This window comes from Parvularcula dongshanensis, assembly GCF_014199615.1.
Lineage (GTDB): Bacteria > Pseudomonadota > Alphaproteobacteria > Caulobacterales > Parvularculaceae > Parvularcula > Parvularcula dongshanensis.
The window spans coordinates 225,355-280,684 of sequence record NZ_JACHOB010000003.1 but is presented as its reverse complement, the minus strand read 5'-3'; the positions used below and the strand labels follow the sequence as shown (position 1 = coordinate 280,684).

The following is a 55,330-nucleotide window of genomic DNA, read 5'->3' as shown; positions in this document are numbered from 1 at the left end:
AGACGCAGCGGGCCGCGGCGCACCGCAGGCTCCGTTCTCGCCTCGCGACCAGCCTCGGCGACGCCCGACTCTCCGTCATCTTCGGCAGGGTCTCGGCGGAGGACACGCTCGGTGCCCTGCTGCGATCGGTGTTCTGCTTGGGCTCCGGTGCCGCCCCGATGTCGGTGATCCAGCTCGGCGGTTTGCCGCTCGGCATCGATCGCCTGATCGCCGGCGTGATCTGCCGCCTCGCCGGTGCGCTCGGCGAGGGCACCGGCGGCGCGCTGCCGCTTCTCGTCGTGCTGGAGGACGCCGACCGCTTCGCGCCCGAGGGCGCGGCGGAGGGCGCGACCAAGCTCTGCCGCGACGCGGTCCACATGCTCGTTCAGGACGGCCCGAAGCACGGCATCGGCCTCGGCGTCGTCTCCTCCCACCCGGCCGGCGTGAGCCAGCGCGTGCTCGGCGACCTTCCGACCTTGCTGACCCACCGCTTGCCGTCCGAAGCGGACCGGCGGCGGCTGCGGGATTGTGCGCCCGACAGCATCGCCTCGCTGCTCGACGGCGCGGGAACGCTCGGCGAGCGTCAGCTGATCGGGGCGGGGGAGGGGATGCCCGCACCGGGCATGCCGGTCGTGGACGAGCTGCCCGAGGCGGCCGTCCCGGTGCGTGCCGGACGACGTGCCGAGGTCAAGTCGCCAAGCTTCGTCGAGGACGTCATCGACCGTTGGCGCTTCGGGGATTCCGCAGGCTCCGAGGAAGCGGCCGCCGCCCCGCGTCCCGCCCGCCGACGGGCCGCCGCGACGCCCGTCGCCTAACCCGCCGCTGGCCTACCCTTCATCAGAGCCGCCCGCTCGCAGGAGGCCACCAGCACGCCGTCCTGGTTCAGCATCTCGTGCAGGAAGCCGACGATGCCCTGGCCGGGACGCGACTTCGAGGGCCGCACCGTCAGCACGGTCGTCCGGGCGCGCACGGTGTCGCCCTGGAACAAAGGCGCGGGAAAGCGGACCTTGTCCATGCCGAGGTTCGCGACCGTGGTGTTCAGCGTCGTGTCGTTGACCGTCATTCCGACCAGAAGGCCCAAGGTGAAGAGGCTGTTGACCAGAGGCTGACCGAACTCCGAACGCGCCGCCGCGTGCCGGTCGATGTGCAGGGGCTGCGGGTTCATCGTCATCAGTGAGAACTGCATGTTGTCCCCCTCGGTGACGGTCCGGGTCCACTCGTGCTCGAAGACCTGTCCTTCCTCGAACTCCTCAAGCCACAAACCCGGCATGTCCGCCTCCCATCGTTGGACCGTGCCTAGCGCTGCGAGGAGCGAGCATCCAGGGCGGTCAGCGCGACAACGCCCTGGCCAGGCCGAGGAGGTGATCGACCACGTCGTCTTCCAGCCGGCCAGCCAGCAGCGCGAGCTCCGCCGCCCGAACCCGGCGGGCAGGGGGCAGGGCGGGCGATGGCGCCACGGCGGGAACGAGTTCGGCCAGGAGGCGGTCCGGCGTCGTTCCCAGGACGGTCGCAAGCTTGTGGAAGCGCGACAGGGACATCCGGTTGATGCCGGTCTCGTACTTCTCGATCTGCGCACCCGAAACGCCACATGCCGCGCCGAGGGCCGCGCGGGACAGGCCCGCACGTTCGCGCAGCCTTTGAACCGCCTCGCCGGCGAGCACGTCGAGCTGCTGCGGCGCACCTGGGGTCGGCTGCGGCTGTGTCTCTCGCGCGTTCACGGAAGCGCCTCCTCGATCCTTCACCTCGTACGAGAATCGATTCTTAACTGCAACCTCGGGTAGCGGCGGGGTCGCGTTCGCGTTACGTTCCGTCCGAGGAGGGCGATCCATGACCGAGGCGGAACGCCTGGCGTTGATCTGGGAAGCGGCAGACAGCGTTGGCGACGACGCTTTGTTGCTTGGCGTGCTGACGAGCCTTCGCGACGAAGCGTTCCGCGCCGACGTCGTCGGCTTGATGAGGGCCGGACCGCGCACGCGGCAGGCGCTACGCGTCCTCCTTCGAAGCGCGGAGCGCCGCGAGGCGGCGAACGGCACGCTGAACCCTTCGCTTGGTGACGAGCCTCACCGCCCTTAATCTGCGGGCATGGCCGACGGACAGCGCATCGACAGCTTCGGGGCGTTCTTTCCCTTCTATCTTCGGGAGCATGCCCGCCCGCATACGCGAGCGCTTCACTACGTCGGCACGGGACTCGTCCTGCTCTTCTTTCTTTGGGCGGTCTTTACCGCGAACTTGTGGCTGCTCCTGCTGGTTCCGGTCGCGGGCTACGCCTTTGCGTGGATCGGGCACGTGGCCGTGGAGCGCAACAGGCCCGCGACCTTCCGCTATCCGCTCTGGTCGCTGCTCGCCGACTTCCGCATGTTCGGCTTGGCGGTCACCGGCAGGCTCGGGCCGCATCTCGACCGGGCGGGCGTGCCGCGCTGAGCGGCAACTCAGTCGTCCTCGTGCACGACCTTGTAGAGAAACTGCGCCGAGATCGCGCCTTCGCCGACGGCGGACGCGACGCGCTTGACGCTTCCCGACCGGACGTCGCCCACCGCGAAGAGGCCGGGGCGGGAGGTCTCGCCCGTGTAGGGCATTCGGGGGACGTCCCACTCCCGCGCGACGAGGGCGGCGGCGGGCAGGTCGCTGCCCGTGAGGACGAACCCCTTCGGGTCGCGCAGAACGCAGTCGTCGAGCCACTCCGTGTTCGGCACGGCACCGATCATGACGAAGAGGTGGCGGATGTCCTTCTCGACCTCTTCGCCGGTCTTGTTGTCCCGCCAGGTCATGGCTTCGAGGTGACGTTCGCCCTCGACGGCGATCACCTCGGTGCAGAAGTGAAGCTCGATGTTTTCGGCCTCTTCTATGCGCTGAATGAGGTAGTCCGACATCGATACGGCGAGGTTCTCGGTGCGGACGAGGATGTGGACGCGGTGCGCCTTGCGCGAGAGGAAGATCGCCGCCTGGCCAGACGAGTTGCCGCCGCCGACGATCACCACCTCTTCGCGCTCGCACAGCGCCGCCTCCACGGGCGTCGCCCCGTAGTAGAGGCCGGCGTTCTCCAGCCGGTCTTCGCCGTCGAGGCCGAGCTTTCGCCACCGCGCACCGCTGGCGATCACGATCGCATGGGCGTGGAGTTCCTGGTCGTCATCCAAGGTCAGGGTGTAGGGGCGGGCGCCGCACGCGATCGCCTTCACCGTCCGCGGGGTGATGATGTCGGTCCCGAACTTCTGGGCCTGGAGCAGCATGCGGCTCGAGAGCGCCTGACCCGAGATGCCGGTCGGGAAGGCAGGGTAGTTCTCGATCTTGCTCGACGTGCCGGCCTGGCCGCCCGGGGCGGTCCCTTCGATCGCGATGACCGTCATGCCTTCGGCCGCTGCGTTGACGGCCGCGGCCAGACCGGCGGGGCCGACGCCGATGACCGCGACGTCGTAGACGTCCCGCGGACAGCTCGGCTGGCTGAGGCCGAGGAGGTCGGCGACATCGTGCGGGGAGGGACGCTTCAACACCTCGGTCATCCGCCAGATGACGGCCGGGAGGTCTTCCTTGGACAAAGAGAAGGTCTCCATCACCCGGCGGGCAAAGTCCGGTTCGTCAGAGGGGTCGACGAATTTGTGCGGGTGGCCATTGCGGGAGAGGAAGGAACGCAGCGCGAGCGTCTCGCCGAGGTCGTCCTCGCCCAGAAGGATGGTGTCGCCTTGCTCGGTATAGATCAGGCCCGTCCGGCGCAGGATGAAGGCGCGGATGATCGTCTCGGACAGATCGGCGTTCCGGGCCAGCATCCGCCTGAACGCGTCGCGTCCGAGATAGGCGATCTCTCCCGCTTCGCGGCAAACGCTTCTGACCACCGCCTTGCGGTTCGAGAACATGTCGATCTCGCCGGTGAACCCGCCCCGGCCGTGCTCGACGACCGTCGTCGTTCCGTCGCAACCGTCGACTTCGATCGCGACGAGGCCCGACAGGACCAGAATGAACTCGGTCTGGGAGTCGCCGATCTCGAAGAGGATCTCTCCGGCCTCGACCGTCCGGGTCTCGCCATAGCGCGTGATGCGCGCGACCGCGTCCTCGTCCAGGACGGGCTGCATGTCGTCATGACGCTCATAAGGGTCGTGACGGATCTGCGTTTCGAAGACGGAAGTGCTCATCGGCGGAAAGTAGCGCGCCGCGCGCGGGCTGCCATGCAGGCGTGTGAACGGACGGCCGCAGCGGCTTCGCCGTTGACCCTCGACGCCGTCCGGCGCACGAAGCGTGCGGGCCCCTATAGCTCAGCTGGTAGAGCAACTGATTTGTAATCAGTAGGTCGGGAGTTCGAGTCTCTCTGGGGGCACCAGCAATCATCAGGGTTTGCGAGTTGGGAACCGTGTGCCGATAGGCTGGGAACCGTCTTGGGAACCGTGTAGCGAGCGTTCTCTCTGACGTGCACGTGATTGCTCGCTTGGCCCGTACTATCGCTCGCTACGGCCTGTTCTGGCTCGCAGATGGAAAGGTCAGGCGATCTTCCGACACTCCGCCGGTAACGTGTGGTGTTCAGTCCCGCGCCTGCCCCTCCGCTCCGGAGACATCCTGCAGCACGCTCTCGACGGCCCCGCCCTCGCGGACGTTCTGCGCGACGGTGTCGAGGAAGCCTTCGAAGCGACGAGCGGCGAGCGCCAGGGCGTCGTCTCGTTCGGCCTTCGGCAAGGGCGGGGTGACGGCGAAGTAGGACCGCACGAAGGTCGCGAACATCTCGAGGCCGACGCGGTGGGCGTGGTCCATCCGCTTGAGCTGCCGGTACTCGCGATCGAGAAGGCGATGCAGGGACAAGAAGCGGTCGGCATCGCGAGCGGGATCGAAGTGCTCGGTCAGGGCGCGCTCGACCACCTCCGCCTTGGTGACGCGGGGTGAGGACGCAGCGGCATCCACCTTTGCCAGTAGCTCGGGCGTGATGCGGACGTTCAGCTTCGGCTTGCGGCTCATAGGAAGTCCATTCGGTGACGGCGGTTGGTGATGGGGGGTGGCGGGGCGTCGGACGGCCTGGCTGTGGTCGGACCGGTCGCAGGTCTGGCATCACTGCCGAAGGGCAAACCGAGTTGGTTTGGATCGGGGTCGTGCAGGCAAGGCAACCTTCCGCGTGCTCGTGTCCCGCTCGGCTCCTGACTAGGCGAACCACCGTCCAGTCCCCTGCTGGTGACAGACCGCGCCACTGGTGCTCCCGCCGTGCGCGGCGTCTGCGCTCGCTCAGCTTCAGCGAGCCGCTTCGCGGCCTCCGCCTCGCCCGACCGCACCGCTCGTTCGATGGCATCGCGCTTCGCTGCCCGCACCTCCGCTTCGGCGTGCACGATCAGCTGGGACAAGCGCGCGTTCGGTGAGGGTCGCCACGGGATGCGCGGCGGGGGTCGTAACGCAAGCCTGAAGGGGTCGTGGTACACAGACGCGTCCGGCACGAAGAGGAGGACGAAGGCGTGTCCTACGCCCGCAGCGATGCCGAACAGGATCGACGGATAGACGGTGGCGAAGGTCGTCGGCGCGTACTGGCCGAAGGCGAAGCGCCAGGCGATGATCCGCCAGAACGGATAGACCGGAACACCTGCCGCCTCTAAGAGGGGCGCCCCGAGCTGCGTGTCGTAGGCGAGCAGTCTCGCCGCTTGCTGTGTCGCCACCTGCAGCCCCGCGATCGTCCAGAAGACGAGCGCGGCGATCTGCAGGCACTGGATCAGCGACGGTCGCACGGGCGGGCGGTCCTCCGGTAGGGCGGACGACCTAGATCGGCGCACCATCGGTACGGCGCAAATGCACAGTTTTGCTCGCTGGCTCCCTCACAGTCGTTCCGTGTACTGCTGGGACGCAGCGGGCATTTGCGTGCGCGCCAGCTCGTGCAGAAAGTTCGTTGCGTGGCAGACAGGCAACGCGCCTGGCCTTCTTCCCTTCGGACGGAATTGCGTCCGGCTCGATCCGCACGCGGTGCTCACCGTTCGAGCCCCAAGTCACGCTGTCGCCGAAAGCTCCAGCTGATCGACCGCCCCCGCATCACGCCGCTGACCTCGCGGCCGCGGGCGCGTTCCAGCACGTCCCGCCAGGGGACGAGGTGGAAGCTGCGTTCGTTCTCGATCAGCGCGTAGCGGCCGGACTGCAGCTCGACGGAGCGAGCGTAGACACCCTCGATGCTGCCGCCGTCGCCGGTGGGGACGTACCGTCTACCGGTCTCCCGCTCGATGTTGCCGGCGACATGCGCCAGCTCTTCGCGCTCCAGCCGTCGTAGGAAGCCGCGGCGCAGCTGCACACTGCCGTCCTCGCCGCGCACCGCGTGGTCCTGCTCGACGAGCCGGTCGGCTCGCTGCCGGAGGGCGTCCTGTACCTCGCGGCCGAAGCCCTGCCTGGGCAGACATTGTGCGGCAATGGTGCCCGGTTCCGCTTCGCCTGCCAGCACGCGGTCGAGCCAGGTAACCCCACGAGCGGTCGCGAGCTTGTCGAGCGGCTCAGCCGTGAGTGTCTCGATCTCGACGGGTCTGCTCTGCGCTCGCTTGGCGAGCCGCGCCTCGATCCGCTGCAGGTAGTCGTCGGGCACACGCCAGTCGGTGCCGCTCGGAAGACGCTCTGCGTTGCCCAACCGTCGTTCGGCTTCGAGCCGGCGGACGTGGCTGCGTAGGTAGGGCTCGGACGAGCCGCGCTCCAGTTGGGCGTGCCTGACCGGCGAGTAGAGACCGTCGTTCAGGCGACTGACACTGGCGATCGTTTGGTCTGCCTTCGAGGGCGTCAGCCTCGCCGGGGTCAGCGTGACGACGTCGCCCTTGCGGAGGCCGTCGCCGTGCGGTCCGCCGTTTGATAGACCGATCTCGGCGTAGAGCGTCCGCCCGTCCGTCGCTTCGATCACGGCGTAGCGGTGCCCGGTCAGCTCGCCGGACAGACCGATCGCTGCGACGCGGCCCGTGATGGCCCGCCCCTCCGACGGGTCGAACGTGCCGTAGCTCGCGGGGCCGGGACGGTGCGCCGACTCGCGGCGTTGGAAGGCGCGCGCGATCGCTTCGTGCCGCTCGCCCCGTCGCTGCAAGCTCGTCAGCCGCTCGGTCAGCTGACCGTGCAGCTGCCACCGCCCCTGTGCGGTCTCGGCGGCGAGGCCGAGCTGTTGCAGCGTTCGCAAGCGCTGGGTCAGGTGGTGCGGCCGAACGGCGCCGTCTGCGTGCAGGCGGACACTGGTCGGCTCGACGGTGAGGTTGCCGTCCGCCGCGCGCACCAGCATCCGGTCGATCGTCGTCACGCGCTGCTGACCGATCTGCCGCTGCAGCTTCTCGCGTGCTTCCTCCGGGGTGGGCGGACCGAGCTCGAGGCGGACCAGCTCTTCAGCGCGCTGGCGGATGCCGTGGCCGATGTAGTCCCGGTCCATGACGAGGTTGCCGCCGTCGTCCCGTACGCCGCGGAGCACGATGTGCGTGTGCGGGTGCCCCGTGTCGTGATGGTCCACCGCGACCCAGTCGAGATCGGTGTCGAGATCGCGTTCCATGTTCGCCATCAGGTCGCGGATGAGGGGGCGCAGGCTCTCCATCTCCGCGCCGTCCTCCGGCGAGACGATGAAGCGGAACTGGTGGCGGTCGCCTTCGCATCGGTCCTGGAAGGCGGTGGTGTCCGCGCGGTTGTCGCGTGCGTCGTAGGCCCGCCCCTCGCTGCCGTCCTTCTCGACGCCGTCCCGTTCGATGTAGCTCAGATGCGCCCGCGCGTTCTTCGCGCCGCTGCCGGACAGGCGGTGCACGCGCGCCTTCACGACCACGCGCCGCCGGTCCGACGCTGCACGGTTCGGCAGCGTCGCGTAACGCGCACCGCGGACGCGTCCGCCCGATGCACCGGACGAGCCGCCCGAACGGCCGGCCTTGCCGATGCGGCGGTTGACCTGCGCGAGGACGGACAGCGAGCGTCCCCGGGCCGCGCTGTTGCCGACCCGTCCGGGGCGCGGCCGGAAGCGGTCGTCGCGATCGTCCGTCATGCGCGCCCCTGGACCGGATCGGCAAATGCAAGCGACGCGGCACCGATCTCACGGCGTTCGGCTGCATCGCCGTAACAGCACGCCAGTACACGGAACGTCACGGTTCCAGTTGGCCACCCGCCGAACGGCAACCGCCGCGCCCGTTTCCGCAGGGGGCGGGTCACCGCCCCCTCGTTCGGGGGCACCCCCAACCCGACGTGCAGACTGGCCGGACGCCCCCTCGGGGGCCCAGCCTCTTTATCTTGCGTAGCCTTCCTCCGCTTCGCTGCGTCAGTCCGGCCTGCGCGTCCGGCCCAACCTCGATCATCGCTCGCCGCCGGAACCGTCATGCCGAACCCCACGCTTTCGGCACAAAAGTCGGCACCGGCTTCTGGCACCGCATCGCGGCCTGCGCCTCGCGCCAGTAGAGAGGTGGGACCGTTTCGAGCCTCGTCCCCGCCGCCTCGATCCGCTTGCAAAGGGACAGTACGCGGCGGGCATAGTGCGGCGTCGGGGCGTAAAGCAGCACCTCCGCACCGGGCTCGATACCCGGTACGATCTGCGTTGCTCCGGCGCCCTCCGCTCCGGTGATCGGTGCCCGGCAGACGTAGATTTGCCAGTCCGCCGTGCCGTGTTCGCCGCCCCGCCAGCGGACATAGGCGAAGGTCTGACCGGGCGCGAAGAAGGCGACCGAAGCGTGCTGGCCGCGTGGCTCTTTGCAGACTGGAACGCCGAAGCGTAGCCAGTCGTGGGCAGTGTTTTTGGCGTAGCTAAGGGCTGCTTCGACTACAGGTTCCGCCGCGTTGGCACTGCCTTTCAAGGCGGTCAGAGGCGGATTATCCGGCTGCCTTTTGCCCCCTTTGTAGGTCTCCATTCCCGTCCCTCCAAAACTTCCGCCGCATGGGTGGCGACGACCAGAAGGATGGTCTGGCGAGGCGGTGTAGGGAGGGGACGAAGGGGACGGCGCGACTTTCGTCCCCCCTTGGTCTTTCCTGCGCGGCGGGACGCGGCAGGGGCTTCGATGGCCCGTGCCGCTTCGATCGCGGCCCCGGACCGGCAGGCGGTGGAAAGCGCTGCCGGTCGCGGTCGGGTCAGCTGTTGGCCAGCAAGTCCACGAGGCCGATCTGCGCCCGCCCCACCTCGTCGAACAGGCCGAGGTCGCAGGCCTTCTGCCGCGCGTAGGGATCGCGCCGCGGCCGCATCGGCTCGGCCGCGCGGACGGCCAGCCGGTCGGCGAGGGTGATCGGCCGCACGCCGTCCACAAGCGTCTGAAGGCCGATCGCGGTGGCCTCCGCCTCGCGTTCGGGTCGGCTCATCGCTCGCCCCCTTCGATCAGGCGGGTGATCGCCTCGTGCACGGCGACGTCCGCCAGAGCGAGCGCGCGGCGGGCGGCCAGGCTGCCCTTGCCGCCGCTCATACGGACGCGGTGCGCCGCGAGCGCCATTGCCTCGCGCGCTGCATGCCGCGCATTGATCGCGCCGCATGCATAGGCGTCGGGCAGGGAAGGGGGACCGAACGACTCGGCCGCCCCCGTGCTGTGGTTCGGTGCGGGGTGCATCTCGCTCATCGTCCCGCCCCCCACCGTGCGGTCCAGAACACGTGCACGGCGTCGAAGTTGGTTCGGACCGTGAACACATCTCCGCCGAGCTCGAGGTCCCGCCCCATCGCGTCGTAGTCGACATAGAGGCGGACGCTGTCGGGGATGGTGACGCCCGACTGCTCGGTCAGGTCCTCAGCGAAATGCCCGAGGTCCGGCCACTCGCCCGCATACTCGTCGAAGGCGGCTTCCGCCTCGTCGAGCCGCCCGGAGAAGTGCGCCAGTACCTCCGCGCCGAGCGGACCGTGCTCGGCGATGAACGCGCCTTTGGCTGCAACGTCGGCCAGTCCCTCGTACTCGTCCGGTCCCCATGACCCGAACCCTTCATGGTCGTGGATCGCGAACTCTTCAGCGCCGGCGGTTGGGCTGTCCGCCAGCATCGCCGCGACTGCCTCGCGCAAGGCGTCCTCGTCGGTCGCCTCCGCCCATGCGCCGTGCAGGATGCCGGCGTTGTAGCTCGCCAGGCAGGCCAGGTAGACCCGCGGCGTGAAGGCGGCTTGCTGCTCTTCTCGTTCCGTCGTCGTGCTCGTCACCGTCTTCTCTCCTCGATGATCGGGGCAGGGAGTGATGGCCCCGTCATCACCCCTGCCTCTCCGGCGAGGAGCGGGCGGGGGGTGCCAAGCGAAACCTGACGACGTGGCGCGGACGGCCGAGCGGTCAGCGGCGCGCGGGAGGCGAGGGCCCGATCAGGGGCCGAAGGCGAACGCAGGGCGACGCCCCGCGAGCCGTCACGGGTCATCTTCGTTTCGCTTGCGGGGGGAGGGCAGCGGCCACCCCCCACCGCCCGGCAGGGCACGAAGCGCGCGACGACAGGTGCGGATGGCGGCGAGTCCGTCATCCGGTCCCGGCGCCCCGTATGCGGGACGCCTCCGCCGGACGGCGTGGTGCGGCGGCCCGTCCTCTACAGTGCGGCTAAGGACCACGATAAGATCGTATTGCTACGGGTGCGGCTAGCGTCCTCGGTTCAAGTCGGCCCGCTATCCGAAGGGTAAATGCTTCCTGGTCTTGTCCCTAACTGTGTACTCATCCAGACCGCGGCAGGCGGCTTAAGTGACAGGCAGGATGCTACAAATGGATCGGATAGATCCAAGAACGTCCTACTCCAGTCGATGTTTCCTTGTCGTAGCTTTCGCGCACTGGGTAAACGATCGATGTGGCGCTTCCACGCATCCTTTTGAGATAATGCAGTCCAAAACCTACGGCTTGAGGCTTAGTTGCGAGTGGGGAGAGGTACACATTTGTAATGCGCCGACGCATTTCTGCACTCTTTACAGCCGCTGCCAGGGAAGCGGCCACAACGAACGGATCATTCGCACTAGCGTAATGAACATCCTCGCTAAGCCGAGATCGTTCGCTGCTTACCCGATCGAGTCTTAAGATGCTTTCGTGGTACATATCAGCGCTAAGCGAAGGAAAGCTATGCAGCTCAATGACGCGAGCATTTTCCTTCGCCTGGATCGCATGCGAAATGAGGTGGTGATCGTAGCCGATGCCAACCACCAGCAGGTCACCGCTCGTATCAAGTTCATGGGTACCTACGTACCCTTCGACTGAAACAACGCGTACGTCTTCGCCGATGGAGAAGCGTGTCTCGGCGCGCCGAGAATACTGCGCAGGCTCGGTATAGAGAAGGTCGAAATGGGATACGCCCGCGTCTTGAAGATACGCCATGAGAAAGAGAATATGTGTTCGCATCAGTCCAGTTATATCGACACATAATCGTTGGTTCGCTGTGCGATCAAATCCACTTCCGATTAAGCCGGACTTCACGACCTGCGCTTCCGACCCTTGATTTAAATGAACTATATCCGAGACTTTCTGGAGCTCATCGGGTGTGTAGCCATATTCGGGAATTGCCCACCAGCTTCGCCGGATAGCGGGAATCGTAGGAAAAACAGACTGGACGCGCTCGCTATTATTGTAAGCGGAGATAAACAGATCCCACTCGTGACCACTTGCGACAGTCTCCGCCAGATCAATTTTCGCGTCGAGCAGCGCTTCAATATCGTATTGCATATTAGATTAGTCGGGGGTTGGATACGGTCTTTGACCCGGCAGGCAGTATTATGCGCTCCAACCGTTTCTTCATCAGAGTAGCAAGCTCGTGCCGGTGTTGCGGATCGAGTATGGCATCTGCGAGATCTTGTTGAAGCTCAATGGTACCACGACGATGTTGGGAAACCTCCCAGCGGGGTGCCAGCATAGGTCCAAGTTGGTAGAGTGCATCTATCCGCTTACTGTTTTTATTGCGTCGGCCTTCCTGTAGCTTGACAAGATATGACCAGTTTTCGGCAACCATTAACGTGCGCCTACTATTATCGCTGAGGGCTTCCCAAGGAACGCTGAAGGCACAAAGCGCGCACTCTGAAGGCGAATGGCCAAGACGAACGGTGCGAAAGAGTACCGCGACATTCTCAACGGCATCACGTACTTGAAGCCCGCCGCTAGGGGGCTGCGCGTCTTCCCAGAACCAGGCGGCTCCGTCGCGGACCCCATCAGACTGGGATTTGATCGAAATCGAACCACTAATGAAGGGCTCTTCACCAGCGAAGCGGCTGCGCCTAAAGATGTGCTTTAAGTTGACCAGCAGATTTCTTGTTATTCCTTGAGACAGCTCGACCATTGTCTCAAAGCCGGAATAAGGTAACCGTCGGGCATAATCGTGAAATAGCTGGGCCAGAATGTCGCTTGAAAAGTAAGATATCAATTTAGCAAGTTCAGCGCCAGCTACACGATCGCCTTGGGCCAATGCGCGCGCTTGACTCCCAACCGTTGAAGCGAGGGAAACGGCGTCTTCTAGACTACTAGGCCATGATTTTCTGAACTGGAATGTAGCAGCTTTCTCGAGAAATCTATGTTCTGGCACCTGGAGAGCTTCGTAGATCGAAGTTACCTCATGATCCTTTAAACCGAATGCGCTTTTCAAATCTGTCGCGAGCTTCTGATGGTATGGCGTGATCTGACCTTGTTTCGTTGTCGGAAGATGTTTATCGATAGAGCGCCAGTAATCGCGAGAATCGAGTTCTTCGAAATATGAATCGATCGGCTCACGAGCGGCGGTAGAATAGCCTGCACGTTCGAGCCGTTTAGAGATTAAACTCCTTACAAAGCGATCGTACTGACCTGACTCTCGACGAAGAATCTCATCTAGAACTACCCGCTCGTATTCGGCACCGCTTCTGATGGGCTCTCCCGACCCGGTGGTTTCCAGGGTTTTCATGCCATAGAGACGTCCGCCAACACGAATTGTCGCACTGCCACGTCGGTAGCGGATCAACGAGTTCAGGAAACGTTGCTGATCAGCGGTGAGATTTTCGACCTCGTCGATCAAATACACAAACAGAACGTCCTTCATGGCTGGAGCGTGCTGTGTAGCCAGTTCAGGCAACCCAAAAATCAACCGACCGGCTGAGAAGGTGATGTCAAAAATCGGGCGCTCACCACGTAGCCGGCTGTTATTTACGACGCTATCGATATGCTTTCGCATTTGCGCAAGGTGATCGTATAAGCTATCAAGGTTAGTTAGCGGATTCTCCGGTGTGATGTCGAACAGGTCAATTGCTGACTTGACGAACTCCGTTTCGTCAAACTCAATCGATTGGGATCTTGCACAATCTCTGATCGTGCTCAGTAGAACACTCGAAAGCCACAGTTCGAAGTAATAGCTAAAGACAGCAATCCAGTAATCTTCGACAGGTTCTTCGCGGGCAAATTTATCTGTGTTCAACGCATCGAGAGGCACGTAGATGCCCAGATAACCTTCCGCCACGGCAGCTTGCGCAACATCTCGGTTGTGGCGCGCGGCCTGTACAGGTGCTGAACAGTAACGCATTAGATGGGTTTTGCCACTTCCCTTACCACCCAAGAGAAGCATTGGCATACGAGATTTTGGATTTAAGATATCGACAAGCCCGCCAGTCGAACTGGCTAGATCAACCCACTGATCGGCAATCTCTCGATCGGTGAAATCAGAGGCCTTATTCAGATCGAATGGGTTCTCCATTGGCGACTGAGTCATGAGAGCCTACATTTTCGCATAGCGTTTGAAAGCCGGGGTCCAAGGGTGGGTAGCGCTGCCCTCGGCCCACATGATCGGTAACGTGTTATTGGGTGTGTTATGCTGGAAACCAAGCAGCAGTTGGTTATCATCCCATCCTCCCGGAAAGCCTGGCCGTAGGTAGGTTCCATAGGTCAGAGTAACTTTTCTCAACACAGTTGCATCGATATGATCGGGCGCATCAAAAAGTATGCGCGCGCTCGGTGAGAGGCAGCGATAGCTGTCGTCCAGTTCGAAGACCGCGGCACTTGCGGAGCCAAACTTGGTGGCCCGAACTTTCTCGATACCTTTCTGGGTCGCAAACATGGCTAGGTAGCAAACCTTCGCGCTTGGCTGTAATGACAGTATCTCAGAGATAATTCCTTTAGAGTACTTGACCGCGGTTTTACCTGATCCACAAACATCATCGACAAATATATAGCGTTCAATATCTGGATCAGCTAGTTCACGTTCGATCTTCCCATCCTCGTTGATGACTGACGAGAAAACAGCTGCCGAGTCGAGAAAATTCTTCTTCGACAGTTTGTTTTCCTGCCGGAAGAAGTAGAGAAGGTGCACGCCGCTCTCTGACGGGTTGCCGACACCGAGGAATCGGGTCTTTGCCATTTCGCTATCGACTGCTTCCTTGACAGTCTTGGGATCTCGGCATCCACTGAGTGAGGAGCGAACCTCCTGGATGAGAGGGATCAGAAACAAATCGCGGTAGACTGCCCGTAGGAGAACGCGCGTCTCTGCGCTACCAATAAATAGGAACTGGGATAGCAGAAAAAGCGCGTGCAATCGTTCGACTTTAGGCTCGAAGCCAGCGCGTCCATCGAAGTTTGCTAGCCATGCCTCGACTTGAGGCCACTGGTTCCGGTTTTCCCATACCCTCTCGCTGAGTACGGTGATCCGAACGCGCAGCATCTCCCACGTCTGCTCAGGTGTCGACGCGTCGGCAACAAAAATCGGGTCAGTGTCTGCCACCCTAAAACGCCTTTCGGAGCACGATCACCGTCTCCGACGCAATGATCCCGGCGGTCGCATGACGGCGCGTCATCAAGCCGCGAGAAGGAATCGAATCAATAAGAGAAAGAATTGTCGTCATGTTCATACCCTCCAGCATCTCGCGAAGATACTCAGACGAAGGGAAGCGGCGGCCGCAAACAGTGTTGTCCCCAATCACCATAACGAAATGGCCTCCCGGCTTAAGAACGCGAACGGCTTCCATTAGAGCAGCGCGCATCTCAATCAGGTAATTGTTGACGATCTTAGCACGCGACAAATTTATCTTAGCTATTTCCCCAATAAGTGTGTCCGCTTCGTCGATCCCCGTTGGAGCGATCTCAGACCAACTTGCTTTCAAATAATGCTCACGTCCGATGTTTTTATCTTCCAGCACACGGAGGTTTTTAGAGGGTACGAGGTCTAGCCAGCCAAGACTAAGACTAGCAGCACGGACATACTTCTGCGCACTGGCGTAGGGTGGAGATGAGATGATCATGCTGACAGAATTGTCTGGCTGCCGCCTTCCATCAGAGGTTGTTAATCGCCGAGCATCGTCACCGACTGGCTTAGCCTCTCCGAGGGTTGCGATCTGTCCGAGCGAGGACATCCTAGTGATGTTCGTTTCGAGCTGCGCCTCGAACGTATCTGTAACTGAGGTCTGGGTACGAGTTTCGCCGTCTCGGTATCGGACTGGTACTGAGAAACGTGGATCGGAATTACTCACCTTACGCAAGGTAGCCGAGAAAGTTACAAACATGAATTCGCGTAAGCTATCATCATCTAAGGTATTTATCGCTGCCCGAAGACGAACGAGTTCCGCAATGACGTGCGAGTCGAACCACTTTTCGAGATTGACAACATCGGGCCGTTTTCGTGCCCGTGACCGGCTAAACGCGGCGCGAACTTCTGTACCTGCAGAGGTGAGCGAAGCTGAAGTAATTGACCTCGTCTTCACGGCGGTGATGAGGCGGCCCAAAGGATTTGCATCTGCATAGAGCGCCGCTCTACCGGACAAAATGGTTTCGAGGGCTACCGTTCCGGAACCTGCGAAGGGGTCGAGGACGATCTCGTCACGGCCGACGAGCAAGTGGTTGGCGAGAAAGAAATGGGCGATATGGGGTAGCAGCTTTGCCGGATAGGGATGTAGATAATGCGAGGCACGCTCGCCAATTTTCATCCAAGATACGAGCTTGCGAAAAGAGATCTCTAGAGACTGTCCGTCACGCTCAAATCGCTCGAGTAGAGTGGCGAGTGCAACGGAAGTATCTACCGGGTATGGCTCGAAATATTCCAGTGTAGAGAGAGAATCGCCGCATTCAATTTGGCCACACTTGAAAGGCGGAGCTTTTGAGTGCTCATAAATCGCCGTTTGCACATTGCCTCCCGTCGGCCGTGCCGCGGCGACCATTCACAGATTGCGAACGCGACACTTATTTGCTGCAGGATGGTCGAGGCGTCTACCCCCAAAAGCGAACACCGCCCGACCTGCCTTTGCTCCGGCAGCTCAGCTTGCGCAGAGCCGCGAGATACTCTCCGTTGCGGTTTCCTGCGCCTCGAGCAGCCGGTCGAACAGGGCACGCTCGTGGACGTAGACCCCATCGATACCCGGGACGGTGTGATCCAGAAGCAGGCGCGCGGTGATGCTGTCGAGGCCCGCGCGTTGAGCGATCGTCCGATGGGTGTGCCGCAGGATGTGCCCGGTCTGACCGGGCATGCTCTTCTCCTTGACGACAGCGGTCGGCTTAATCGCGCCGTCACGGCCGCGGGTCGGGAAGAAGTAGGGCGACCCGGTCGCGAAGAGGTCCGCCGCGCGGCCGGCATCGTCCAGCAGCGCGACCATCTGCTCGGAGAGTGGCAGCGAAAAGCTGCGGCCGGACTTCATCTTCGGGATGACGACTGCGCGCTCGTCGCGTTTGTACCAGGACCGCTCGAGCGACATCAGCGTACCGGGGCGGAGGCCCGACAGAAGGCCGAAGCGGTGCATGAGGCGGCGGGTCGGGTTCGTCAGCCGCTCGGTGGCAGTCCACCAGGCGGGCAGGTCGTCCGGCAGGATCACCTTGCCGCTCGCCCGTTCGCGGTAGAAGCTGACGGCCGTGACGGGGTTGCCCGGCAACTCGTCCGCCTCGTCGCAAACCTTCAGCGCGAAGTTGTAGCTCGACCGGAAGTCGCCGAGCACGCGGTTCGCCGTCGTCTTGCCGTGCCGCTCCGCGATCAGAGCGTGCCGCGCGCGGCACTCGGACCGCTTCACGCTCGCGATCGGGCGGTCCTTCCAGTCCGGTAGGTAGGCGTCGAGGCGCTTCATGTGGTCGACCACCGTCCGCGAGGCGAGGTCGCGGACTCGCATGTCGGCTGCGTACTCCTCGAACATCCGCCCGACCGTCCAGCCGCCCGCGGACTCCGCCTTCGCGCCGTCAGGGTCGTAGGTGCCGTTGGGGTCGACGCCAGCGCCGATCTCGCTGAGGGCGGCGAGCGCACGCCGCCGTGCCTCGCGCACGCTGACCTCGCCGAGCGTCCGCCGGACCGTCTTGGCGAGCTTCCGGTTGCCCTTCTCGCCGACCCAGAGATCCTTCTGGACCTTGTAGCTCATCCCGCGCTGGTTCACCGCGACGAGGAAGCCTTTCACCTCGGTGTCCCGGACGACGTAGCGGCGCCCGTTCGGCCTCAGTGTCGCGACGAACGCCTCGGTCAACTTGATCGGCCCCGTGGCGGTGGAAGGGACAGTCAGCGCGGCGTTCGACAGAGACATTTTGGGAACCGTGTGGCGGGCAGTTTGGGAACCGTCTGGGAACCGTTTCTCGAGCTTGGGAACCGTGCTGTTCTAGGTTCGTTCTATATCGAACCATGCGGTCCGATGTCAACGAACACCAGCAAGAAACTGGCAATCGTGCAATTCCGGGACGTAGCGTGTACAGAGCCGCAGCCGGTTTGTAATCAGTAGGTCGTTCGTTCGAGTCGGACTGGGGGCACCAGCATTCACCGGGGTTTGCGCGCTGGGAACCTTGTAGAGGGTGTTCCCTCTAACGTGCACGTCGTCGCTCTCTGGATGCCGCCAAGCGCCCGGTGGACGGCCCTTCGAAGCGGTAGCAGGTGAGCGCATACCGTGCGGGCAGTTAGGATCCGATCGGCCCGGTGAGAGAGTAGGCCATGCCCGCAGCCGCGCTTACGGCCAGGACGGTGATCATACCGAGCTTGTATCGCAGCATGGCCACCAATGCGCAGGCGGCGATGACGACCGCCGCCGGATCGACGCTAGCCAGGTTCGGGACGAGAAGCTGGCCGCCGGCTCCTCGCACCTCGCGCAGATCCTCGAAGGCAACGTGCAAAGCGAACCATACGGAGAGGTTCAGGATCACCCCGACCACGGCTGCCGTGACCGCCGAGAGCGCCGCCGTAAGTAAGGCCACGTTGCGAAGCCGCTCGATGAACGGCGCCCCGAGGAAGATCCAAAGGAAGCAGGGCGCGAAGGTCACCCAAGTCACGATGATCGATGCGACGATGCCAGACGCGACGGGGCCGAGCGAGCCCGCTTCGCGGTAGCCGCCGAGATAGCCGACGAACTGCACGACTTGGATGAGCGGCCCCGGCGTCGTCTCGGCCATGCCGAGCCCGTCGAGCATCTCGCCGGGCTCTAGCCACCCATGCGTCTGCACCGCCTCCTGCGCCATGTAGGCGAGCACCGCATAGGCGCCGCCGAAGGTCACCACGGCCAGCTTCGAGAAGAAGATCGCGAGCTGACTGAAGACGTGGTCCGGTCCCACTAGCAGCACGATGCCGAGGACCGGCGCGAGCCAGATTCCGAGCCACGTCGCCGCGGTTGAGAGCGCAGGACGCCAGGGCGGCCTGCTACTTCCCGTATGATGCCTACCGACGACGACATCGTCGCCTGAGACCTCGCGTGCCTTGATGACGAGGAAGCGGTTCGGGTCTAGCAAACCGCCGACAACGCCGATGAGCGCAGCCGAACCGACGATGAGCGGGAAGGGCAGGTGAAAGACGAAGATCGCGACGAAGGCTGCTGCCGCGATCAGAACCATCGGCGCAGTCTTCAAGGCCCGCTTGCCGATGCGGACAAGCGCCTCGATCACCACGGCGAGCACCGCTGCCTTCACCCCGAAGAAGAGCGCCTGCACCCAAGCGAGGTCCTGGAAGCTGGCATAGAGCATGCTGAGCGCGAGGATGCTGACGAAGCCCGGCAGGACGAACAGGCAGCCAGCGATCAAGCCGCCCCGGACACCGTGCAGCAACCAGCCGACATAGGTCGCAAGCTGCATCGCCTCCGGGCCGGGCAGCAGCATGCAGTAGTTGAGGGCGTGGAGGAAACGGTTCTCGCCGACCCAACGCTTCTCCTCGACGAGGATGCGGTGCATCACCGCGATCTGCCCCGCAGGCCCGCCGAAGCTCAGGGCGGTTATCCGACACCAAACCCGCACGGCCTTGCCAAGCGGCACGCCGGGCTGGTCAGGGATGACGGTTTGAGTGGTTACGGTCATGGCCGAATCCCGGTCGCAGCAAACTGGCCGGACTTGGGCGGGATCGCCTGGACGGGCGCCGGATAGAGCCCGCAACATCGTGGTGCGCGCTTCGGCCGAGGTCGTCAACGGCTCGCCATCATACGCTCCGATGACGGACCCTGCCTCGGTTCCTCCTGCCAGCGGGCAGGCGCGACCTGTACGATCCCAGTCCCTCCAGGCGGTAGCGAAACTATCGATTTCGCATCGGCGCGTCCGAAGCTGTTCCGGATTGGACACGGAGGAGTGCTGTGCCAACAGGTACCTGGACCCGGTTTGGCGCCGGGTCGCCATCGTGCCGTTGGTCCAGTTCCCGCCCGGGCGACGGGCTCACCTACAGTCGTACAATTTGCATTGTCGAAAGTGTTTAGACGCTTCGGCGCGGACTGGCGAACAAGAGCGCCAGTGGGACCACCCACGGCACCAGACGCTCGAACGAGTCCCCATCCAGTCGCGCGGCTCGCGACAAGAGATCGTCGCTCGCCGTCGTTCCGAGAACGTAGAACAAGACGGTGACGCCGAAACCAAGCGCGATGGCGAGCAGCGTCGTAGCCGTTCCCGGCCGTCGCCCCGCGACCCGAGCGAGCACGAGCGGACCGAAGGCGGCGCCGAGCGCGGACCAGGCGAACAGCACCCGGTTGAAGATGCTGTCCGGCAGGCTGAGTGCCAGCGCGACGGACAGGACCGCGATCGCGGCCATGACGCTGCGCGAGATCAGCAGTGCCCGTGCCGGGTGCCCCTTCGTGAAGCCGAGGTCGTGCGCGACCGACGCCGCCGCGGACAGCAGGATCGAATCGACCGTGCTCATCACCGCGGACAAGATCGCCGCGATGACGATGCCTGCCAGGATAGGCGGCAGAACGTCGGCGGCCAGCCGGTAGAAGAGCACCTCGCCATCCGCGAGCGCACCGCCCGTCAGGGCGCGCCCGGCGAGCGCCAGCGTCGCCATGCCCGCGTAGACGATCACCGCCCAGCCCATCGCGAGGACGAAGCCCCGACGGCGTGCGGGCTCGTCTTTGAGCGACATCAGCCGCGCATGAAGGTGGGGCTGGCCGAACGGGCCGAGGCCGATCGCGAGGACACCGAGGACGAAGCCGGTGAACGCCATCGCGCCCCTGCCCCCCGCGGCCGTTCCGTAGTCGGAAGGCGCGGCGGCCAAGGCGGCCGAGACGCCTGCCGGACCCCCGGCCGCGATCAGCGCCGCGAGCGGCAGGCCGATCGCCACCGCCGCCATGACGAAGCCCTGCAGCGTGTCGGTGACGCTGACGGCCCAGTAGCCGCCCATCAGCGAGTAGATCAGGATGACGCCTGCGCCGAGCAGCAGCGCCTCGGTCTGTCCGAGCGCGAACTGGTCGGTGAACGCCTTCGCCGCGGCGTCGAACTGCGCGGCGATGTAGAAGACGAAGCAGAAGAGCGTCAGCGCGGTCGACAGCGCCGCGACGGCCTTTGCGCCCGGCACGCCAAGGCCGTCCGTCAGGTAGTCCGTCAACGTCACGTGCGACTTGGCCCGCGCCTCGCCGCTCAGCCGAGGCGCGATCACGACCCACATCACGACGTAGCCGCCGAGGATGCCCGGCACCATCCAGAGCGCCGACAGACCGGCGGTGTAGACGAAGCCCGAGAAGCCGAGCAGCACCCAGGCCGAGGACGTGCTCGCGGCGTAGGAAAGACCCGAGACGAGGCCCCCGACGCCCCTGCCCCCGACGAAGAAGTCGTCCTCGCCCCGCATTCGCCTCGCCGCCCAGAAGCCGATGCCGAGAAGCGCGACCTTGTAGAGGATCAACGTCAGAAGAACGACGGTCTGCTGCGACAAGGCGGGCTCTCCGGGTCGGACGTCGTCCACTTGGCAGGAGTCTCGCGCGCGGCGCTACCGCCCTAGGGCGTCCAACCGTCCTCGTCGTTCGCGTCGCCCTCTTCGCCCGCCTCGTTGCGGACGATCCGCATCAGCGCGCCCAGGACGCGGTCGACGCCCGCCCCGGTCGCGCCCGAGAGCACGAGCGGTTGCCGCCCCGCCGCCTGCGCCAGCTCAGCGACGCGCGCGTCCCGTTCGTCCTCGGTCAGGGCGTCGGCCTTGTTGAGGGCGACGACCTCAGGCTTGTCCGACAGGTGGGCTGCGTAGAGGCCCATCTCGCGGCGGATCAGCTGATAGGCGCCGGCGACGTCGTCTCCGGTGCCGTCCACGAGGTGGAGCAGCGCCGCGCATCGCTCGACGTGACCGAGGAACCTGTCGCCGATCCCCGCTCCTTCATGGGCGCCTTCGATGAGGCCCGGAATGTCCGCAAGGACGAAGCTCTCCTGCGGGCCGAGCCTGACGACGCCGAGCTGCGGCGCGAGGGTCGTGAATGGATAGTCCGCGATCTTCGGCTTCGCGGCGCTCACGGCGGCGAGGAAGGTCGATTTGCCCGCATTGGGCAGCCCGACCAGCCCGACATCCGCGATCAGCTTCAGGCGCAGCCAGATCGTCCGCTCCTCCGGCGGCTGGCCGGGGTTCGCGCGGCGCGGCGCCTGGTTGCGGGACGATTTGAAACGGGCATTGCCGAAGCCGCCGTTACCGCCCTTCGCCAGGAGAACGCGCTGGCCCGGCTCGGTCAGGTCGGCGATCAGCGTCTCCTCGTCCTCTTCGAAGATCTGCGTGCCGACGGGGACCATGATCGTCACGTCCTTGCCCGCCGCGCCCGTACGGTTGCGCCCGGCGCCGTGCCCGCCGGTCTCCGCCTTGAAGTGCTGCTGGTAGCGGTAGTCGATCAGCGTGTTCAGGTTCTCCGCGGCTTCGGCGAAGACGTGCCCGCCCCTGCCGCCGTCGCCGCCGTCGGGACCGCCGAACTCGACGAACTTCTCTCGGCGGAAGGAGAGCGATCCCGCCCCGCCGGCGCCGGAGAGGACGAAGATCCGTGCCCGATCGAGAAACTTCATGACAGCCAGTCCTCTCTGGTGAGACGCATCGCGAAGGAAGGCCAAACCCCCTCGCGATCGGCGGCGTGGGTTTCGTCCTCCGAGACGACTTCGAACCCGAGCCTGCGCAGGATGCGGAGGCTCGGCTCGTTGTCCGCGAACGCCCTGGCGGTCAGCTCGTCGAGCCCCCGCCGCGCGAAGGCGAAGCCGCACATGGCGGTGGCGGCTTCGGTCGCAAGACCCCTGCCCTCAAAACCCTCGCCGATCCAGTAGCTGAGCTCCGCCCGCCCGGCTTCAGGCGCGTGAAGGCCCGTCGTGCCGGCGAGCTTGTCTCCCTCGATGATCGCCATCAGGACCTGTCCGTCCGGCCCGGCGTCGAAGAAGGGCTGCCAGCGCGTCCGCACGTCCTCCACCGTGAAGGGATAGCGCCAGGTGCCGGTCATCCGGGTCTGCCCGGCGTGGTTGGCGACGGCGTGGAAGGCTTCGGCATCTGCGGGGGTGACGGGGCGCAGCATCAGGCGCTCCGTTCTGAGGCTTTGTAACATGCTGCCTTCTGCGCGCGTTCGAGGGCGTATTCCACCCGGGGAAAGTTGGCCCGCCGGGTCGCGGACCACCCTGGCGCCACCTCGCCGCGGAAGTCGAAGCCGGTCTTCTCGAGCACGCGGCGGCTGGCGAGGTTGTCCGTGAAGACGTTCGCCACGATCGCTTCGGCCTTCATCCGCTCGAAGCCGTAGGCGCAGACAGCGCCGGCCGCCTCGGTGACGAGGCCCCGCCCCGCATAGCGCGGCGACAGCATGTAGCCGAGACCGAAGACCCGGCGCTTGCGCCGATGAAGGCCGATCAGGCCGACCGGCACGCCGGACCGGCAGATCGCGAAGGTCGCGTCGTGACGCGGGTCCTGGCGCGCGAACCCTTCGATCCTCGCTCGGAAGACACCAGCGCCCGAGGGGTAGGCCCAGCTCTCGGTCTCCCGCAGGACGGACCGGTGGTCGAGCGCGGCGACGAGTGCCTGCGCGTCGGCGAGGACCGGCGGCCGCAGGACGAGGCGCGGCGTCGTGAGGCGGACGCTCACACCGGCAGCCCGAGGCGCGGACCGATCCAAATCATCGCTGCGTAGAGAACGACGGTTAGGACGCAGCCGCTGCCGAGCGCCGCCCAGAAGCTCCAACCCCGCTGCAACAAATGGGCGATCAGAAGGAACATCGGCAGCGACGGCAGCACGTAGAAGAAGGTCGCGGCGGCGTGGGCGGCCATGTTCGCCGGATCGGGACGGTCTCGCCAGAGCCACATCATGCCGAGGATCGAGACCAGCGGCAGCGAGGCGATCAGCGCCCCGAGCGCCGGCAAGCGCCGAGCGGCTTCGGACGCCGCCGCGATCAGCACGCCTGAGAGCACGGCCTTCAGCAGAAGGTACATTCGGCCCTCTTTCCGCACCCCGGAACGAAGAAGGGCCCGGGCGGTTCCCCGCCGGGCCCTCGCGACGGCCTGGCCGTGCGCTTACTCGGCCGCGGCGGCGGTCTCGACGCTGACGACCTTACGGTCGTCCTTCGTCGTGCGGAAGACGACCGTGCCGGGCGTCAGGGCGAAGATCGTGTGATCCTTGCCGAGGCCGACATTCGAGCCCGGCTGGATCTTCGTGCCGCGTTGGCGGACGATGATGTTGCCGGGGACGACCGCTTCGCCGCCATACTTCTTGACGCCGAGCCTGCGGCCTGCGGAGTCGCGGCCGTTCCTGGACGAGCCGCCTGCTTTCTTGTGTGCCATCTGTCTCTCCTAGCGCGCGGGTGAGGCGCGGCTGAACCTAGTTACTCGCCCGATTGCGCCTTCTGGTCGACCTTGGCGCGGGGCGCCTTGCCGGCCATCAGTTCCTTGGCCTGCTCTTGCCACTCTTCGCGCTCCGCGCGGGCGAGCAGGTCGGCATCGTCGAGCTTCTGCTTGGTCGCGTCGTCCATCGCGGCGAGTTGCGCCAGGCTCTCGATGCCGTTCTCGGCCATCTTCGCCTTCAGCTTCGGCCCGACGCCCGCGATCAGGCTGACATCCGTCGGCGCGTCGCCGGCGGGCGCAGCCTCGGCGGACGCTTCTTGCTTGGCGGGCGCCGGCTTCGCGGCCTTCGCGCCGGTCGGCTTCGCGCCGCCCGTCAGGATCTCGTCGATCCGCAGCACGGTCATGTGCTGGCGGTGACCCTTCTTGCGGCGGTAGTTCTGACGGCGGCGCTTCTTGAAGACGACGACCTTCTTGTCACGGGCCTGCTCGAGGATCTCGGCGGCCACGGAGGCGCCGGAGACGGTCGGGGCGCCGACTTCGGGGCTGTCGCCGCCGAGCATGAGCACCTCGCCCAGCGTGACGGTGTCACCCGCCGCGCCTTCGAGCTTCTCCACCTTGATGACGTCGCCGGGTGCGACCCGGAACTGCTTCGCGCCTGTCTTGACGACTGCGAACATTGGAAATCTCTCTTTTTCGCTGTGGCGCGCGCCCCTATGGCCCGGCCAGCCTTCTTCGCCCCCGCGTTCTGCCGCGCGGGTTGTCGAGCGCCGGGCGGTAAAGGACCGCGCGGCCGAGGTCAAGACGGCGCTTGGGCGACCGGCGAAAGGGCGGCGGCGATCCGCGCGATCCGGTCGTGTTGCGCCGACAATCGCCCCGTCATCGCGGCGTCGACGGCCGCGCGTACGGGCGGGGGGGCCAGTTCCGGGCGTCCTGCGTCGAAGGGCGGCGCAGGGGCGTATTCGAGCCCGAGCTGGATCGCCTGAGCGACCTCCTCCCCCCTCAGCGCCGCGACGATCGCGAGGGACAGGTCGATCCCCGCCGTCACGCCCCCGCCCGTGAAGACGTCGCCGTCTCGCACGATCCGGCCCGCGTCCGGTATGGCGCCGAAGAGTTCCAGGAGCGGTCTCCACGCCCAGTCGCAGGCGGCTCGGCGTCCCCGCAGGACGCCCGCCGCGCCGAGGATGAGAGAGCCGGTGCATACCGAGGCTGGGTAGCGCGCGCTTGCTGCCAGGCGGCGAACGCTCTCCAGGAAGCGTTCATCCTCGATCGCCTCGACGCATCCCCACCCGCCCGGCACGCAGAGGACATCGCATCGCTCGATGGCCTCGAGGTCGGCGAGACGGGAGAAGCAAAGCCCGTCCGCTTCGATGTCGGCGCCCCCTCGCGAGGCGACCAGAACCTTCGCGTCCGGCATGCGGGCGAGGAACTGGTGCGGGCCGGTGAAGTCGAGTTGGGTCACGCCTGGATAGAGCGGAATGACGACGGTTGTGGTCACGCGAGCCTCCTGATTGCGACGAAGGCTAACCCGGGTCATGCTCGTCTGGAACGACGCGGAACCCTCGATATCAGCCATGCCGAGTGTCGGCTTCTACCTCTGTGCGGGGCATCAGCTCCTCGACCTGTCGGGCCCCCTTTGTGCCTTTCAGACGGCACGGGCGGCGGGCGGTCCGGCCTACGACCTCGTTCTGGTCTCGGCCGATGGGGGATCGCTGACGGGCAGCGCCGGCGTGGCGGTCGAGACGGTCCGCGCGGCGGGTCGCTCCTTCGATACGCTGATCGTCGTGGGGGGTGACGTCGACGCGCTGCAAGCCGCGCGGGAAGTCGCTGCGATCGGCCCGCTCGCACGAAGCGCGCGCCGCCTCGCCAGCGTCTGTACGGGCGCGTTCCTGCTCGCCCGCGCGGGGCTTCTCGATGGCCGCCGGGCGACGACCCACTGGCTTTATGCGCGCAGGCTCTCAGAGGCCTACCCGAAGGTGCGAGTGACGCCGGACGCGATCTTCGTAGAGGATGGCGGGGTCTGGACCTCGGCGGGAATCACGGCCGGAATCGACCTCGCACTCGCGCTGATCGAAGCGGACGCGGGCGCATCGCTCGCGCGGGAGGTGGCGCGGTACCTCGTCGTCTACCACCACCGCGCCGGCGGGCAGTCCCAGTTCTCTGCGCTGTCGGCGATGGCGCCGGAGACGGACCGGATCAGACGAGTTCTGACCTATGCCCGCGAGAACCTTCGCGAGTCCCTCTCCGTCGAAAGGCTGGCCGCCGAAGCGTGCCTTAGCGAACGGCAGTTCGCCAGGCTCTTCCGCAAGGAGACCGGGGAGACGCCGGCCAAGGCCGTCGAGCGGCTCCGCGTCGAGGCCGCGCGTCGCCGTCTCGAAGACAGCGCGGCGCCCATCGAGGCGATTGCGCGAGAGGTCGGTTTTTACGATCCCGAACGCATGCGCCGCGCCTTTCTGCGACTTTACGGTCAGCCGCCGCAGGCGCTGCGCCGCCGCAGCGCGTGATGCCTGCCTTACATCGAGCGGACACGAGCGGAGGGCGAGCCCCGAGTGGCCCCTACGGGGTTCCCGGCTCGTCCGAGGGTCGGTAAGGCGCCCTTCACCGCAGTGCGAAGTGCCATGCCCTACCCCGACATCGATCCCGTGCTGATCAGCCTCGGCCCGCTGCCGATCCGTTGGTACGCACTCGCCTACATCGCAGGCATCGCGCTCGGCGCGGTCTACGTGACCCGCCTCATCGCACGGCCGGGCCTATGGGGCCCCGGGGGCCGTTCGCCCCTCGACCGGGCGCAGCTCGACGACTTCGTCACCTGGATCATCCTCGGCGTCATCCTGGGCGGTCGCCTCGGCTTCCTCGTGTTCTACCGGCCTGAACTCATCTTGCAGATGACGACGCTCTTCGGCCTCCCCTTCCCCGCCGCGCTCGCGGTTTGGGAAGGCGGCATGAGCTTTCACGGCGGCATGATCGGCGTTGCGGTCGCGACCTACCTCTTCGCCAGAAAGCGCGGCGCGCCCTTCTTCGGCATCACCGATCTCCTTGCCTGCGCGGCGCCGATCGGCCTGTTCTTCGGCAGGCTCGCGAACTTCATCAACGCGGAGCTCTACGGCCGCCCGACCGACGCGCCCTGGGGAATCGTCTTCCCCGATCACTACAGCGCCGCGCAGGACCGGTGGATCTACGCGGCGGACGCCGTGCCGCGCCATCCGAGCCAGCTCTACGAGGCCGCGCTCGAAGGGCTCGTCTTGTTCCTGATCATCCGGATCGCGATCACGCGCTTCGACGCGTTGCGGGCGCCCGGCGCCGCGACGGGACTGTTCCTGATCGGCTACGGCGCCTCGCGCTTCTTCGTCGAGTTCTTCCGCGAGCCTGACGTCTACGCGGCGACGCTCGGCTTTCTGACCCGCGGCATGCTCCTCTCCCTGCCGATGGCGGCGCTGGGGCTTCTCCTCCTTCTCCGCGGGCGACGTCTCGCGCACCGGGTGACCGTATGAGCGAGGCGCCGAAGCCCGAACCGACGCCGCTCGAAGCCCGGCTCGTGGCGGCGATCCGCCACGGCGGACCGATCACCGTCGGCGAGTTCATGACCGATGCGCTGTGCCACCAGCAGCACGGCTACTACGCCACGCGCGACCCGTTCGGGCGGGCGGGCGACTTCACGACGGCGCCGGAGATCAGCCAGCTCTTCGGCGAGCTCGTTGGCGCCTGGCTCGTCCACGCCTGGACCGAGATCGGCGAGCCGTCGGTCTTCAACCTCGTCGAGCTGGGGCCCGGACGCGGCACGCTGATGGCCGACGTGCTGCGGGTCGGCGGCGTCCGTCCCGGCTTCCTCAAGGCCGCTCGCCTCTTCCTCGTCGAGGCCTCGGGCAAAATGCGCTATGCGCAGCAGCGCACCCTCGCCGCCGCCGCACCTGAGATCGCCAAGGGCGCCGTCTGGGCGGACCGCCTGTCCGACGTTCCGGCGGGGCCGACGCTGATCCTCGCCAACGAGTTCTTCGACTGCCTGCCGATCCGCCAGTTCGTCCGCACCGCCGAGCGTTCCGAGACGCCGTGGCGCGAGCGCCTCGTCGGCCTCGCGGGCGACAGGCTCGCCTTCGTGCTCGGCGAGACGCCCCTGCCCGATCCGCAGGGCCTGCCCCGCGGCGCGAAGCCGGAGAGCCTGTTCGAGACTTGCGAGGCGGGCCAGCAAGTGGCCGAGGAGATCGCGCACCGCTTCGCCGAGGCGAAGGGCCGGGCGCTGCTGATCGATTACGGGCACGGCCGCCCCGGCTTCGGCGACACGTTCCAGGCCGTCCGCAGCCATGCGCACTGGCCGGTCCTGGCGAGCCCCGGCGAGGCCGACGTGACGGCTCACGTCGACTTCTCCGCCCTCTCCCGCAAGGCGCGCGCAGCGGGGGCGCGGGTCGACGGACCGGTCCTCCAACGCGACTTCCTCCTGCGCCTCGGCCTCCCGCAGCGCTTGCAGAAGGTCGCGGCGGCGGCATCCGACGAGGCGAAGCAGGCGCTGAAGGACGGGGCCGAGCGGTTGGTCTCGCCGACCGCCATGGGCGAGCTCTTCAAGGTCATGGCGATCTCCTCGCAGGGTATCGGCGAGCCTGCCGGCTTCTCGTGACGCCGCATCGCCGCTCGACCGTCCTGCGCGCGCCGCACGGCTTCTTCGGCCGGCAGGGCGGCGTCAGCCCCGCGCCCTATGACAGCCTCAACTGCGGGCCCGGCTCACACGACGATCCGGCGGCGGTTGCCGAGAACCGGGATCGGGTCCGCGTGGCCCTCGGCGCGGACGCGCTCGCGACCGCCCATCAGACACACTCGGCGACTGCCCTCTTCATCGACGCCCCCTTCGCGGGCGCCCCGCCCCATGCCGATGCGCTCGTCACCGGAACGCCGGGCCTCGCCGTCGGAGCGCTCGCCGCGGACTGCACACCGGTCCTGTTCCACGCGCCGAAAGCGAGGCTCGTCGCCGCCGCTCATGCAGGCTGGCGCGGCAGTCTAGCGGGCATATTGGAGGCCACCGTGGCCTGCCTCACGGCGAACGGCGCCGAGCTCGCAGAGATCGCCTGCGCCTTCGGCCCCTGCCTGCGGACGGAGAGCTTCGAGGTGGGAGGCGACCTCGTCGAAGAAGTGACCACGGCCTATCCGGCGGCCGAACGCTTCTTCGTGCCGGCCCGGGCCCCGGCCAAGTACCTCTATGACCATGTCGGCTTCGGGCGCTGGCGGCTCGAGGAGGCGGGGCTCGACGCCGCCCGGATCGACGATGTCGGCGGAAACACGCTCGGCCGCGGCAGCGCCTACTTCAGCTATCGCGGCTCGCGCCGGGCTGGCCAGGCGGACTACGGCCGCAATCTCAGCGCGATCCGCCTTCCTGAGGGCACCACTGGCACGTGATTTGAACGCGTCCGCCCACTTGCTTGACTCCCGTCACCGGGCCGTCACAACCATCCGGCGCGAAAGCTTGGGGCCTTATGCGAATCCTCTCCGGCAACGCCAACACGCCTCTCGCCGAGGCGATCGCGCGCCAACTCGACACGCCGCTGACCAACGCCGTCATCCAGAAGTTTGCGGACTCGGAAGTTCACGTCGAGATCAAGGACAATGTGCGCGGCGAGGACGTCTTCGTCGTCCAGTCGACGTCCTGTCCGGCCAACGACACGCTGATGGAGCTTCTGATCATGGTCGACGCGCTCAGCCGCGCCTCGGCCAGCCGGATCACGGCGGTCATTCCCTACTTCGGCTACGCCCGCCAGGACCGCAAAGCAGGCCCCCGGACGCCGATCTCGGCGAAGCTGGTCGCGAACCTCATCACGACCGCCGGGGCGGACCGCGTCCTCACGATCGATCTTCACGCGGGTCAGATCCAAGGCTTCTTCGACATCCCGACGGACAACCTCTACGCCGTGAAGGTGATGGAGCGGCACATCCGCGAGACCTTCCCGAAGGAGGCGAAGCTCTGCGTCGTCAGCCCCGATGTCGGCGGCGTGGTCCGCGCGCGGTCCCTCTCCAAGCGCCTCGGTGACGTTCCGCTCGCCATCGTCGACAAGCGCCGCGAGCGGGCGGGCGTGTCCGAGGTCATGAACATCATCGGCGACGTGGAGGGCTGCCACTGCATCCTCTTCGACGACATCGTGGATTCGGGCGGCACGCTGGTGAACGCGGCGGACGCCCTGCGTGCGGCGGGCGCGATGTCGGCGAGCGCCTACGTCACGCACGGCGTCCTGTCGGGGAAGGCCGTCAGCCGCATCGAGGGGTCGCGATCGCTCGAACGGCTGGTCATCACCGACTCGATCGCGGATGATGGTCGCCGGACGCACGCCACCAAGATCGAGGCCGTGAGCGTCGCCACCCTCCTCGCCGAAGCGATCCGCCGGATCGCGAACGAGGAGAGCGTCTCGAGCTTGTTCGACTAAGGCAGGCCCCCGCCGGTCAACCGGTGATCGAGGTAGTCGATGCACACCTCGATCTTGCCTGCCAACTCGTCGAGGCCGCGCTGGCGCGCGTAAGCTTCTAACTGGACGAGCGCGGCAGCCATGCGCCGCAGCTCGTTCGTTTCGCCGGTTCCAGGGCTTACTTCGTCTTGGTAGGCAGGCTGCAACACGTTCATCCCCTAGTCGTGTCGAGTCGTCTTACACAACTCTAAATACACAAAGTTCTAACGCGCAACCTAAAGGCGCATCTTTCTCGCGGTTGACAGCCGCGAGGTCGCTGCCCACCTTCCGCCGCTCCCAGAAAGCCGGAGACGCTTCCCCTCCATGCAGGTCGTCATCGTCGAGTCGCCGTCAAAGGCGAAGACCATCAACAAGTATCTAGGCAAGGACTACGAGGTCCTGGCCTCCTACGGACACATCCGTGACCTTCCGTCCAAGGACGGATCGGTGAACCCGGACGACGACTTCGCCATGGTGTGGGAGTCGGACGTGAAGAGCCGCAAGCAAGTGTCAGCCATCGTCGACGCCGTGAAGCGCGCCGACCGCGTCATCCTCGCCACCGACCCCGACCGCGAGGGCGAGGCGATCTCTTGGCACCTGCTCGAAGTCCTTCAGAACAAGAAGGTCCTGAAGGACAAGCCGGTCGACCGGGTCGCGTTCAACGCGATCACCAAGACGGCCGTGCAGGAAGCCATCGCGAACCCGCGCCGGGTCGATCAGGACCTCGTCGACGCCTACCTCGCGCGCCGCGCCCTCGACTACCTCGTCGGCTTCACCCTCTCCCCCGTCCTCTGGCGCAAGCTGCCGGGCGCGCGCTCCGCGGGCCGCGTGCAGTCCGTCGCGCTGCGGATCATCTGCGAGCGCGAGATCGAGATCGAGCGCTTCAAGGCCGAAGAGTTCTGGACCCTGAAGGCCGAGGCGAACGCCGGGACCGGCCCCTTCGAAGCCCGCCTCGTGCGGCTGGACGGGAACAAGCTCGAGAAGTTCTCGCTGACCACCGCCGAGGACGGCGCGCGCGCCAAGGCCGCCGTCGAGAACGCGACCTTCCGCATCGGCAGCGTCGAGGCGAAGCCCGTAAAGCGGAACCCCTCCGCGCCCTTCACCACCTCGACCCTGCAACAGGAAGCCTCGCGCAAGCTCGGCTTCTCGGCGAAGCGGACGATGCAGGCGGCGCAGCGCCTTTATGAAGGCATAACCATCGGCGGCGAGACGACGGGCCTCATCACCTACATGCGGACCGACGGCATCGACATGGCGCCCGAAGCCGTGATGGCCTGCCGCGACGAAGTCCGTAAGCTCTACGGCGAGGACTACGTCCCCTCCTCGCCGCGCATGTACAAGTCGAAGCAGAAGAACGCGCAGGAGGCCCACGAGTGTATCCGGCCGACGAGCTTCACTCGGCACCCTGACGACCTCAAGAACCTCGAGAGCGACCAGTACCGCCTCTACGACCTCATCTGGAAGCGGGCCATGGCCTGCCAGATCGAAAGCGCGCGGCTAGAGCAGACGACGATCGAGATCGAGAGCGCGGACAAGCAGGTCGGCCTTCGCGCGACGGGCTCCGTCGTCACCTTCGATGGCTTCCTCAAGGTCTACGAAGAAGGCCGCGACGATACGGGCGACACCGAAGGCCACTTCGCCGACAGCGCCCGCCTGCCGAAGGTCGAGGAAGGCGCGAATACCGACGTCGATAAGGCGACCCCGGAGCAGCACTTCACCCAGCCCCCGCCCCGCTACACCGAGGCGAGCCTGGTCAAGCGTCTCGAAGAGCTCAGCATCGGGCGTCCGTCGACCTACGCGTCGATCATCTCGACGCTGCAGGACCGCGCCTACGTCGAGATGGACGGGAAGCGCTTCATCCCGGGCGACAAAGGCCGGATCGTCACCGCGTTTCTCGAGAACTTCTTCGGCAAGTACGTCGCCTACGACTTCACCGCCGATATGGAGGAGACGCTCGACGAGATCTCCAACGGCGACGTCGACTGGCGGGCCTTCCTCGCGAGGTTCTGGCGCGAGTTCCACGCTCAGGTCGAAGGCATGTCGGGCCTCCGGATCACCGAAGTCCTGGACGCGCTGAACGAGGCGCTCGGCCCGCACATCTTCCCCGACCGGGGCGACGGCAGCGACCCGCGCGAGTGCCCGACCTGCCATGAGGGGCAGCTCAGCCTCAAGATGAGCCGCTACGGCGCCTTCATCGGCTGCACCCGCTACCCCGAGTGCAACTACACCCGGCAGCTCGGCCAGTCCGAGGAGGAGGCGCTGGAGGAAGGCGACCGCGTCCTCGGGGTCGACCCGAACACCTCGCTCGAAGTCATGCTCAAGAAGGGCCGCTTCGGTCCCTACGTGCAGCTCGGCGAGCCGGATCCCGAGACGAAGGAGAAGCCGAAGCGGGCCTCGATCCCGAAGGGTTGGGACGTGGCCACGCTCGACTTCGACCGGGCGATGATGCTTCTGGAGCTGCCGCGCGACGTCGGGCCTCACCCCGAGGACGGCGAGATGATCACCGCCGCCATCGGCAGGTACGGCCCCTATGTGAAGCATAACAGCCTCTACGCGAACCTCCCCTCCGTGGACGACGTGTTCGAGATCGGTCTCAACCGCGCGGTCTCGGTGCTCGAGGACAAGAAGAACAACCCGCGCGGCCGCGGCCGGGCGGCCGCGAAGCCGCTCAAGGAACTCGGCGCGCACCCCGAGACGGGGGAGCCGGTCAACGTCTTCGAGGGCCGCTACGGTCCCTATGTGAAGCACGGCAAGACGAACGCGACCGTTCCGAAGGACGTGAAGCCCGATGACGTGACGCTGGAGCAGGCGGTCGCCTTGATCGCCGAGCGCGAGGCGAAGGCGCCCGCCAAGAAGACCAAGAAGGCGGCGAAGAAGAAGGCGCCGGCCAAGAAGAAGGCGACGAAGAAGGCCGCCAAGAAGGCGCCCGCCAAGAAGACCGCGCGCAAGGCGGCGGCGGAGTAGGCCGTGGACGGATCGCTTCCAATCGCCAAGGACGCCGTCACCCCTGAGTGGATGCGCAGGCGCACCTTCGCCATCATCGCCCACCCGGACGCGGGCAAGACGACGCTGACCGAGCGCTTGCTCGTCGCGGGCGGCGCGCTGCGCATGGCGGGTCAGGTCAAGGCGAGGGGCGAGCGGCGTCGGACGCAGTCGGACTGGATGGAGGTCGAGCAGAAGCGCGGCATCTCCATCACTTCCTCCGTTATGACGTTCGAGGCGGGCGAGACCACCTTCAACCTCCTCGACACGCCGGGGCACCAGGACTTCTCCGAAGACACCTACCGCACGCTGACGGCCGTCGACTCGGCGGTCATGGTGATCGACGCCGCCAAGGGCATCGAGAGCCAGACCCTGAAGCTGCTCGAGGTCTGCCGCCTGCGCGATGTGCCGATCACGGTCTTCATCAACAAGGTCGACCGCGAGGCGCGCGACCCCTTCAGCCTCCTCGACGAGATCGGCGAGACGCTGGCGCTCGACCTGTCGCCCGTCACCTGGGCGCTCGGCTCGGGGACGCAGTTCCAAGGCTGCTGGGACATGGTCGGGAACCGCCTGATCCGCCCGCAGGGCGAGAGCGGCACGGCGGATGGCGGGCGGAGCTTCGAGAGCCTGGACGATCCGGCCATCGAGAAGCTCGTCGATCCGTCCGTCCTCGAACAGGCCCGCGAAGAGGTCGCGCTGTCCGAGGCCGCCTACCCGCCCGTGGACGGGCAGTCCTACCGAGACGGGCACCTCTCCCCGGTCGTCTTCGGCAGCGCGCTCAAGGACTTCTGCGTGCCGGAGCTTCTGAACCTGCTGAGCCGTCTCGCGCCCCCGCCGCGGACCCAGCCTGCGGCCCCCGCGCCCGTGCAGCCCGACGAGGACCGCGTCTCAGGCTTCGTCTTCAAGGTCCAGGCGAACATGGACCCGAACCACCGGGACCGCATCGCCTTCACCCGCCTCTGCTCGGGCAAGTTCACGCGCGGCATGAAGCTGAAGCAGTCGCGCACCGGCAAGCCGCTCGCCGTCCAGAACCCGATCTTCTTCTTCGCACGGGAACGGGAGTTGGCCGAGGAAGCCTTCGCCGGCGACATCATCGGCATCCCGAACCACGGCACGCTGCGCGTGGGCGACACGCTCTACGAGGGGACCGAGACCCGCTTCACTGGCATCCCGGACTTCGCGCCCGAGATCCTGCGCAAGGTGCGGCTCGACGACCCCCTGAAGGCGAAGCAGCTGAACCGCGCGCTGCATGACCTCGCCGAGGAGGGCGTGACGCAGATCTTCTTCCCGCGCTCTGGCAGCGGCACGGTGGTCGGCGTCGTCGGGCAATTGCAGCTCGACGTCCTCCTCTCCCGCCTCTCGGCTGAGTACGGCGTCACCGCAGGCTTCGACCCCGCGCCGTGCGAGACCGTGCGGTGGGTGTCGTCGGACGACCAGAAGGCGATGGCGGACTTCCTCAAGAAGTACCCCGCCCGCATCGCCGACGACCGCGACGGCGACCCCGTCTACCTCGCGCCGAGCGCCTGGGACCTCGGCCGGGTGACCGACGACTGGACCAAGCTCAGCTTCGCCAAGACGAAGGAGCGGGGCTGACCCGCACCCTACCGCTTCGGCGGCGACCAGGACCGCAGCGCCTCGTCGAGAAACGCCCTGCGCAGAGGGGACTCCGTCTTCGCGGCTGGCCAGACGGCGTAGAGGTCGATGGGCGGGATCGACCAGCCCGGCAGCGCCTCGGTCAGCGTCCCGGCAGCGAGTTCGCCCGCCACCCGGTGGCGCGGCGGCGTCGCGATGCCGATGCCCGCGACGCAAAGCTCGATCATCGCCTCGAGGCTGCCGACGGTCGTGACGGCCTTCGGCTCGACCTCCACCTCGTCGCCCGCTGGTGAGGTCAGGCGCCGCTTGGGCGGCATGCTCTCGAGCATGATCCAGTCGAGACGGTCCGGCCCCGCCCCGGGCGGCGTGCGGTAAGCGGGTGCGCGGACGATCACGCGCTCGACGGCGCCGATCCGCCGCGACTTGAGCGCGCTGTCCGCCAGCGTCCCGGCGCGAAGAGCGAGGTCGTAGCGTTCGCCGACGAGGTCCGCTGCGGCGTCCGAGACGTCGAGCCGGAACCGCGCCTGCGGGTGCGCTTGCACGAAGGCGGCGATACGCTCGGCGATGCCTGCCCCGATGAGGGCCGAGGTCATCGTCAGCGAGAGCGTCCCCCTCAACTGTCCGCCCGCCCTTCCGGCTGCGCCCAGAGCGCTCTCCGCCGCCGCGAGGATCGTCTTGGCCTCCCGCCCGACCTCGAGGCCCAGCTCGGTCGGCGCGAGCCTGCGCGTGCTCCGGCGCAGGAGAGGCGCGCCCAGGAACGCTTCCAGCTCGCCGACGTGATAGCTCACGGTCGAGGGCGTGATTCCGAGCCGTCGCGCGGCGCCGCGGAACGAGCCCTCCTCCAGGATCGCAGCGAAGGTCGTCAGCGCTTTCAGGCGGTCGAGCATCATACGGCCCCATCGAACAGTGAAATCGATAAGGACGGGATAATCGAACGCCTGGCGGCGCGATAGGTCGGGTCGGAAGGAGACCCGCCATGACCAACCTGCTCGCGATGGGGGCGTTCGCCCTGACCATGTCGATCTCGCCCGGACCGGTGAACATGATCACCCTCGCCGCCGGGCTGCATCACGGCCCGCGCAGCGCCTTCCCCTTCGTCCTCGGATCGACCATCGGCTTCACCTCCCTCCTCCTCGCGGTCGGCCTCGCGGCGAACCTCCTCTTCGGCTTCGGCGACGGCTGGCAGCGCGTGATGGGCGCCGCTGGGGCGCTCGTCATCGTCTACTTCGGGATCAAGATCGCGACCGCGCCGAGCGGCCTCGATGAGGCGAAGCCGAGCCTGCCCCGCTTCTGGCAGGGCGCGGTGCTGCAATGGATCAACCCGAAGGCTTGGGCTGCCTGCCTCGCCGCCGTCTCTTTGTTTCAGCTCGCAGGCGACCTGCCCCGGCTCGGCGTCTTCACGGTGCTCTACTTCGTCCTATGCTTGATCGGCGTTGGCAGCTGGGCACTCGCGGGCCGGTCTATGCGCCGGGTGCTGAGCCGCCCGGCGGCGATGCGGGTCTTCAACCTCGCGGTCGGCTCGACCTTGATCGTGTTGGCGGGCGGCTTGAGCCTGGAGATGCTGCGTTAGCGGGCTGCTCCGTATCGTTCCCGAGCCCCTTGCATTCTACCCGCTATGTCTCATATGATACGCAAGAGATCATTTGAGGTCACGATGCTTCAGCCTATCTCGCCGCTGCCGCTTCGCCCGGTCACGCCGCCGGACACGATCCTGACCGACCCCGTGCGCCGCCGTGCGGGCGGGGCCGGGGCGATCAAGCTCTTCGCGCGGCTCTGCGAGCGGTGGGGCCTCTCGATCGACGAGCAGCGCGCGCTTCTGGGCGACGTCTCCCGCCCGACCTATCACCGCTGGCGCAAGGCGGCGGAGGCCGGGGGCACGGTCGAGCTGACGCGCGATCAGATGGAGCGTGTCTCCCTCTGCCTCGGCATCGAGAAGGGGCTCAAGACGATCTTCGCGCGCGACGAGGCGGGGCTTCGCTGGCTGAAGGCGGCGAACACCGACCTGCCCTTCGGCGGCCACGCGCCGATCGAGGTCATGATGCAGGGCGGCCTCTTCGCGCTGCACCGGACGCGCGCCTACCTCGACGCCTGGCGCGGCGGTCGGTGAGCGAGGCCCGCTCCCGCCTCTCAGGCCCCGTCTACCGCTACATCGACAGCCGCTACCCGCCGGTCGATGTCTTCGACGGCCTCTACGACACCGAGGAAGAACAGCGGCTCGCCTTCGAGCTGGAAGCTGCGACCAACGCCCGCCTCGCCGACCCTGCCCGGCGGCTCGCGGTCCTGCCGGAAGGCTCGCTGCCCGAGCCTGGCGACGGCGCGACCTGGGTCGTGGCGGCCTTCATCTACACGGCTGAGACGGGCGGCCGGTTCAACGGGCCCGAACTCGGCGCCTGGTACGCCGCGACCGAAGAGGAAACGGCGGTCAGCGAAGCGGCCTATCACAACGAGCGCCGCCTGCGCGCGTCGGAGGGCGGCTTCCCGAACACGATCCAGCTTCGCGGCTTGGCCACGACGCTCGACGCGGAGCTTCTCGATGTCAGGGGCGGACCCGAAGACCTCTACGCGCCTGACGACTACGCCTTGCCGCAAGGCTTCGCGGCGCAGCGGCGCTGGCCGCGGGCGGAGCCTGGCGAGGACGGCCTGATCTACGACAGCGTCAGAGCGCCCGGCGGCACCAACGTCGTCCTCTTCCGTCCCCGCGCCGTGCCGCTGCCCGTCTTGCAGGGCGAACACCGGCAGCTCGACTGGGACCGGCAGGGACGGCTCACCGTCAGCGCACTGACGGGACTGCCCTAGGCCGGATCAGTCCCCCTGCCCTTCCGCAGGCCGCGTGTAGCTTCCGACCGTCTCGCCCATCGCCAACACGTGGCCCTTCATCGCCTCGACGACCTGCTGCCTCGTCGCGCCGTGCGGCAAGCCCAGCTCCTTGTCGAGCGCGTAGACCTGGACGTGGTAGCTGTGCGTCTGACCTTCAGGCGGGCGCGGGCCGTAATAGCCGGTCGAGCCGTTGTCGTTCGCACCCTGATAGAACTTCGCGGGCACCTCGACGGCGGGCGCGCCGGACAGGCCTTCGGGCAGGCTCGTGACGTCCGCTGGGATGTCGTAGGCGACCCAGTGAATGATCGGCGCGTCCTCGGGCGCGTCCGGGTCCTCCATCAGAAGGGCAAAGCTCCTAGTCTTCTTGGGCGCGCCTTCCCACGAGACGGCGGGCGAGGCGTTGTCGCCCTCGGCGGCCTGGTTCTCGTCAATGGCGCCGCCCTCGGAGAAGTCGGCCGAGCTGACCTGCAGCTTGCCCTTCGCCTTCACCTGCTCGCTCGACAGCTTCGCGACCTTCTGCGGCGTGGGGTCCGGTGCCGCGGCGGTGATGAGGCCGTTCGTCACCCGCTCAGCGTTGGTCATGCGCGGCGCCTCACGCCCCGCCCCTTCGCCGTCATAGGCGATCTTGTAGATCACCCCGTTCGTGTCGTCCGAAAGGTAGAGCGCGCCGTCCGGTCCCTGCGCGAGGCCGCAAAGGCGGCCCATCTGCGACCAGCCGGACGGGCTCTCCTCGTCCTCGTAGACGAAGCCTGACAAGAAGGGCTCGATGCCCACGGGCTCGCCGTTTTCGAAGTCGAGGCGCACGACCTCGTAGCCCGAGGGCGGCAGGCGGTTCCACGAGCCGCGCATGGCGACGAAGGCGTCGCCGCGATAGTCCTCGGGGAACGCTTCGCCGTCGTAGAAGGCGAGCTGCATCGGGGCGGAGTGCGGCGTGTAGAGCCCGATCGGCCCATGACTCTGCGCCGCCCACTCCTCGGCGGTGATCCCGCCCGAGGGCTCGTCCTGCGGGTTCGTCATCTGATCGCCGTAGACGTAGGGCCAGCCGTACTTCGCCCCCTCTTCGATCTTGTTGATCTCTTCTGGCTGCTCGTCGTCGCCGAGCCAGTCGATGCCGTGGTCGAAGCCGTAGAGCTCTCCGGTGTCGGGCGAGAAGCCGTAGCCGATCGTGTTGCGGAGGCCCGAAGCGTAGATCTTCCGCGAAGAGCCGTCCGGCTTCACCTGAAGGATCGTCGCGTTCTCGGGGTTCGTCTCGTCGCAGGCGTTGCAGGTCGAGCCGACCGAGACGTAGAGGTTCCCGTCCCCGCCCCTCACCACCATGCGGTTCGCGTGCTGACCGCCTTCGGGCAGGTCGTCGATCAGGCGTTCGAGCTCGCCGAACGTGCCGTCCTCGTTCCTCGTCGCGTGGAACAGCTCTGATACGGTCATGAGGTACACGTCGTCGCCGTCGATCTCGATGCCGTGCATCATCGGACGGGACGCGACGACCTTCTGGCTGTCCGCCTTCCCGTCGCCGTCCTCGTCACGCAGCATCAGAACGTCGCCGACCTCTCTGCGCGTGACGTAGACGGTGCCGTCGTCCGCGACGCGGATCATGCGCGGGTTGACGAGGTCCTCGGCGAAGACGTCGATCGTGAACCCTTCGGGCAGGGCGAGGCGCTCCATGCCCTTCGCGCTCGGCTCGACGGATTTCGGCTTGAGGACGTGCCCGACGACGGTCACGTCCGCGGTCTTCTGATCCTTCAACTGCTCGGAGACCTTCGGCACGGGCTGCTCCCGGTCGAGCCCTCGCACCGTGTCCTGCTGAGCGGCGGCGAAGGCAGGCCAAGCGGCGGTCGCTGCGAGGGCGGCGAGGAGGGCGGAACGGGTCATAAGGTTACCTGCGGAAGCGGGTTCGGTTCCTCCTCTAACGCCTGTGAACGCTGGGCGTTTCAATTCGGGAACCGAGGGGTTCACAGATGCTGCACCGCAGCGCAAAGCCAGCCCGTGCTTACCTTCATCCGTCAGAACCTCCGCTGGCTCTTCGGCGGCTTCCTCCTCACCATGTTCTCGTCGTTCGGGCAGACCTTCTTCATCGGTCTGTCGAGCGCGGAGATCAGGGCGCACTTCTCGCTCTCCGACGGCGGGCTCGGTCTCCTCTACATGACCGCGACGCTCGGCAGCGCCGCCACCCTGCCCTTCTTGGGCCGCGTCCTCGACGTCGCGCCGGGATGGCGGGTGACGGCCTTCACCATGCCTGCGCTCGCAGGGGCCTGCGTCCTCCTCGCCTACGCGCCGAACGTCGCGCTCCTGGTCCTCGCGCTCTTCCTCCTGCGCCTCCTCGGCCAGGGCATGATGAGCCACATCGCGCTGACCGAGACCGGCCGCTGGTTCGCGGCGAGCCGGGGGCGCGCGACCTCGCTCGTCGTCCTCGGCTATCAGGGCGGCGAGGCGATCCTGCCCGCGCTGAGCGTCGCGCTCGCGGCGGCCTACGGCTTCCGCGGCATCTGGCTCGGCTCGGCGGCGGTCCTCATCCTCGCGCTGCCGCTCATCACCGGTCTCCTCCGCAAGGAGCGCGCGCCCCGAAACGAGGAGGCGGCGGCGGTCTCGCCGGTGCGAAGCTGGACGCAAGGTGAGGTCGCGCGCGACCCGCTCTTCTACCTCCTGCTGACGGGCGTCCTCGCCCCGCCCTTCATCGGCACGACGATCTTCTTCTACCTCGGCACGCTGGCGGAGATCCGGGGTCTCGACCCGGCGGTCTTCGCCCTCGCCTTCCCGGTGAAGGCGGCGCTCACCGTCATCTTCGCGCTCGTCTGCGGACGGCTGGTCGACCGATTCGGCGCGGTAAGGATCCTGCCCTTCTTCCTCCTGCCCCTCGCGAGCGCTTGCATCGCGGTCGCGGTGACGCACAGCGCGGCGGGCGTCTTCGTCTTCATGGCGCTGCTCGGGGTCTCCTACGGCCTCTCCTCGACGCTGTTCGGCGCGCTCTGGCCTGAGGTCTACGGCACGCGCTACCTCGGCGGGGTCCGCGCGCTCGTAAGCTCCGGCATGGTCGTGGCGACGGCGATCGGCCCGGGGCTCGTCGGTCCGCTCCTCGACTTCGGCGTGCCCTACGAAGCGCAGCTCTACGGCATGGCGCTGTGGTGCGCGGCGGCCTGCGCGAGCCTCGTCTTCGCGACGCGTGCCGTGGTCGCCCGGCAGCAGGCGCCCGCAACGGCCTGAGTCAGCCGAACAGGGAGCGGACGGCCTCGTAGTCCTCCGGCGTGTCGAGCTCGGACCAGGTGCAGCCCTCGATCGAGCAGGTCTCGACGGTGATCCCGGACTTCGCGAGCCCGTCGATCGCCTTCAGGAACCAGGAGCGCACGCCCTCGGGGCTGCGCATCATCGCTTCGAGGCGATCGGTGAAGACGCGCGGCCCGTCCCCCATGAAGCGCAGCATGCCGATCGACTCGGCGTCGGTCTCGGAGTGGTTGAGCGTCTTGCCGATGCCCATGAGCTGCGTGCCGCGCAGCGTCACCTTCATGTCGTCCTCGTCGTAGGCGGCCTTCTTGTCGACGGTGACGGACACGGCGGCGGGCGGCGCGGAGAGGACGCGTTCGAGCAGCGCGTCTTCGAACAGCGTATCGCCGTTGATGAGGAGGAAGTCGCTCGTCATCCGCCCCCGCGCCATCCAGCACGAGGCGAGGTTGTCCGCGATCTGATAGAACGGATTGAACTGGCAGCGCACGTCCGCATTCGTCCCGTGACGCGCCACGTCCTCCTCGACGAGGTGGGGCAGGAAGCCGGTGATGACGGTGATATCGTCCACCCCTGCCCTCGCGAGCGCGCCGATCTGATGCCGCACTACGGTGACGCCGCCGACGTCGAGCAGGCACTTCGGCCGCGCCGCGGTCAGAGGCAGAAGGCGCGAGCCGCGTCCGGCGCTGAGGATGATGGCCTTCATGCGTCCCAGTCCTCCATTTCGAGCCCTTCGGCGGCGACCACCCCGGCGAGCGCGGGCGAAGGGTTCACCGCGACGCCGCGCCGCGCGAGCTTGAGGAGCCCGAGGTCGCTGACGTGATCGGAGTAGAAGGCGGCGAGGTCCTCGCCGCGCTTCTCCAGCAGCGCGCGGACCTGTCGCTCCTTCTCCTCGGCGTAGCAGTTCGGCCCCGAGAAGTGGTCTTGCAGCACGCCGTCCTTCCACGCCATCGGGGTGCAGAGCCGCGTCTCGATCCCGAGGCGGTCGCAGAGCGGATCGACGATCAGGTCCACCGCCGCCGTCGCGACCGCGACGCCGTGTCCGTCGGCTTTGTGCGAGGCGATCACGCCCTGCGCCTTCTTGCGCAGTCCCTCCGTGACCAGTCGATCCACGAATCGTTCGGCCAGCGGCCGAAGCTCGGCCTCCGTCCGGCCCGCAAGGCCGGTCCGAAGCGCCGCCTCCTTGACCTGCATGCGCGTGCCCTGACGCAGGCCGTAGGCGAGAGCGGCGGGCGCCATCGCGGCGCCGAGGCGAGCGGCGAAGCCCGGCTTCCCCTCGTTCGCGAAGAGAAGGAACTGCCGCCAGGTCGGCTTGCGCGTCAGCGTCAGGTCGATGTCGAAGATCGCTAGGCTCACGCCGCCTCCAACCACGAAGTCTGCTCGCCGCCCTCTGCCTCGAAGAGGCGCACGGCATGGAAGACGAGGCAGATCGCCGTCCAGGCGGCGACGACCGCGATCCCGACCGCCGGCGCGGCGAGGATCACCGCGACCATGAAGACGAACATGTTCGGGTTGCGACGCGCGCTGAACGACCGAAGAAGGCTGTCCGCCGGACGCCAGACGTGGATGTGGAAGCCGTGCCTGCGGATGAAGATGCCCTCGACCACGCGGTCCGCGCAGTAGCCGACGAGGATGATCCACAAGGACAGCTCGAGCCACTCGGGCGCGACGCCCGGGAACGCGCCGCTCTGCACCGTCCCCTGATACCAGGCCCAGTACCAGAACGGCGGGTGGATCAGGTCGAGGCCGTGGTCGAACCGGTTGCCCCACTTGGAACTCGTCATCGTCGTGCGTGCGAGCTTGCCGTCCACGGTATCGAGGAAGGTCATGCCCCAGCCGCTCAGGAAGCCTAGGACCCACTGCCCTTGCATGAAGAAGAAGAAGGCGAGGATCGTCAGAACCAGGCTGGCGGTCGTCACCATGTTGGGCGTGAGGCCCGCGCCCGCCGCCCAGCGCGTCACCGCGAAGGCCGGACGCGGCCAGGCGTACTTGGTGACGAAGTCCGTCACGCCCTTGTAGGCGGACTGGAACAGGCGCCACTCGACGTCGGACGGGGCGGTCGAGAGAAGGTCGAGCGCGTAGGGCGCCTCGCGCTTGCGCAGCTGGTGATCGTAGCGGCCCGCCAGCCCCTCGGCGTCGTAGGGCGCGAGGCCCAGCGCTTCGAGCGCGCCCTCGTCGAGGTCGGCCTGCATCATCGCGGCGATCGGTGCCTCGGCTTCGCCCGCCGGAAGGTGGGCGGCCGCCAGGCGCCGCTGTCCCGTCGCGGTTCGCTCGACCAGCGCCGTGCCCGGCCGCCTGACGAGCGCCCGCATCAGCGCCGGGGAGAGGATCCAAGCCGCATCGACGAGGATGCGCCCCTGCGCGTTCCCCACGCCCGCCTTCGACCACGCCCGCGCCTGCCACTCGTCGAGGTCGAGACCGTAGAGGCGAACGGGCAGCGAGCCGACGACGCGCAGTGGCTGCTCTGCAGGATCGGACGAGGCCACGGCGGCGTTGGCGACGGTATCAGGGGTCATGCTACCCCCAGGCAGAAGCGCGGAAGAGAACGGAGAGCGGAGTGAGGCATCATTCGACCTATGAGAAGTTCGGTGGGGACGGAAGCCTGATCCATGCCTATCGGCACTGGTCCGTCCTGATCCGGCCCAAGCAGGCGACCCTGGGCGCGATGGTGATGGTGGCGCATGCGGAGGTGACCGCAGTCTCCGCCCTGCCGGACGAGGCCTTCGCCGAGCAGGCGAGCGTCGTGCGCGACGTCGAGGCGGCGCTGCGGGCGGCCTTCGCGCCCGACAAGATCAACTACCTGACCTTGATGATGGTCGATCCTCACGTCCACGCGCACATCCTTCCCCGCTACGAGACGCCGCGCGCCTTCGCGGGCAGCGAGAAGCGGGACGTAGGGTGGCCGGGCGTTCCGGACCTCTCGGCCTCCGTCGGCGACGTGGCTGCGGCGGCGAAGGAGGCTTTGTCGAAGGTCTGGCCGGCCGCCTGACCGCCGGCGCCCTGCCAGGCGTGCCCGCGTGCCAGGAGAACGGCGACGGCGACGGTCGCGAGGCTGCTCGCGAGGAGGGCCAGGCCCGCGCCCTCGACGCCGAAGCGGCCGGTGAGCGGGAAGAAGGCGGCGAGGAGCGTCACGAGCCCCGCGGCCCTGGCGATCAGCGGCTTGCCCGGGTGCCCCGTCGCGTAGAAGGCGGGAAAGAGCGGCGCGACCGCGCCGCCGAGCGCCGCGGCGAGCAGCAAGAGGACGGAGATCGTCGCCGCCTCGGCGTAGATCGGCCTGCCCAGGAGCCCTGCGAGGAGCGGCGGCCCCGCGATCCCGAAAGCGAGGCTGAGCGCGCCGCCGAAGGCCAGGAGCGCCGCGCCCGTGCGCAGCACCACGCCGACGACGCGGCCGCCCTCGCCCCGCGCGGTCAGCGTGGCGAGCTCGGGATAGATGACCCGGTCGATGGCCTTCGTGCTCTTGGAGAGGATGGAGGCGACCTCCTGGCCGACCTTGAAGAGCGCCGAAGCGTGCGCGCCGCCCGCGATCCCGGTCAGGACGAGCGGAAGTTGCGTCGTGCCCGAGCCGAGGCTCGCATCGAGGTTGGTGAGCCAGGCGAACTTCCACACCCCTTCGGCCGGCGCCTTCAGCGTCGGTCCGCCGGAGAAGACGAGCGCCCGGTCGCCGTCCTCGCCGAGCGCCCGCCAGCCGAGGACCATGAGGATGAGGTAGGAGGTCAAGGACGCGGCGTACCAGGCGCAGAGGAAGCCGATCAGCCCGCCGCCGAGGAACAGGACCACGAGCCCACCGACGAGGCGAAGGGTCGAGATGACGACGGACTGCGCCGCGAGGACCGCGAAGCGACCGCTGAGGCGAAGGACGCCGAGGCTCGCCGAGGTCTGCTTGAAGAGGATGAGGGTGAGGTAGGACAGGAGCACCGGCAGCGGCAGCACCGACAGCGCGCCCGAGGCCTCGACGCTGAGGCTGCAGACGAGGACGGCGAGGCTGAAGGCGGCGGCGGCGGCGACCGCGTCGAGCGTCGCGCAGAAGCGGACGGTCCGCGCGTAGCGCTCGTCGTCCTTCGCCGCCTTCGCCTCGGCGCCGAAGCGCACGACGGTCAGCCAGGATTCGAAGGTCACCGCCTCGGTGAAGACGAGGACGAGGGCATGGACGAAGACGAGCGTGCCGAACTCCGCCGGGGTCAGAGCGCGCGTCGCGACCGCGAGCGCGCCGAGCGACAGGACGCCGCCGCCGATCTTGGCGCCGACCATCAGGCCGGTGTTGCGCCGAACGCGCCGCCCCATGCCGGTGGACCCCGGCAGGCGCTCCGCCCGCCCCGCGCTCATGCCTCGCCTCTCAGGACGGCCTCGACGAGGGCGAGGTCCGAGGGCTTGTCCACGTCCACCGCGGCGGCGCCGTCCGCGAGCAGGATGGGAGCGACGTTCGCACCGAGGCGGCGGGAAGCGTGCTCGAAGAGCCCGCCGAGCGTGAGACGCTTGAGGGCGTATGCGACCAGGACGGAAGGTCCGATCCGGCGCGCGAGGCGCAGGGGCCGCTTCCGGTCCGCCTCGGCGCGCCGCCAGAAGCGCACGCCTTCGAGGCCGCGCTCGTTCGCCAGGTAGAAGAGGTTGCAACCCGAGACCTCGGCGCCGCGGAACCGCAGATAGGTCCGCGAGACGCCGGGAAAGCGCGCCTCGATCGCCTCGCGCCGGGTAAGGCCCACGCAGAGGTCAGCGCCGCTCGCCTTCGCCTGCGTGACGAAGGCATCGACCAGTTCGCGCGTGAGCAGCGCGTGGTCGGCCGTGGTGACCAGCAGCGGCAGCGGCGCGCCCGCCTCCGCCGCGGCGAGCACGGCGCTCGCCGGGCTCGCCGCGGGCGGGGCGATGTGGCGCGCAGGCGCTTCTTCGGCGGTCAGGCCGCTGATCCAGACGTCGAAGCCGTCGAGCGCTTCGAGCACCCGCTCGACCATCGGTCGGCCCGCGACGGGAAGAAGGGCCTTGGTCGCGAGGCCGGGATGCGCCGCCAGGAGCGGGTCGTCACCGCCCCTGCGCCCGGCGAGGACGAGGGCAGAAGGCTGCCCGGTGCTGTCCGCCCCTGCGCCCACGGCTCAGAGCGCCTTTCCGACCATGCGGTAGGTCTTGTAGACCTCGGCGCCCGACAGCTTGATCAGCCGCTGGACGTCGACGTTGTTGTCGAGCACCCAGGACATCTCGCAGGTCTTGATGCCCTTGGCGCGGCCCGCGGCGAACGCCTCCTCGAAGAGCGAGCAGACCAGAGCCACGCCGGTGCGCGACTTCTGAAGGTCCTGCTTCACGCCCATCAGCATCATGCGAGCGGTCGTCACCTCGTGCCGCTTGAGGCGCCACAGAAGCTTCGCCCAGCCGAAGGGCAGCATCCGCCCGGAAAGGTCGCGCGCCGCCTCGTTCACGTTCGGCGCCATGACGACGAAGGCCATGGGCTCGCCGTTCTTCTCGCCGATCCAGAAGGCGTCGGGCTCCAGGAGCGGCTTCAGCTCGCTTGCGACGTGATCGACCTGCTCGTCCGAGAACGGCAGGTAGCTCCAATTGTTCGCCCAGGCGTCGTTGAAGATCGCCATGCAGGCCCGGACGTCCTCGCGGAACCGCTTCGGCTCCATCTTCCGGAGGCGCAGGCTCGGGTCGGCCTCCACCTGCGCCTGGAGCTTCTGAACGACGGGCGGCCGCGGGTAGTGCGCGTCGAGGTCCACGACGAAGGCGAGGAGGCGCATCTTCGTCTCGTAGCCCGTCGCCGCAACGGCCTCGGCGAGGGCGGGCCGCGCGTAAGGCATCATCAGCATGGGGGGCGTGTCGAAGCCGCTCTCGGGCAGGCCGATCTCCTCGTTCACCGAGAAGTCGTAGGGCCCGACGATCTGCGTCATCCCGAGGCCGCGCAGGTGTTCCTCGGCCGCGCGCAGGAGCGCCGCGACGACCCTCTGGTCGTCCACTGCTGCGAGGAGGCCGAAGTGCCCCGCCCCGTCTTCGTATCGGTCCAGATGGGCGCGGTTCAGGAAGGCCGCGATGCGCCCGACGACCTCGCCGCGCCGCTCGCAAAGGAACAGCGCGTGCTGCTCGGTCGGCTCCTTGCCGCTCAGGTGCCGCTTCAAGTGGCTCGCCCGCTCGAACCGCAGCGGCGGGCGGAAGTTGGGGTCGCGCCCGTAGAGCGTGTAAGGCAGGTCCAGGAACGCGCGGCGGCCCGCCGCATCGTCTACGCGGCGGACCGTCAGGTCGGCGTCGATGAGGGCGTCCGGCGCCTCGCCCAGCGGGCTCACGCCTCGAGCGGCGCGCCCGGACGGGGCCGCCCCTTCGGCACGTCGGTCCCGTCGCCGGAGAGCTGCTCGACCCAGGGGTAGCGCTTGGCGACCTCTGACGTGTAGCCGAGGTTCCGCACCGTCGCGCTGCGCGGCAGCGGCTTGGCGGCACCCTCCCCGTAGAACGAACCGAGCAGCCTGTCCGGCCAGAACTCGGTGATGCCGTAATTGCCGTTCTCGTTGTGGAAGTGGTGCAGCAGGTGCAGCCGCTTCATGCGCTGAAGGCGCGCCGAGTCAGGCAGGTAGCCGAGGTGCTGGATGCAGTGCACGTACTCGTACAGCATCGTCATCAGAAGGCCGGTCGCGACCGCCAGGAAGAAGCCGGGCCAGCCCGCGATCAGCGCCCCGGTGACGCCGCAGAGGATGCCGATCGTCGGCAGCGTGTTGGCGAGGCTGCCGAAGAGGACCGACAGGTCGTTCGGACGGCGGTGGTGATCGTAGTGGATCCGCTTCCACAGCGCCGAAGTCTTCTGGAAGCGGTACAGGAACTGGCTGTGCAGGACGAAGCGGTGCAGCCCGTACCAGAAGAGCGGGTAGAGCAGCACGACCGCGACGACCGACAGCGCGCCGCCCATGAGGGACGGGCCGAGCGCGAGGCCCGCGATAAGGCTGGCGACCAGCAGGATCGCATAGGCCCAGACGCCCGGATAGGTCGCATAGGCGCGGTTCAACTCGCGCAGACCCATCTTATCGAGCAGGTAGTTCTGTTCTTTCCAGCGGCGGGCGAACATCGGGCAGGCTCCAGCGCGTCTCGGCGTTAGCGAAGGAGCGGTACATGGCCCGCCCCTTTTAACCACGCTACCATGCGGCCGTCACATCCTGTTCATGTCTGTGACACCGAACGGTCGCGGTTCGGCGGTCAGTCGGCGGTGCGCAGCGAGAGGGTGATCGCCGCGCCCCGGTCGGTCACCTCGAACAGGCTGGGCTCGATGGGCGGGAAGCCGAGCTTCAGCTTCGGATCGTTGGACAGCGCGAAGGGCTCCTTCGGCATCAGGTTCCACTTCTTGTCGAGGTCCCGGTCGCCGTCCTCGTCGTGATAGGTCGCGGCGGCGTAGAGGCCCGGGGGCGGCGCCGTCATGCAGACGGTCTGGCTGCCCTTCTCGGCCGGCACCCGTATGCGGCGCACGCGGCCCTTCTTGTTCAAGAAGCGGTCGGGGTCGTTCTCGTAGACGTCGACGGTAAGGATGCCGACGGCCGCCTCTATCCCCGTCACGGTGATCTTGAGCTGAACGGCATAAGGATCGCAGGAATCGGGCGCTTCATAAGGCCTGATGTCGAGTTCCTGCGCCGCCAACCCGGCGCTGGCCAGACAGGCCGCGGACAAAGCCGCGACGGCCGCGCCCTTCCTTCTCGGTGCGTTTGTCTTCATAACCCAGCCGTACGTTGCTCGCCCTGCACGTAAGGTCCCTCTACCACATCATCATGAGCCTCCTTGATCGATATGTGTTTCGGAACGCTGCGTTCGTCGTCGGCGGACTGGTGCTGCTCGCACTGTCCGTCCTGATGCTCGAGCGGATGCTGCGGATCATGGAGGTGATCTCGCTCAGCTCGAACCCGGCCTCGGACGCGGTGCGCATGGTGATCAACCTGATCCCGCACTATCTCGGCCTCGCCATCCCGGCGGCGTTCCTGCTCGGCACCATCATCGCGACGGATCGTCTCAACCGCGGCGAGGAGCTGACGGCGATCCTTGCCTCCTCGGTGCCGCTGACGCGCTTCGCCAAGCCCTTCATCCTCCTCTCCATCATGCTGTCGCTGCTCGTGGTCTTCGTCGAAGGCTACATGCAGCCGCATAGTCGCTACGGGTACCGCGAGGCGGTCCACATCGCGCAGCAGCAGACATTCACCGGCGCCTTCCGCGAGGGCAAGTTCGTGCGGCTCGGCGACCGCACGATCTGGACCCGCGACGAGCTCGGCGACACGGGCGGCGTCACGGGCGTCTTCATCCACGAGCTCCAGCCGGACGGCACGATCCGCGTCGCGACCGCGCCCGAAGGCGTGCTGCGCGTCGATCCCCAGACGCGTGTGCCGAGCCTGATCCTCAGCGGCGGCGCGTCCTACGTGGTCCGGCCGGACGGCACGCCCGAAGCGTCTGTCCGGTTCGACACCCTCGCCGTGGCGGGCGCGGAGGAGCTGACGGCCTACCGCCCGCGCGGCGTGGACGAGGAGGAGATGACAATCGGGGAGCTCCTCGGCGCGCTGTCCGAGGGCGGCCTGACGGAGGACCAGGCGCGGGCGGCGGGCACGGCGCTCAACACGCGCCTGTCCCGCGCCGCCATCTTGATGACCTTCCCCTTCATCGGCATCCCCCTGGGCATGAGCTTCAACCGCTCCCAGCGCTCGGGCGGCGTCTTCGTCGGCCTCCTCTACCTCGTCCTCCTGCAGAAGACGCTCGAGGCGGCGAGCGCTGCCGGCATGGCCGGCCAGGTGCCCGCCTGGCTCGGCTGCTGGGGCGCCGTGATCGCCAGCGCGAGCCTCGGCGCGTGGCTCTTCTACCGCTCCGCCTACACGGCCGCGCCGCCGCCGATGGAGTCGCTGCCCGACCTGCCCAAGCTTCCGCGCTTCGGTCGCCAGAACCCCGTGCCCGCGGGGGCGTGATGGGGGGCAGCCAGTTCCGCTTCGCCGTCTATCTCAGCGGCATGCTCGCCAGCCGTTGGGCCATGGCCGCGATCGCGAGCGTGACCCTGATCGGCCTCCTCGACAGCCTCGCCAACTCTTCCGAGATCGCCGAGCGGGCCGAGGCGATGGGCGCCGGGGGCGCGACCACCTACCTGATTCAGCGCATGCCGGTGATCTTCGACCGCACTCTCTTGGTCGCGATCCTCCTCGCCGTCGTCCTGACCTACGTCTCCCTCGTGCGGCGGCGGGAGATCGTCGCGCTGACCGCGGCGGGCCTCTCCGCCTTCCGCCAAGTCGTGCTGATCGCGCCGATGACGCTGCTGATCGCCGGCCTGTCGATCCTCATCGTCGACACGGCCATGCCGAGCGCCGTGCGCGGCCTTCAGTCCTGGGGCGCGCCGGGCTACTCCGGGGACCTCCTCTCCGATGAAGACCCCCTTTGGATCGCCGACCAGGGCCGGATCGTCCGCATCGCCTCCCGGCGCGGACCCGAGACCTTCGGCGACGTGCAGATCTACGACATCGGCGAGGACGGAGCGCCGAGCGCGATCACCTTCGCCGACACCGCGACGTGGAGGGGGGACGAGGAGTGGGAACTCGGCGGCACCCGCGTCGTCTCGTTGGAGCCCGGTGCGCCGAAGCCTTCCGCCCGGTGGCGGAGCGAGCAGACGCCCGCCTCGCTCGACCGCGTCATCGCGGAGCCGCGCGACCTGTCCCTCGCCGACATGCAGGCGCTCGAGCAGCTGCGAGGTTCGGGCAGCCGGCCCGGCTTCACCTATCAGACCTGGTTCATCCACCGCCTGACGCGCCCCCTCGCCGCCCTCGCGCTCGTCCTGTGCTCCGTGCCCCTGATGCAACAGCTCAGCCGGCAGGCCTCGGGAGACCTCGCCATGATCGGCTGCCTCGCGCTCGGCTTCGGCTACCTCATCTTCGACGGCGTCATGCTCTCCTTCGCCGAGGCGGGCGCGACCAAGCCAGGCTGGGCCATCGCCTTCCCGATCGGCCTCTTCGCGCTCCTCGGCGTCTACCTCTGCCTCAGTCGGGAGAGGCCGCGCTGAGGCCTCTCCTGCTGACGAACCCCGAGAGCCACACGGTCGCGACGCGTGGCTCCGTGCTCGCGCGCGTGGACCTGCCGGGGGCAGCCCGCGCCGTGCCGGACTTCGGCGCGATCGAGGCGCAGATCGAGGGCCACGACCTCATCGCGGTCGAAGGCGGCGACGGCACCGTGCTCGCGGTCACCACGGCGGTCATGCGACGGGTCGAGGCCGGGGCGCCGGCCCCCCGCCTGATCCTCGTCCCCGGCGGCATGACCGATCTCGTGGCCCGCATCGCAGGCGCCCCGCGGGAGGCGAGCGTCCTCACCCGCCTCCTGACGAAGGGCGGCCGCCTCCGCCGCCTGCCCGTCCTCAGGGTCGAGGGCGCGGGCGACCCTCTCTTCGGCTTCTTCCTCGCCGCGGGCGCCGTGCCGCGCGGCATCGCCTACGCCCGCGAGGCGATCCAGTCTCAGGGCGCTGAGGGCAGCCTGCAGGTCGCAGGCGCCGTCGCGGGCATCGCGTGGGGCGAGAAGGGACGACGCAAGGCGATCATGGCGCCTGACGCGACGCGGGCGGACCTCGACGGCGAGACCTTCGGCCCGGACGCGCGCTTCGCCCTCGTCACCACTCTGCCCGGCCTGATGGTCGGCCTCGATCCTTTCTGGGGCCGCGAGAAGGCGCCGATCCGCGTGACCCTGGCGCGGGGCGACAGCCGCCACCTGCGCCGCCGCCTGGTCCAGCTCTGGCTCGGCATGAAGCCGAACCGGACGGCGGTCGACGGCTACCTCAGCCGCAACGTCCATACCTTGCGGCTGGACACCGAGGCGCCGCTCGTCCTCGACGGCGAGGACATCCCGACCGGGCCTCTGACGGTCACTTCGCCTCGGTCCCTGACGGTGGTGATGCCGTGACGGATGCGGTGCTCGACGTCGTCGAGGCGGAGCAGGCCCCGCCCCCCGCCCGCCTGCTCGCGCTGACCGAGGCGATCCGCGCCCGCGCGCCCCGCGATTCGATCGCAGGCTTTCTCTTCTACGGCTCGGGGCTGCGCGAGTCGGACGATCCGTCGAAGATGCTGGACCTCTACGTCCTCGTGCACAGCTACCGCGCCTTTCATGGCCGCGCGCTCAGCGCGGCGGCGAACGCCGCCCTGCCGCCCAACGTCTTCTACCTCGAGGTGCCGACGCCCGAGGGCGGGACGGTCCGGGCGAAGGCTTCGGTCCTCTCCCTCCCCGCCTTCGAACGACGCGCGAGCGAAGCGGCGCTCCTCTCGTCGGTCTGGGGACGCTTCGCGCAAAGGACGCTGGTGGTGGAGCCTCAGGACGAAGAGGTCCGGTCCCGGATGCTGCGCGGCCTCGCCGCCAGCGTGCGCAGCTTTGCGAGCGCCGCCCTGCCGCTCTTCTCCGGTCCCGTCACCGCGCGAGCGTTCTGGACCGGCGCCCTCGCCGCGTCCTACCGAACGGAGCTTCGCGCCGAGGACGCCGAGGGCCGTGCGGCCAGCATCGTCGAGGCGGACCTGCGCCGCTACGAAGCGCTGACGACAGCGCTCTTCGGCACGCCGGACGCGGAGGGCCGCCATGCCTTGCCGAAGGGCGGTGCCGACAGGTGGGCGCTTCGTCGCGCGCTCGGCAAGCCGCTGACGGTGGCGCGGGTGCTCAAGGCCGCCTTCACCTTCGACGGCGGCGTCGACTATGCGCTGCACAAGCTCAAGAGCCACTCCGGCGTCGAGCTGCAGCTGACCGAGAGCCAGCGCCGCCATCCGATCCTTTGGTCACCGGTGCTCCTCGCCAAGGTCCTGCGCAGCGGCGCCTGGCGTTAGCCGACCAGCAAAGAAAAAGGGCGGACCCGAAGGTCCGCCCTTTCGTCTGAAGAGAGGCTGACGGCCTCAGCCGACCATGTCCTCGAGTTCCATGCCCTTGGTCTCGCGCACCATCTTGGCGACGAAGAACACCGAGACGAGCGCGAAGAAGGCGTAGATGCCGTAGGCGCCCGCCAGGCCGATGCCCGCGAGGAAGATCGGGAAGCTCCAGGTCACGAGGAAGTTCGCGAGCCATTGCGACAGTCCCGCGACCGCCAGGGCCGAACCGCGGAACTGGTTCGGGAACATCTCGCCCAGGAGCACCCACATCACCGGACCCCAGGAGAGGTTGAAGGCGAAGACGTAGGCGAGGCCCGCGACCAACGCGACCGTGCCCATGGAACCGGACAGCTGCAGGTTGCCGTCATCGCCGAGGCTGCCGGTCGAGAAGGCGAAGCACATGATGCCGAGGGTGACGACCATGCCGATCGAACCCCAGAACAAGAACGGCTTGCGCCCGACGCGGTCGATCATGGCGAGGCAGACGACCACGGCCAGGATGCTGATCCCGCCCGAAAGGACGTTCTGCAGCAGCGCGCTGTCCTCGGAGAAGCCGGCCGACTGCCACAGCACCGCGCCGTAGTAGAAGATGACGTTGATGCCGACGAGCTGCTGGAACACGGCGAGGCCGATGCCGACCCAGACGATCGGACGGATCTTGCCGCCATTCGTCAGGTCGGAGAAGCGCGGCTTGTGATCACGCGCGAGCGTACGCTCGATCTCGGCGACCTTGGCGTCCGCGCCGCCGCCGAAGAGCTTGGCGAGCACGCCTTTGGCGCTATCGGCCTTGCCCTTCGCGACGAGGAAGCGGGGGCTCTCCGGGATCGCGAAGAGCGCGCCGAGGAAGATGAAGGCCGGCAGCAGCTCGACCCAGAACATCCAGCGCCAGGTCTCATAGCCCAGGGCGAACTCAGCCGTGGAACCCCCGGCCGACCGCGCGAGGAGGAAGTTCGACAAGAACGCGATGAAGAGGCCCGTCACGATGGCGATCTGCTGCGCCGTGCCGAGCGCGCCCCGGTGACGCGCGGGCGCGATCTCGGAGATGTAGGCGGGCGACATGACCGACGCCGCGCCGACGGCGAGGCCGCCGATGATGCGGTAGATGACGAACTCGGTGACGCCGGTCGCGATCCCCGACCCCCAGGCCGAGATGATGAAGCAGACGGCCGCCACCATCAGCATGGCCCGCCGCCCGAACGCATCGGCGAGGCGGCCCGCCGCGAGCGCGCCCGCGGCCGAGCCGAGCAGCATCGAGGAGACGGACCAGCCCGTGCCGACCGTCGTCGATCCGAAGGCCGTCTGAAGGCCGTCGACCGTGCCGTTGATCACGCCCGAGTCGAAGCCGAACAGGAAGCCGCCGAGCGTGGCGATGACCGCGATGGTGATGATGTAGGCAGTGTTCGGCGCCGCGAGGACGTGCGCGCCGTGCGCCCCCTCCGGCGTTTGCGCCCCCTCGGGCGTGGTGGTGACGCTCATCTTGTTCCTACCCTAGCTTGGCGAGCCGATTCGCCTGTTTTGTGACTTGTGATCGCTATCATGTTGCCGGAGCGCCCGGCAACCTCGCTGCATCCGGCGGTTGGCGGAGCCTCTTCGGGCTCTCTACCCTCCACCGAGTCCAACGAGACAGGAAACGCCTCGAATGATCTTACACGCTGCCCTTCTAGCAATCGCCGTGCAAGCCGCGGCTGACGACGGCTCGGTGTCCTTTTCCAGCGACGTCGGCGACTCGATGGTCGTGCAGCGCGACGAGCCGATCGCGATTCGCGGTACGGCGGCGCCGCGTACGCGCGTCACGGTCAGGCTCGGCGACGCGACCCAGCGCACGCGCGCCGACCGGAACGGGCGGTTCGAGGTCACCCTGCCGGCCATGTCCGCCGGCGGCCCCTACACGCTCAGCGCGGACGCGGGCGACGGCTATGCCGAGGTCTCGGACGTTCTCGTCGGCGACGTCTGGCTCTGCTCGGGCCAGTCGAACATGGAGTTCCCGGTCAGGAAGGCGCTCAACGCCGACGACGAGCTTGCCAAGCCGACGAGCGAGACGATTCGCGTCATGAAGGTTCCGCTCGAGGCGACCCCTGCCCCGGCCGACGCTCTGCCCGACGGGGCGGCTTGGAAAGTCGCCTCCGCCGAGAGCCTGCGCGACTTCTCGGCCGTCTGCTACTTCGCCGCGCGCGAGGTTCAGGAGAACGAGGACGTGCCCCTCGGCCTCATCGACAACTCCTGGGGTGGCGCGCAGATCGAGGCCTATGTCAGCGCCGAGACGCTGAAGGAGACGACGGACGAGTTCGGCGACGAGCTGGCCCTCCTCGCGGACTATGCGAAGGACGAGGCGGACGGCCTCGCGACCTTCGGCGAGCAGTGGGAAGCCTGGTGGCACGACGCTGCCGGCGACACCTCGCCCTGGGCCGAGGACCACGACGCGTCGGCGTGGAAGGCCGTGCCCGCGATGAGCGATTGGCGGGAGTGGGGCGACCCGCGCCTTTCGGGGTCGGACGGCGTCGTCTGGCTGCGCAACACCGCCGACCTCACGGCGGAGCAAGCCGCCGCCGAGGCGCCCGTCCTGTCGCTCGGCTCGCTCAGCGAGGTCGACTCGGTCTGGATCAACGGCGAGTACGTCGCCAACGAGTTCGGCTGGAGCACGCCACGCGATCACGCGCTGCCGCAAGGCGTGCTGCGCGAGGGCGAGAACACGATCGTCGTCAACGTGAACAACCGGTGGGGCCCTGGCGGCCTGCACGGCCCGGCCGAGGCGATGCAGCTTCGGGCGAACGGCACGGTGCCGCTCGCCGAGGGCTGGACCTAC

General features: G+C 67.5%; 55 protein-coding genes and 1 tRNA gene (2 of these 56 running past the window's edge). 21 read left to right on the top strand and 35 right to left on the bottom strand.

What is annotated here, in order from left to right:
- Positions 1-794 carry the 3' end of a helicase HerA domain-containing protein gene (locus tag GGQ59_RS09295; protein ID WP_183817826.1) on the top strand. 859 nt of this gene lie to the left of the window's left edge, so only the last 794 of its 1,653 coding nucleotides appear in the window; its start codon lies off the left edge, out of view; its stop codon occupies positions 792-794.
- On the opposite strand, the gene GGQ59_RS09290 is transcribed toward GGQ59_RS09295, so the two are convergent.
- Both GGQ59_RS09290 and GGQ59_RS09285 read right to left on the bottom strand, forming a co-directional pair.
- Complete coding sequence (locus GGQ59_RS09290; protein WP_343074312.1) at positions 791-1,345, bottom strand: MaoC family dehydratase; 555 nt, start codon at positions 1,343-1,345, stop codon at positions 791-793. The two genes, GGQ59_RS09295 and GGQ59_RS09290, sit on opposite strands and share 4 nt — an antisense overlap.
- Positions 1,308-1,697, bottom strand: a complete 390-nt coding sequence (locus tag GGQ59_RS09285; protein WP_221400970.1) for a helix-turn-helix domain-containing protein — start codon at positions 1,695-1,697, stop codon at positions 1,308-1,310. Before GGQ59_RS09285 ends, GGQ59_RS09290 begins: the two co-directional genes overlap by 38 nt.
- Before the next feature lie 109 nt (positions 1,698-1,806).
- On the opposite strand from GGQ59_RS09285, the gene GGQ59_RS09280 reads away from it, so the two are divergent.
- The gene (locus GGQ59_RS09280) at positions 1,807-2,052 is read left to right on the top strand and encodes a hypothetical protein (RefSeq protein WP_183817820.1); all 246 of its coding nucleotides are present in this window, start codon (positions 1,807-1,809) and stop codon (positions 2,050-2,052) included.
- A gap of 9 nt (positions 2,053-2,061) precedes the next feature.
- Positions 2,062-2,400, top strand: a complete 339-nt coding sequence (locus GGQ59_RS09275; RefSeq protein ID WP_183817818.1) for an Mpo1-like protein — start codon at positions 2,062-2,064, stop codon at positions 2,398-2,400.
- 8 nt (positions 2,401-2,408) lie between these two features.
- Here the strand turns inward: GGQ59_RS09275 and GGQ59_RS09270 are convergent, their stop codons facing one another.
- On the bottom strand, positions 2,409-4,103 hold the full coding sequence (locus GGQ59_RS09270) for an FAD-dependent oxidoreductase (protein ID WP_221400969.1): 1,695 nt from the start codon (positions 4,101-4,103) through the stop codon (positions 2,409-2,411).
- 109 nt (positions 4,104-4,212) lie between these two features.
- Here GGQ59_RS09270 and GGQ59_RS09265 point away from each other — a divergent pair.
- Positions 4,213-4,288: transfer RNA gene (locus GGQ59_RS09265), tRNA-Thr, on the top strand.
- Positions 4,289-4,485: 197 nt separating this feature from the next.
- On the opposite strand, the gene GGQ59_RS09260 is transcribed toward GGQ59_RS09265, so the two are convergent.
- From GGQ59_RS09260 to GGQ59_RS09160, 21 genes are all read right to left on the bottom strand, one after another.
- Entirely contained in the window at positions 4,486-4,914 is a 429-nt protein-coding gene (locus GGQ59_RS09260; protein ID WP_183817816.1) for a hypothetical protein, read from the bottom strand.
- A complete protein-coding gene (locus GGQ59_RS09255) occupies positions 4,911-5,666 on the bottom strand; it encodes a hypothetical protein (RefSeq protein ID WP_183817814.1) in 756 nt (251 codons plus the stop codon). The genes GGQ59_RS09260 and GGQ59_RS09255 overlap by 4 nt, the downstream gene beginning before the upstream one ends.
- A gap of 236 nt (positions 5,667-5,902) precedes the next feature.
- The gene (locus GGQ59_RS09250) at positions 5,903-7,912 is read right to left on the bottom strand and encodes a DUF3363 domain-containing protein (RefSeq protein WP_183817812.1); all 2,010 of its coding nucleotides are present in this window, start codon (positions 7,910-7,912) and stop codon (positions 5,903-5,905) included.
- A 325-nt stretch (positions 7,913-8,237) separates the two neighbouring features.
- Positions 8,238-8,765, bottom strand: a complete 528-nt coding sequence (locus GGQ59_RS09245; protein WP_183817810.1) for a DUF2840 domain-containing protein — start codon at positions 8,763-8,765, stop codon at positions 8,238-8,240.
- A gap of 217 nt (positions 8,766-8,982) precedes the next feature.
- Positions 8,983-9,207 carry a hypothetical protein gene (locus tag GGQ59_RS09240; protein ID WP_183817808.1) on the bottom strand — a complete coding sequence of 75 codons (225 nt, stop codon included), beginning with the start codon at positions 9,205-9,207 and terminating at the stop codon, positions 8,983-8,985.
- The gene (locus tag GGQ59_RS09235) at positions 9,204-9,458 is read right to left on the bottom strand and encodes a hypothetical protein (RefSeq protein ID WP_183817806.1); all 255 of its coding nucleotides are present in this window, start codon (positions 9,456-9,458) and stop codon (positions 9,204-9,206) included. The genes GGQ59_RS09240 and GGQ59_RS09235 overlap by 4 nt, the downstream gene beginning before the upstream one ends.
- Positions 9,455-10,021 carry an antirestriction protein ArdA gene (locus GGQ59_RS09230; RefSeq protein WP_183817804.1) on the bottom strand — a complete coding sequence of 189 codons (567 nt, stop codon included), beginning with the start codon at positions 10,019-10,021 and terminating at the stop codon, positions 9,455-9,457. The genes GGQ59_RS09235 and GGQ59_RS09230 overlap by 4 nt, the downstream gene beginning before the upstream one ends.
- Before the next feature lie 532 nt (positions 10,022-10,553).
- The gene (locus GGQ59_RS09225) at positions 10,554-11,504 is read right to left on the bottom strand and encodes a hypothetical protein (protein WP_183817802.1); all 951 of its coding nucleotides are present in this window, start codon (positions 11,502-11,504) and stop codon (positions 10,554-10,556) included.
- A gap of 1 nt (position 11,505) precedes the next feature.
- Positions 11,506-13,506, bottom strand: a complete 2,001-nt coding sequence (locus tag GGQ59_RS09220) for an ORC-CDC6 family AAA ATPase (RefSeq protein ID WP_183817800.1) — start codon at positions 13,504-13,506, stop codon at positions 11,506-11,508.
- A gap of 6 nt (positions 13,507-13,512) precedes the next feature.
- Positions 13,513-14,511 carry a phosphoribosyltransferase-like protein gene (locus GGQ59_RS09215; protein WP_183817798.1) on the bottom strand — a complete coding sequence of 333 codons (999 nt, stop codon included), beginning with the start codon at positions 14,509-14,511 and terminating at the stop codon, positions 13,513-13,515.
- Between the two features lies 1 nt (position 14,512).
- Positions 14,513-15,907, bottom strand: coding sequence for a class I SAM-dependent methyltransferase (locus tag GGQ59_RS09210; protein ID WP_183817796.1), 1,395 nt, complete (start codon positions 15,905-15,907; stop codon positions 14,513-14,515).
- A 129-nt stretch (positions 15,908-16,036) separates the two neighbouring features.
- Entirely contained in the window at positions 16,037-17,278 is a 1,242-nt protein-coding gene (locus GGQ59_RS09205) for a tyrosine-type recombinase/integrase (RefSeq protein WP_183817794.1), read from the bottom strand.
- Positions 17,279-17,642: 364 nt separating this feature from the next.
- On the bottom strand, positions 17,643-19,022 hold the full coding sequence (chrA, locus tag GGQ59_RS09200) for a chromate efflux transporter (protein WP_183817792.1): 1,380 nt from the start codon (positions 19,020-19,022) through the stop codon (positions 17,643-17,645).
- 385 nt (positions 19,023-19,407) lie between these two features.
- Positions 19,408-20,883 carry a sodium/proline symporter gene (locus GGQ59_RS09195; protein ID WP_221400968.1) on the bottom strand — a complete coding sequence of 492 codons (1,476 nt, stop codon included), beginning with the start codon at positions 20,881-20,883 and terminating at the stop codon, positions 19,408-19,410.
- Positions 20,884-20,915: 32 nt separating this feature from the next.
- On the bottom strand, positions 20,916-21,953 hold the full coding sequence (gene obgE, locus GGQ59_RS09190; protein WP_183817790.1) for a GTPase ObgE: 1,038 nt from the start codon (positions 21,951-21,953) through the stop codon (positions 20,916-20,918).
- Positions 21,950-22,447 (bottom strand): GNAT family N-acetyltransferase, encoded by a 498-nt coding sequence (locus GGQ59_RS09185; RefSeq protein WP_183817788.1) that lies wholly within the window; start codon positions 22,445-22,447, stop codon positions 21,950-21,952. The genes obgE and GGQ59_RS09185 overlap by 4 nt, the downstream gene beginning before the upstream one ends.
- Positions 22,447-23,004, bottom strand: a complete 558-nt coding sequence (locus GGQ59_RS09180; protein ID WP_183817786.1) for a GNAT family N-acetyltransferase — start codon at positions 23,002-23,004, stop codon at positions 22,447-22,449. Before GGQ59_RS09180 ends, GGQ59_RS09185 begins: the two co-directional genes overlap by 1 nt.
- Positions 23,001-23,348: a DUF3147 family protein gene (locus GGQ59_RS09175; RefSeq protein WP_183817784.1), complete on the bottom strand. Its 348-nt coding sequence runs from the start codon at positions 23,346-23,348 to the stop codon at positions 23,001-23,003. Before GGQ59_RS09175 ends, GGQ59_RS09180 begins: the two co-directional genes overlap by 4 nt.
- An 81-nt stretch (positions 23,349-23,429) precedes the next feature.
- On the bottom strand, positions 23,430-23,696 hold the full coding sequence (rpmA, locus tag GGQ59_RS09170; RefSeq protein WP_183817782.1) for a 50S ribosomal protein L27: 267 nt from the start codon (positions 23,694-23,696) through the stop codon (positions 23,430-23,432).
- A 41-nt stretch (positions 23,697-23,737) separates the two neighbouring features.
- Positions 23,738-24,373, bottom strand: a complete 636-nt coding sequence (gene rplU / locus GGQ59_RS15445; RefSeq protein ID WP_183817780.1) for a 50S ribosomal protein L21 — start codon at positions 24,371-24,373, stop codon at positions 23,738-23,740.
- A gap of 119 nt (positions 24,374-24,492) precedes the next feature.
- Complete coding sequence (locus GGQ59_RS09160) at positions 24,493-25,230, bottom strand: DJ-1/PfpI family protein (protein ID WP_183817957.1); 738 nt, start codon at positions 25,228-25,230, stop codon at positions 24,493-24,495.
- 37 nt (positions 25,231-25,267) lie between these two features.
- On the opposite strand from GGQ59_RS09160, the gene GGQ59_RS09155 reads away from it, so the two are divergent.
- From GGQ59_RS09155 to GGQ59_RS09135, 5 genes are all read left to right on the top strand, one after another.
- Positions 25,268-26,197, top strand: coding sequence for a GlxA family transcriptional regulator (locus GGQ59_RS09155; RefSeq protein WP_183817778.1), 930 nt, complete (start codon positions 25,268-25,270; stop codon positions 26,195-26,197).
- Between the two features lie 114 nt (positions 26,198-26,311).
- Positions 26,312-27,184, top strand: a complete 873-nt coding sequence (gene lgt, locus GGQ59_RS09150; RefSeq protein ID WP_183817776.1) for a prolipoprotein diacylglyceryl transferase — start codon at positions 26,312-26,314, stop codon at positions 27,182-27,184.
- Positions 27,181-28,302, top strand: coding sequence for a class I SAM-dependent methyltransferase (locus tag GGQ59_RS09145; RefSeq protein WP_183817774.1), 1,122 nt, complete (start codon positions 27,181-27,183; stop codon positions 28,300-28,302). Before lgt ends, GGQ59_RS09145 begins: the two co-directional genes overlap by 4 nt.
- Entirely contained in the window at positions 28,299-29,075 is a 777-nt protein-coding gene (locus tag GGQ59_RS09140) for a laccase domain-containing protein (protein WP_183817772.1), read from the top strand. The genes GGQ59_RS09145 and GGQ59_RS09140 overlap by 4 nt, the downstream gene beginning before the upstream one ends.
- Before the next feature lie 77 nt (positions 29,076-29,152).
- Positions 29,153-30,094: a ribose-phosphate pyrophosphokinase gene (locus GGQ59_RS09135; protein WP_183817769.1), complete on the top strand. Its 942-nt coding sequence runs from the start codon at positions 29,153-29,155 to the stop codon at positions 30,092-30,094.
- Here GGQ59_RS09135 and GGQ59_RS09130 read toward each other — a convergent pair.
- The gene (locus tag GGQ59_RS09130) at positions 30,091-30,288 is read right to left on the bottom strand and encodes a hypothetical protein (RefSeq protein ID WP_183817767.1); all 198 of its coding nucleotides are present in this window, start codon (positions 30,286-30,288) and stop codon (positions 30,091-30,093) included. The genes GGQ59_RS09135 and GGQ59_RS09130 overlap by 4 nt on opposite strands.
- Positions 30,289-30,436: 148 nt before the next feature.
- Here GGQ59_RS09130 and topA point away from each other — a divergent pair, with 148 nt between their 5' ends.
- Together topA and GGQ59_RS09120 are read left to right on the top strand one after the other, a co-directional pair.
- A complete protein-coding gene (gene topA / locus GGQ59_RS09125; protein WP_183817765.1) occupies positions 30,437-33,076 on the top strand; it encodes a type I DNA topoisomerase in 2,640 nt (879 codons plus the stop codon).
- Between the two features lie 3 nt (positions 33,077-33,079).
- Entirely contained in the window at positions 33,080-34,687 is a 1,608-nt protein-coding gene (locus GGQ59_RS09120) for a peptide chain release factor 3 (RefSeq protein ID WP_343074306.1), read from the top strand.
- An 8-nt stretch (positions 34,688-34,695) separates the two neighbouring features.
- On the opposite strand, the gene GGQ59_RS09115 is transcribed toward GGQ59_RS09120, so the two are convergent.
- On the bottom strand, positions 34,696-35,574 hold the full coding sequence (locus tag GGQ59_RS09115) for a LysR family transcriptional regulator (protein WP_183817763.1): 879 nt from the start codon (positions 35,572-35,574) through the stop codon (positions 34,696-34,698).
- Positions 35,575-35,663: 89 nt separating this feature from the next.
- On the opposite strand from GGQ59_RS09115, the gene GGQ59_RS09110 reads away from it, so the two are divergent.
- The 3 genes from GGQ59_RS09110 to GGQ59_RS09100 all read left to right on the top strand — a co-directional run bounded on the left by GGQ59_RS09110 (position 35,664) and on the right by GGQ59_RS09100 (position 37,483).
- The gene (locus GGQ59_RS09110; protein ID WP_183817761.1) at positions 35,664-36,257 is read left to right on the top strand and encodes a LysE family translocator; all 594 of its coding nucleotides are present in this window, start codon (positions 35,664-35,666) and stop codon (positions 36,255-36,257) included.
- Between the two features lie 84 nt (positions 36,258-36,341).
- Positions 36,342-36,794: an antitoxin Xre/MbcA/ParS toxin-binding domain-containing protein gene (locus GGQ59_RS09105; RefSeq protein WP_183817759.1), complete on the top strand. Its 453-nt coding sequence runs from the start codon at positions 36,342-36,344 to the stop codon at positions 36,792-36,794.
- The gene (locus tag GGQ59_RS09100) at positions 36,791-37,483 is read left to right on the top strand and encodes an RES domain-containing protein (RefSeq protein WP_183817757.1); all 693 of its coding nucleotides are present in this window, start codon (positions 36,791-36,793) and stop codon (positions 37,481-37,483) included. Before GGQ59_RS09105 ends, GGQ59_RS09100 begins: the two co-directional genes overlap by 4 nt.
- A gap of 6 nt (positions 37,484-37,489) precedes the next feature.
- Here GGQ59_RS09100 and GGQ59_RS09095 read toward each other — a convergent pair whose 3' ends face one another.
- Positions 37,490-39,373: a YbhB/YbcL family Raf kinase inhibitor-like protein gene (locus tag GGQ59_RS09095; RefSeq protein WP_183817755.1), complete on the bottom strand. Its 1,884-nt coding sequence runs from the start codon at positions 39,371-39,373 to the stop codon at positions 37,490-37,492.
- Positions 39,374-39,487: 114 nt separating this feature from the next.
- Here GGQ59_RS09095 and GGQ59_RS09090 point away from each other — a divergent pair, with 114 nt between their 5' ends.
- Positions 39,488-40,702 (top strand): MFS transporter, encoded by a 1,215-nt coding sequence (locus tag GGQ59_RS09090; protein ID WP_221400966.1) that lies wholly within the window; start codon positions 39,488-39,490, stop codon positions 40,700-40,702.
- 1 nt (position 40,703) lies between these two features.
- Here GGQ59_RS09090 and GGQ59_RS09085 read toward each other — a convergent pair whose 3' ends face one another.
- From GGQ59_RS09085 to GGQ59_RS09075, 3 genes are read right to left on the bottom strand one after another with little or no spacing between them, the layout of a single operon-like run.
- Entirely contained in the window at positions 40,704-41,423 is a 720-nt protein-coding gene (locus tag GGQ59_RS09085; RefSeq protein ID WP_183817753.1) for a phosphocholine cytidylyltransferase family protein, read from the bottom strand.
- Positions 41,420-42,073 (bottom strand): HAD family hydrolase, encoded by a 654-nt coding sequence (locus GGQ59_RS09080; protein ID WP_183817751.1) that lies wholly within the window; start codon positions 42,071-42,073, stop codon positions 41,420-41,422. Before GGQ59_RS09080 ends, GGQ59_RS09085 begins: the two co-directional genes overlap by 4 nt.
- Positions 42,070-43,233 (bottom strand): CDP-alcohol phosphatidyltransferase family protein, encoded by a 1,164-nt coding sequence (locus tag GGQ59_RS09075; protein ID WP_183817749.1) that lies wholly within the window; start codon positions 43,231-43,233, stop codon positions 42,070-42,072. Before GGQ59_RS09075 ends, GGQ59_RS09080 begins: the two co-directional genes overlap by 4 nt.
- 41 nt (positions 43,234-43,274) lie before the next feature.
- Between GGQ59_RS09075 and GGQ59_RS15440 the strand changes: the two genes are divergently transcribed.
- Positions 43,275-43,706 carry an HIT domain-containing protein gene (locus tag GGQ59_RS15440; RefSeq protein ID WP_183817747.1) on the top strand — a complete coding sequence of 144 codons (432 nt, stop codon included), beginning with the start codon at positions 43,275-43,277 and terminating at the stop codon, positions 43,704-43,706.
- A gap of 1,330 nt (positions 43,707-45,036) precedes the next feature.
- Here the strand turns inward: GGQ59_RS15440 and GGQ59_RS09065 are convergent.
- The 4 genes from GGQ59_RS09065 to GGQ59_RS09050 all read right to left on the bottom strand — a co-directional run bounded on the left by GGQ59_RS09065 (position 45,037) and on the right by GGQ59_RS09050 (position 48,388).
- Positions 45,037-45,798, bottom strand: coding sequence for an NTP transferase domain-containing protein (locus GGQ59_RS09065; RefSeq protein WP_183817745.1), 762 nt, complete (start codon positions 45,796-45,798; stop codon positions 45,037-45,039).
- 3 nt (positions 45,799-45,801) lie between these two features.
- Positions 45,802-46,980: a hypothetical protein gene (locus GGQ59_RS09060; RefSeq protein ID WP_183817744.1), complete on the bottom strand. Its 1,179-nt coding sequence runs from the start codon at positions 46,978-46,980 to the stop codon at positions 45,802-45,804.
- The gene (locus tag GGQ59_RS09055) at positions 46,977-47,750 is read right to left on the bottom strand and encodes a sterol desaturase family protein (protein WP_183817742.1); all 774 of its coding nucleotides are present in this window, start codon (positions 47,748-47,750) and stop codon (positions 46,977-46,979) included. Before GGQ59_RS09055 ends, GGQ59_RS09060 begins: the two co-directional genes overlap by 4 nt.
- Positions 47,751-47,878: 128 nt before the next feature.
- Entirely contained in the window at positions 47,879-48,388 is a 510-nt protein-coding gene (locus GGQ59_RS09050) for a DUF2141 domain-containing protein (RefSeq protein WP_183817740.1), read from the bottom strand.
- A 53-nt stretch (positions 48,389-48,441) separates the two neighbouring features.
- Between GGQ59_RS09050 and GGQ59_RS09045 the strand changes: the two genes are divergently transcribed.
- Genes GGQ59_RS09045 through GGQ59_RS09030 form a run of 4 tightly spaced genes read left to right on the top strand, consistent with a single transcriptional unit; the run spans position 48,442 to position 52,488 of the window.
- Entirely contained in the window at positions 48,442-49,617 is a 1,176-nt protein-coding gene (locus tag GGQ59_RS09045) for an LptF/LptG family permease (RefSeq protein WP_183817738.1), read from the top strand.
- Positions 49,617-50,696, top strand: coding sequence for an LptF/LptG family permease (locus GGQ59_RS09040; RefSeq protein WP_183817736.1), 1,080 nt, complete (start codon positions 49,617-49,619; stop codon positions 50,694-50,696). Before GGQ59_RS09045 ends, GGQ59_RS09040 begins: the two co-directional genes overlap by 1 nt.
- Positions 50,697-50,749: 53 nt before the next feature.
- Positions 50,750-51,583 carry a diacylglycerol kinase family protein gene (locus GGQ59_RS09035; protein ID WP_183817734.1) on the top strand — a complete coding sequence of 278 codons (834 nt, stop codon included), beginning with the start codon at positions 50,750-50,752 and terminating at the stop codon, positions 51,581-51,583.
- Complete coding sequence (locus tag GGQ59_RS09030; RefSeq protein WP_183817732.1) at positions 51,580-52,488, top strand: hypothetical protein; 909 nt, start codon at positions 51,580-51,582, stop codon at positions 52,486-52,488. The genes GGQ59_RS09035 and GGQ59_RS09030 overlap by 4 nt, the downstream gene beginning before the upstream one ends.
- Before the next feature lie 66 nt (positions 52,489-52,554).
- Here the strand turns inward: GGQ59_RS09030 and GGQ59_RS09025 are convergent, their stop codons facing one another.
- Entirely contained in the window at positions 52,555-54,003 is a 1,449-nt protein-coding gene (locus GGQ59_RS09025) for a sugar porter family MFS transporter (RefSeq protein ID WP_183817730.1), read from the bottom strand.
- A gap of 223 nt (positions 54,004-54,226) precedes the next feature.
- Here GGQ59_RS09025 and GGQ59_RS09020 point away from each other — a divergent pair, with 223 nt between their 5' ends.
- Positions 54,227-55,330: the 5' portion of a sialate O-acetylesterase gene (locus tag GGQ59_RS09020; RefSeq protein WP_183817728.1), read on the top strand. The gene runs 765 nt beyond the window's last position; only the first 1,104 of its 1,869 coding nucleotides appear in the window; it begins with the start codon at positions 54,227-54,229; the stop codon falls past the right edge of the window.

Excerpts from the sequence above, each read along its gene's own strand:
- GGQ59_RS09025 (WP_183817730.1), bottom strand. The coding sequence starts at position 54,003 with ATGAGCGTCACCACCACGCCCGAGGGGGCGCAAACGCCGGAGGGGGCG.
- obgE (WP_183817790.1), bottom strand. The coding sequence starts at position 21,953 with ATGAAGTTTCTCGATCGGGCACGGATCTTCGTCCTCTCCGGCGCCGGC.
- GGQ59_RS09280 (WP_183817820.1), top strand. The coding sequence starts at position 1,807 with ATGACCGAGGCGGAACGCCTGGCGTTGATCTGGGAAGCGGCAGACAGC.
- rplU (WP_183817780.1), bottom strand. The coding sequence starts at position 24,373 with ATGTTCGCAGTCGTCAAGACAGGCGCGAAGCAGTTCCGGGTCGCACCC.
- GGQ59_RS09045 (WP_183817738.1), top strand. The coding sequence starts at position 48,442 with ATGAGCCTCCTTGATCGATATGTGTTTCGGAACGCTGCGTTCGTCGTC.
- GGQ59_RS09110 (WP_183817761.1), top strand. The coding sequence starts at position 35,664 with ATGACCAACCTGCTCGCGATGGGGGCGTTCGCCCTGACCATGTCGATC.
- chrA (WP_183817792.1), bottom strand. The coding sequence starts at position 19,022 with ATGACCGTAACCACTCAAACCGTCATCCCTGACCAGCCCGGCGTGCCG.
- GGQ59_RS09160 (WP_183817957.1), bottom strand. The coding sequence starts at position 25,230 with ATGACCCGGGTTAGCCTTCGTCGCAATCAGGAGGCTCGCGTGACCACA.
- GGQ59_RS09270 (WP_221400969.1), bottom strand. The coding sequence starts at position 4,103 with ATGAGCACTTCCGTCTTCGAAACGCAGATCCGTCACGACCCTTATGAG.
- GGQ59_RS09185 (WP_183817788.1), bottom strand. The coding sequence starts at position 22,447 with ATGCTGCGCCCCGTCACCCCCGCAGATGCCGAAGCCTTCCACGCCGTC.
- GGQ59_RS09250 (WP_183817812.1), bottom strand. The coding sequence starts at position 7,912 with ATGACGGACGATCGCGACGACCGCTTCCGGCCGCGCCCCGGACGGGTC.
- GGQ59_RS09130 (WP_183817767.1), bottom strand. The coding sequence starts at position 30,288 with ATGAACGTGTTGCAGCCTGCCTACCAAGACGAAGTAAGCCCTGGAACC.
- GGQ59_RS09105 (WP_183817759.1), top strand. The coding sequence starts at position 36,342 with ATGCTTCAGCCTATCTCGCCGCTGCCGCTTCGCCCGGTCACGCCGCCG.
- GGQ59_RS09225 (WP_183817802.1), bottom strand. The coding sequence starts at position 11,504 with ATGCAATACGATATTGAAGCGCTGCTCGACGCGAAAATTGATCTGGCG.
- GGQ59_RS09050 (WP_183817740.1), bottom strand. The coding sequence starts at position 48,388 with ATGAAGACAAACGCACCGAGAAGGAAGGGCGCGGCCGTCGCGGCTTTG.
- GGQ59_RS09260 (WP_183817816.1), bottom strand. The coding sequence starts at position 4,914 with ATGAGCCGCAAGCCGAAGCTGAACGTCCGCATCACGCCCGAGCTACTG.
- GGQ59_RS09135 (WP_183817769.1), top strand. The coding sequence starts at position 29,153 with ATGCGAATCCTCTCCGGCAACGCCAACACGCCTCTCGCCGAGGCGATC.
- GGQ59_RS09240 (WP_183817808.1), bottom strand. The coding sequence starts at position 9,207 with ATGAGCCGACCCGAACGCGAGGCGGAGGCCACCGCGATCGGCCTTCAG.
- GGQ59_RS09275 (WP_183817818.1), top strand. The coding sequence starts at position 2,062 with ATGGCCGACGGACAGCGCATCGACAGCTTCGGGGCGTTCTTTCCCTTC.
- GGQ59_RS09040 (WP_183817736.1), top strand. The coding sequence starts at position 49,617 with ATGGGGGGCAGCCAGTTCCGCTTCGCCGTCTATCTCAGCGGCATGCTC.
- GGQ59_RS09245 (WP_183817810.1), bottom strand. The coding sequence starts at position 8,765 with ATGGAGACCTACAAAGGGGGCAAAAGGCAGCCGGATAATCCGCCTCTG.
- GGQ59_RS09175 (WP_183817784.1), bottom strand. The coding sequence starts at position 23,348 with ATGTACCTTCTGCTGAAGGCCGTGCTCTCAGGCGTGCTGATCGCGGCG.
- GGQ59_RS09075 (WP_183817749.1), bottom strand. The coding sequence starts at position 43,233 with ATGACCCCTGATACCGTCGCCAACGCCGCCGTGGCCTCGTCCGATCCT.
- GGQ59_RS09055 (WP_183817742.1), bottom strand. The coding sequence starts at position 47,750 with ATGTTCGCCCGCCGCTGGAAAGAACAGAACTACCTGCTCGATAAGATG.
- lgt (WP_183817776.1), top strand. The coding sequence starts at position 26,312 with ATGCCCTACCCCGACATCGATCCCGTGCTGATCAGCCTCGGCCCGCTG.
- GGQ59_RS09095 (WP_183817755.1), bottom strand. The coding sequence starts at position 39,373 with ATGACCCGTTCCGCCCTCCTCGCCGCCCTCGCAGCGACCGCCGCTTGG.
- GGQ59_RS09205 (WP_183817794.1), bottom strand. The coding sequence starts at position 17,278 with ATGTCTCTGTCGAACGCCGCGCTGACTGTCCCTTCCACCGCCACGGGG.
- GGQ59_RS09155 (WP_183817778.1), top strand. The coding sequence starts at position 25,268 with ATGCCGAGTGTCGGCTTCTACCTCTGTGCGGGGCATCAGCTCCTCGAC.
- GGQ59_RS09145 (WP_183817774.1), top strand. The coding sequence starts at position 27,181 with ATGAGCGAGGCGCCGAAGCCCGAACCGACGCCGCTCGAAGCCCGGCTC.
- GGQ59_RS09085 (WP_183817753.1), bottom strand. The coding sequence starts at position 41,423 with ATGAAGGCCATCATCCTCAGCGCCGGACGCGGCTCGCGCCTTCTGCCT.
- topA (WP_183817765.1), top strand. The coding sequence starts at position 30,437 with ATGCAGGTCGTCATCGTCGAGTCGCCGTCAAAGGCGAAGACCATCAAC.
- GGQ59_RS09220 (WP_183817800.1), bottom strand. The coding sequence starts at position 13,506 with ATGACTCAGTCGCCAATGGAGAACCCATTCGATCTGAATAAGGCCTCT.
- GGQ59_RS09115 (WP_183817763.1), bottom strand. The coding sequence starts at position 35,574 with ATGCTCGACCGCCTGAAAGCGCTGACGACCTTCGCTGCGATCCTGGAG.
- rpmA (WP_183817782.1), bottom strand. The coding sequence starts at position 23,696 with ATGGCACACAAGAAAGCAGGCGGCTCGTCCAGGAACGGCCGCGACTCC.
- GGQ59_RS09235 (WP_183817806.1), bottom strand. The coding sequence starts at position 9,458 with ATGAGCGAGATGCACCCCGCACCGAACCACAGCACGGGGGCGGCCGAG.